General features: G+C 44.7%; 49 protein-coding genes, 5 pseudogenes and 1 riboswitch (2 of these 55 running past the window's edge). Of the genes and pseudogenes, 47 read left to right on the top strand and 7 right to left on the bottom strand.

From position 1 onward, the window contains the following. The 6 genes and pseudogenes from dapB to BS63_RS0101885 form a co-directional block, all read left to right on the top strand. On the top strand, positions 1-620 hold the 3' portion of the coding sequence (dapB, locus tag BS63_RS0101910; protein WP_019769096.1) for a 4-hydroxy-tetrahydrodipicolinate reductase. 148 nt of this gene lie to the left of the window's left edge; 620 of the gene's 768 nt are visible here — the last part of the coding sequence; the start codon falls outside the window, past its left edge; its stop codon occupies positions 618-620. Beyond that, entirely contained in the window at positions 617-1,822 is a 1,206-nt protein-coding gene (locus tag BS63_RS0101905; RefSeq protein WP_002962560.1) for a CCA tRNA nucleotidyltransferase, read from the top strand. Before dapB ends, BS63_RS0101905 begins: the two co-directional genes overlap by 4 nt. 101 nt (positions 1,823-1,923) lie before the next feature. After that, positions 1,924-3,810 carry an ABC-F family ATP-binding cassette domain-containing protein gene (locus BS63_RS0101900; RefSeq protein ID WP_002962561.1) on the top strand — a complete coding sequence of 629 codons (1,887 nt, stop codon included), beginning with the start codon at positions 1,924-1,926 and terminating at the stop codon, positions 3,808-3,810. A gap of 63 nt (positions 3,811-3,873) precedes the next feature. Beyond that, positions 3,874-4,257: pseudogene (locus BS63_RS1000000112225) on the top strand (hypothetical protein); the annotation flags it as partial. Positions 4,258-4,597: 340 nt separating this feature from the next. Further along, positions 4,598-6,334, top strand: a complete 1,737-nt coding sequence (locus tag BS63_RS0101890) for an ABC transporter ATP-binding protein (protein ID WP_002962563.1) — start codon at positions 4,598-4,600, stop codon at positions 6,332-6,334. A 249-nt stretch (positions 6,335-6,583) separates the two neighbouring features. Beyond that, on the top strand, positions 6,584-8,335 hold the full coding sequence (locus tag BS63_RS0101885) for an ABC transporter ATP-binding protein (RefSeq protein ID WP_028798405.1): 1,752 nt from the start codon (positions 6,584-6,586) through the stop codon (positions 8,333-8,335). Positions 8,336-8,502: 167 nt separating this feature from the next. On the opposite strand, the gene BS63_RS0101880 is transcribed toward BS63_RS0101885, so the two are convergent. The 4 genes and pseudogenes from BS63_RS0101880 to BS63_RS0101865 all read right to left on the bottom strand — a co-directional run bounded on the left by BS63_RS0101880 (position 8,503) and on the right by BS63_RS0101865 (position 12,416). Continuing rightward, positions 8,503-9,267 carry an NUDIX domain-containing protein gene (locus BS63_RS0101880; RefSeq protein WP_002963402.1) on the bottom strand — a complete coding sequence of 255 codons (765 nt, stop codon included), beginning with the start codon at positions 9,265-9,267 and terminating at the stop codon, positions 8,503-8,505. Further along, positions 9,264-10,085 (bottom strand): annotated as a pseudogene (gene pnuC / locus BS63_RS1000000111265) (nicotinamide riboside transporter PnuC). Before pnuC ends, BS63_RS0101880 begins: the two are co-directional and overlap by 4 nt. A gap of 15 nt (positions 10,086-10,100) precedes the next feature. Continuing rightward, entirely contained in the window at positions 10,101-11,207 is a 1,107-nt protein-coding gene (locus BS63_RS0101870) for an AAA family ATPase (RefSeq protein ID WP_032798528.1), read from the bottom strand. 699 nt (positions 11,208-11,906) lie between these two features. Next, positions 11,907-12,416, bottom strand: a complete 510-nt coding sequence (locus BS63_RS0101865) for an HdeD family acid-resistance protein (RefSeq protein ID WP_002963409.1) — start codon at positions 12,414-12,416, stop codon at positions 11,907-11,909. Positions 12,417-12,638: 222 nt separating this feature from the next. Here BS63_RS0101865 and gdhA point away from each other — a divergent pair, with 222 nt between their 5' ends. From gdhA to BS63_RS0101840, 5 genes are all read left to right on the top strand, one after another. Next, positions 12,639-13,991, top strand: coding sequence for an NADP-specific glutamate dehydrogenase (gene gdhA, locus BS63_RS0101860; protein ID WP_002963410.1), 1,353 nt, complete (start codon positions 12,639-12,641; stop codon positions 13,989-13,991). Positions 13,992-14,584: 593 nt separating this feature from the next. Further along, positions 14,585-15,037, top strand: coding sequence for a LytTR family DNA-binding domain-containing protein (locus BS63_RS0101855; RefSeq protein WP_002959432.1), 453 nt, complete (start codon positions 14,585-14,587; stop codon positions 15,035-15,037). Beyond that, positions 15,027-15,470, top strand: a complete 444-nt coding sequence (locus tag BS63_RS0101850; protein ID WP_002959430.1) for a DUF3021 family protein — start codon at positions 15,027-15,029, stop codon at positions 15,468-15,470. The genes BS63_RS0101855 and BS63_RS0101850 overlap by 11 nt, the downstream gene beginning before the upstream one ends. Then, a complete protein-coding gene (locus BS63_RS0101845; RefSeq protein WP_002959428.1) occupies positions 15,470-16,315 on the top strand; it encodes an ABC transporter ATP-binding protein in 846 nt (281 codons plus the stop codon). Before BS63_RS0101850 ends, BS63_RS0101845 begins: the two co-directional genes overlap by 1 nt. Continuing rightward, on the top strand, positions 16,296-17,084 hold the full coding sequence (locus BS63_RS0101840) for an ABC transporter permease subunit (protein WP_002959426.1): 789 nt from the start codon (positions 16,296-16,298) through the stop codon (positions 17,082-17,084). Before BS63_RS0101845 ends, BS63_RS0101840 begins: the two co-directional genes overlap by 20 nt. A gap of 196 nt (positions 17,085-17,280) precedes the next feature. Here the strand turns inward: BS63_RS0101840 and BS63_RS1000000111260 are convergent. After that, a pseudogene (locus BS63_RS1000000111260) lies at positions 17,281-19,376 on the bottom strand (surface-anchored 5'-nucleotidase). A 221-nt stretch (positions 19,377-19,597) separates the two neighbouring features. Here BS63_RS1000000111260 and BS63_RS0101830 point away from each other — a divergent pair. The 13 genes from BS63_RS0101830 to BS63_RS0101765 all read left to right on the top strand — a co-directional run bounded on the left by BS63_RS0101830 (position 19,598) and on the right by BS63_RS0101765 (position 33,152). Continuing rightward, the gene (locus tag BS63_RS0101830; RefSeq protein ID WP_002959424.1) at positions 19,598-20,026 is read left to right on the top strand and encodes a MarR family winged helix-turn-helix transcriptional regulator; all 429 of its coding nucleotides are present in this window, start codon (positions 19,598-19,600) and stop codon (positions 20,024-20,026) included. A gap of 7 nt (positions 20,027-20,033) precedes the next feature. Next, entirely contained in the window at positions 20,034-21,863 is a 1,830-nt protein-coding gene (locus BS63_RS0101825) for an ABC transporter ATP-binding protein (protein WP_002959422.1), read from the top strand. Continuing rightward, positions 21,853-23,601, top strand: a complete 1,749-nt coding sequence (locus BS63_RS0101820; protein ID WP_028798403.1) for an ABC transporter ATP-binding protein — start codon at positions 21,853-21,855, stop codon at positions 23,599-23,601. The genes BS63_RS0101825 and BS63_RS0101820 overlap by 11 nt, the downstream gene beginning before the upstream one ends. Before the next feature lie 357 nt (positions 23,602-23,958). Next, positions 23,959-24,594, top strand: coding sequence for an ABC transporter permease (locus BS63_RS0101815; protein ID WP_002959419.1), 636 nt, complete (start codon positions 23,959-23,961; stop codon positions 24,592-24,594). Continuing rightward, positions 24,584-25,498, top strand: coding sequence for a glycine betaine ABC transporter substrate-binding protein (locus BS63_RS0101810; RefSeq protein WP_002959417.1), 915 nt, complete (start codon positions 24,584-24,586; stop codon positions 25,496-25,498). The genes BS63_RS0101815 and BS63_RS0101810 overlap by 11 nt, the downstream gene beginning before the upstream one ends. Before the next feature lie 6 nt (positions 25,499-25,504). Further along, positions 25,505-26,254 carry an ABC transporter ATP-binding protein gene (locus tag BS63_RS0101805; RefSeq protein ID WP_019770237.1) on the top strand — a complete coding sequence of 250 codons (750 nt, stop codon included), beginning with the start codon at positions 25,505-25,507 and terminating at the stop codon, positions 26,252-26,254. A gap of 2 nt (positions 26,255-26,256) precedes the next feature. Next, positions 26,257-26,886 (top strand): ABC transporter permease, encoded by a 630-nt coding sequence (locus BS63_RS0101800; protein ID WP_002959413.1) that lies wholly within the window; start codon positions 26,257-26,259, stop codon positions 26,884-26,886. Between the two features lie 429 nt (positions 26,887-27,315). Beyond that, on the top strand, positions 27,316-27,720 hold the full coding sequence (locus BS63_RS0101795) for a GFA family protein (RefSeq protein WP_002962497.1): 405 nt from the start codon (positions 27,316-27,318) through the stop codon (positions 27,718-27,720). A gap of 153 nt (positions 27,721-27,873) precedes the next feature. Next, entirely contained in the window at positions 27,874-28,491 is a 618-nt protein-coding gene (locus BS63_RS0101790) for a GTP pyrophosphokinase (RefSeq protein WP_002962495.1), read from the top strand. Continuing rightward, positions 28,492-29,190, top strand: coding sequence for a response regulator transcription factor (locus BS63_RS0101785; protein ID WP_002962493.1), 699 nt, complete (start codon positions 28,492-28,494; stop codon positions 29,188-29,190). Continuing rightward, positions 29,183-30,424 (top strand): sensor histidine kinase, encoded by a 1,242-nt coding sequence (locus BS63_RS0101780; protein WP_002962492.1) that lies wholly within the window; start codon positions 29,183-29,185, stop codon positions 30,422-30,424. The genes BS63_RS0101785 and BS63_RS0101780 overlap by 8 nt, the downstream gene beginning before the upstream one ends. A gap of 624 nt (positions 30,425-31,048) precedes the next feature. Beyond that, on the top strand, positions 31,049-31,975 hold the full coding sequence (locus tag BS63_RS01000000110795; protein WP_028798408.1) for a hypothetical protein: 927 nt from the start codon (positions 31,049-31,051) through the stop codon (positions 31,973-31,975). A gap of 121 nt (positions 31,976-32,096) precedes the next feature. Continuing rightward, on the top strand, positions 32,097-33,152 hold the full coding sequence (locus tag BS63_RS0101765) for a hypothetical protein (RefSeq protein ID WP_002962490.1): 1,056 nt from the start codon (positions 32,097-32,099) through the stop codon (positions 33,150-33,152). 52 nt (positions 33,153-33,204) lie between these two features. Here the strand turns inward: BS63_RS0101765 and BS63_RS0101760 are convergent, their stop codons facing one another. Beyond that, positions 33,205-33,522 (bottom strand): DUF1304 domain-containing protein, encoded by a 318-nt coding sequence (locus BS63_RS0101760; RefSeq protein WP_028798402.1) that lies wholly within the window; start codon positions 33,520-33,522, stop codon positions 33,205-33,207. A gap of 143 nt (positions 33,523-33,665) precedes the next feature. Here BS63_RS0101760 and BS63_RS0101755 point away from each other — a divergent pair, with 143 nt between their 5' ends. The 5 genes from BS63_RS0101755 to BS63_RS0101735 all read left to right on the top strand — a co-directional run bounded on the left by BS63_RS0101755 (position 33,666) and on the right by BS63_RS0101735 (position 39,479). Next, positions 33,666-34,232, top strand: a complete 567-nt coding sequence (locus BS63_RS0101755) for a hypothetical protein (RefSeq protein WP_002962488.1) — start codon at positions 33,666-33,668, stop codon at positions 34,230-34,232. A gap of 112 nt (positions 34,233-34,344) precedes the next feature. Next, the gene (gene sufB, locus BS63_RS0101750) at positions 34,345-35,757 is read left to right on the top strand and encodes a Fe-S cluster assembly protein SufB (RefSeq protein ID WP_002962487.1); all 1,413 of its coding nucleotides are present in this window, start codon (positions 34,345-34,347) and stop codon (positions 35,755-35,757) included. Positions 35,758-36,255: 498 nt separating this feature from the next. Beyond that, a riboswitch (purine riboswitch) is annotated at positions 36,256-36,353 on the top strand. Between the two features lie 550 nt (positions 36,354-36,903). After that, positions 36,904-37,485 (top strand): xanthine phosphoribosyltransferase, encoded by a 582-nt coding sequence (locus BS63_RS0101745; RefSeq protein ID WP_002959164.1) that lies wholly within the window; start codon positions 36,904-36,906, stop codon positions 37,483-37,485. Further along, the gene (locus BS63_RS0101740; protein WP_002959166.1) at positions 37,478-38,776 is read left to right on the top strand and encodes a nucleobase:cation symporter-2 family protein; all 1,299 of its coding nucleotides are present in this window, start codon (positions 37,478-37,480) and stop codon (positions 38,774-38,776) included. Before BS63_RS0101745 ends, BS63_RS0101740 begins: the two co-directional genes overlap by 8 nt. A gap of 199 nt (positions 38,777-38,975) precedes the next feature. Further along, positions 38,976-39,479, top strand: a complete 504-nt coding sequence (locus tag BS63_RS0101735; RefSeq protein ID WP_002959168.1) for a CPBP family intramembrane glutamic endopeptidase — start codon at positions 38,976-38,978, stop codon at positions 39,477-39,479. A 64-nt stretch (positions 39,480-39,543) separates the two neighbouring features. Here the strand turns inward: BS63_RS0101735 and BS63_RS0101730 are convergent, their stop codons facing one another. Further along, on the bottom strand, positions 39,544-39,726 hold the full coding sequence (locus BS63_RS0101730) for a 4-oxalocrotonate tautomerase (RefSeq protein WP_002959170.1): 183 nt from the start codon (positions 39,724-39,726) through the stop codon (positions 39,544-39,546). 436 nt (positions 39,727-40,162) lie between these two features. Between BS63_RS0101730 and BS63_RS1000000111255 the strand changes: the two are divergent. The 18 genes and pseudogenes from BS63_RS1000000111255 to BS63_RS0101640 all read left to right on the top strand — a co-directional run. Beyond that, positions 40,163-41,164 (top strand): annotated as a pseudogene (locus BS63_RS1000000111255) (NADP-dependent oxidoreductase). Between the two features lie 93 nt (positions 41,165-41,257). Next, complete coding sequence (locus tag BS63_RS0101720; RefSeq protein WP_028798400.1) at positions 41,258-41,902, top strand: endonuclease III domain-containing protein; 645 nt, start codon at positions 41,258-41,260, stop codon at positions 41,900-41,902. A 366-nt stretch (positions 41,903-42,268) separates the two neighbouring features. Next, positions 42,269-42,862: a thymidine kinase gene (locus BS63_RS0101715; RefSeq protein WP_002959174.1), complete on the top strand. Its 594-nt coding sequence runs from the start codon at positions 42,269-42,271 to the stop codon at positions 42,860-42,862. Then, positions 42,859-43,938, top strand: a complete 1,080-nt coding sequence (prfA, locus tag BS63_RS0101710) for a peptide chain release factor 1 (protein ID WP_002959177.1) — start codon at positions 42,859-42,861, stop codon at positions 43,936-43,938. Before BS63_RS0101715 ends, prfA begins: the two co-directional genes overlap by 4 nt. Continuing rightward, positions 43,935-44,765, top strand: a complete 831-nt coding sequence (gene prmC / locus BS63_RS0101705; protein ID WP_002959179.1) for a peptide chain release factor N(5)-glutamine methyltransferase — start codon at positions 43,935-43,937, stop codon at positions 44,763-44,765. The genes prfA and prmC overlap by 4 nt, the downstream gene beginning before the upstream one ends. Further along, positions 44,758-45,357 (top strand): L-threonylcarbamoyladenylate synthase, encoded by a 600-nt coding sequence (locus BS63_RS0101700; protein ID WP_028798399.1) that lies wholly within the window; start codon positions 44,758-44,760, stop codon positions 45,355-45,357. The genes prmC and BS63_RS0101700 overlap by 8 nt, the downstream gene beginning before the upstream one ends. 16 nt (positions 45,358-45,373) lie before the next feature. Further along, positions 45,374-45,808 (top strand): GNAT family N-acetyltransferase, encoded by a 435-nt coding sequence (locus BS63_RS0101695; RefSeq protein ID WP_002959182.1) that lies wholly within the window; start codon positions 45,374-45,376, stop codon positions 45,806-45,808. A gap of 249 nt (positions 45,809-46,057) precedes the next feature. Then, a complete protein-coding gene (glyA, locus tag BS63_RS0101690) occupies positions 46,058-47,308 on the top strand; it encodes a serine hydroxymethyltransferase (RefSeq protein ID WP_002959184.1) in 1,251 nt (416 codons plus the stop codon). A 1-nt stretch (position 47,309) separates the two neighbouring features. Continuing rightward, complete coding sequence (locus tag BS63_RS0101685) at positions 47,310-48,287, top strand: nucleoid-associated protein (RefSeq protein ID WP_002959186.1); 978 nt, start codon at positions 47,310-47,312, stop codon at positions 48,285-48,287. 1 nt (position 48,288) lies between these two features. After that, on the top strand, positions 48,289-48,894 hold the full coding sequence (locus BS63_RS0101680; RefSeq protein ID WP_002959189.1) for a lysozyme family protein: 606 nt from the start codon (positions 48,289-48,291) through the stop codon (positions 48,892-48,894). A 2-nt stretch (positions 48,895-48,896) separates the two neighbouring features. Further along, positions 48,897-50,624 (top strand): ABC transporter ATP-binding protein, encoded by a 1,728-nt coding sequence (locus BS63_RS0101675; RefSeq protein WP_032798526.1) that lies wholly within the window; start codon positions 48,897-48,899, stop codon positions 50,622-50,624. Then, positions 50,621-52,345 (top strand): ABC transporter ATP-binding protein, encoded by a 1,725-nt coding sequence (locus BS63_RS0101670; protein WP_002959194.1) that lies wholly within the window; start codon positions 50,621-50,623, stop codon positions 52,343-52,345. Before BS63_RS0101675 ends, BS63_RS0101670 begins: the two co-directional genes overlap by 4 nt. 24 nt (positions 52,346-52,369) lie before the next feature. Further along, the gene (gene gloA2, locus BS63_RS0101665; RefSeq protein WP_002959196.1) at positions 52,370-52,771 is read left to right on the top strand and encodes an SMU1112c/YaeR family gloxylase I-like metalloprotein; all 402 of its coding nucleotides are present in this window, start codon (positions 52,370-52,372) and stop codon (positions 52,769-52,771) included. A 181-nt stretch (positions 52,772-52,952) separates the two neighbouring features. Continuing rightward, positions 52,953-53,327, top strand: a pseudogene (locus BS63_RS0101660) (CAT RNA binding domain-containing protein); the annotation flags it as partial. Beyond that, positions 53,281-53,913, top strand: coding sequence for a family 1 glycosylhydrolase (locus BS63_RS0101655; RefSeq protein WP_002959201.1), 633 nt, complete (start codon positions 53,281-53,283; stop codon positions 53,911-53,913). The pseudogene BS63_RS0101660 and the gene BS63_RS0101655, both read left to right, overlap by 47 nt. 402 nt (positions 53,914-54,315) lie before the next feature. Then, positions 54,316-54,642 carry a hypothetical protein gene (locus BS63_RS0101650; protein WP_019770218.1) on the top strand — a complete coding sequence of 109 codons (327 nt, stop codon included), beginning with the start codon at positions 54,316-54,318 and terminating at the stop codon, positions 54,640-54,642. Positions 54,643-54,961: 319 nt separating this feature from the next. Then, entirely contained in the window at positions 54,962-56,293 is a 1,332-nt protein-coding gene (trmFO, locus tag BS63_RS0101645; RefSeq protein WP_028798397.1) for a methylenetetrahydrofolate--tRNA-(uracil(54)-C(5))-methyltransferase (FADH(2)-oxidizing) TrmFO, read from the top strand. Positions 56,294-56,598: 305 nt separating this feature from the next. Further along, positions 56,599-57,671: the 5' portion of an AI-2E family transporter gene (locus tag BS63_RS0101640; RefSeq protein WP_002959208.1), read on the top strand. Its footprint extends 58 nt past the window's final position; 1,073 of the gene's 1,131 nt are visible here — the first part of the coding sequence; it begins with the start codon at positions 56,599-56,601; its stop codon lies off the right edge, out of view.

The following is a 57,671-nucleotide window of genomic DNA, read 5'->3' as shown; positions in this document are numbered from 1 at the left end:
ATAAAAAGGAGGACCTAGTTGGTCTAGATGCCCAGGTTTGGGTGGATTTCACCATGCCCAAGGTTGCCTATGAAAATACTCGTTTTGCCCTAGAAAATGGCTTTGCTCCCGTTGTTGGAACAACTGGTTTCACACCGGAACAAATCACAGAATTGACCGAGCTTTCCCGGCAAGAGAAGATTGGTGGGCTAATTGCCCCTAACTTCGCTATCGGTGCTATTCTTCTTATGGAATTTGCGGCTAAAGCTTCTAAGTATTTCCCAGATTTGGAAATCATTGAGCTTCACCATGATAAGAAGAAGGACGCTCCAAGCGGGACAGCTATCAAGACTGCTGAGTTGATTCAGAAGGTGCGGACTGCTAAGAAGCAAGGAGCACCAGATGAAGAAGAAACCCTTGCAGGTGCTAGGGGAGCTGAATTTGATGGCTTCCGTATCCACTCGGTCCGCCTACCTGGCCTGGTTGCCCATCAAGAGGTTATCTTTGGGGCAGAGGGGCAAGGCCTGACCCTTCGTCATGATTCCTATGACCGTGTTTCCTTTATGAGCGGGGTTAACTTAGGTATCAAGGAAGTGGTTAAGCGAGAGGAACTGGTTTACGGTTTGGAAGAATTACTATGAGATTAAAAGAGTTGCCTTCTGAGTTTCAGGAGGCTTTGCCAGTCTTAGAGAAGATAAAAGCAGCGGGCTTCGAGGCTTATTTCGTCGGCGGTTCGGTGCGTGATGCCCTCCTAAAGCGGCCCATTCACGATGTCGATATTGCCACCAGCTCCTATCCCCAGGAAACCAAGGCTATCTTCGAGCGGACGGTGGACATTGGGATTGAGCATGGCACCGTCTTGGTCCTGGAAAATGGTGGCGAATACGAGGTAACGACCTTTCGGACCGAGGATGTCTATGTCGATTATCGCCGGCCCAAGAGTGTTTCCTTTGTTCGCTCTCTAGAAGAGGACCTCAAGCGACGAGATTTTACGGTCAATGCTTTTGCCTTGGCGGAAGATGCCCAAGTCATCGACCTCTTTGATGGACTTGCAGATTTGGAAAATCAAGTCCTGCGAGCAGTCGGCAAGGCTGAGGAACGCTTTAGCGAGGATGCTCTGAGAATTATGCGGGGACTTCGCTTTTCGGCCAGTCTGGATTTCGCCATTGAAGACCAGACCTTTGCAGCTATGAAGACCTATGCCCCCCTTCTGGAGAAGATTTCAGTTGAGCGGTCTTTTATTGAATTTGATAAACTCCTGACCGCTCCCCATTGGCAGCAAGGTTTAGCGGCTTTGATTGATGCTGGAGTCTATGATTACCTGCCAGATTTGCGGAACAAGTCACAACAACTGGCTAGCATGCTGGAAGATTATGCCGATGATTTTGTCATTGCGACCAGCGAGCAGGCCTGGTCAGCTCTCTGCCTGGCCCTCAAGATAAGGGATTGCAAGCCCTTTCTCAAGAAGTGGAAGACCCCCAGTCATTTTCAAAAGACGGTGACCGACCTGGTTGCCATCTATAGGCACCGCCTGCAGGCCAGTCACAACAAACAAACGATTTATCGCTATGGCAAGGAACTGGCTGAGCTAGCGGAAAATCTTCGTCAAGGCCAAGGCTTGGCTGTCGATTTTGACCTTATTAGCCAGTTGGACGCCAGTCTGCTTATCCATGATAAGAAGGAAATCGTCGTCAACGGTTGCCTTCTTATGAAAGACTTAGGTCTCAAGCCAGGCCCTACCCTAGGTCAGCTGCTCAATCAGATTGAAGCGGCTATTGTCGAGGGCGACTTAGCCAATCAGCAAGAAGCTATCCTAGATTTTGTCAGAGATAGGTCGAAGTGAAAGAGCTCTGGCAGAGCTAACTAAGTAAAGTAGCTAATCCGGAAACGACATAATTATATTTATGTAAACAAACAAAGAATTTTCTTGCTCAAGGAGGAAATATGAGCGATTTTATTGTGGAAGGATTGACCAAGTCAGTTGGTGATAAGACTGTCTTTAAAGCTATTTTCTTCATTATCCATGATTTGGACCGAATCGGTCTGATTGGGGTCAATGGGACTGGTAAGACGACCCTCTTGGATGTCCTGGCAGATAAGATTGGTTTTGATGGGGATGTCTCCCCTTTTTTAAAGGCCAAAGATTATAAGATTGCCTATCTGACCCAGGAGCCCGATTTTGATGATAGTAAGACGGTTCTGGACACTGTTCTCTCATCTGATTTGAAGGAAATGGCTCTGATTCGCCAGTATGAGGAGCTCATGCTCCATTATGATGAGACCAATCAAGAAAAACTTGAGCAGGTCATGACTCAGATGGACAGTTTGGATGCCTGGACCATTGAGAGCGAAGTCAAGACCGTCCTATCTAAGCTGGGAATTGTTGATTTGACCCAGAAAGTCAACCAACTTTCCGGTGGTCTGAGACGGCGGGTTCAGTTGGCTCAAGTCTTGCTGGGAGATGCTGATCTCCTGCTCTTGGACGAGCCCACCAACCACCTGGATATTGAAACCATTGCCTGGCTGACCAATTTCCTCAAGACCTCTAAGAAAACCGTCTTCTTTATTACCCATGACCGCTATTTCTTGGATAATGTGGCAACAAGAATTTTTGAATTGGACCATGCCCAACTGACCGAATACCAGGGCAATTATCAGGATTATGTTCGTCTCAAAGCTGAAAGGGACGAGCGAGAAGCGGCCAGCCTGCATAAGAAGAAGCAGCTCTACAAGCAGGAATTAGCTTGGATGCGGACCCAGCCCCAGGCTCGGGCAACCAAGCAACAGGCTAGAATCAATCGCTTTCAGGAGCTCAAAGGTCAGGTTCAAAGTACCAGTATGACCAATGATTTGGAAATCAATTTCCAGACTAGTCGGATTGGTAAGAAGGTGCTCAACTTCAAGGATGTCTCCTTTGCCTATCCAGACAAGCCCATTTTGAAAGACTTCAATCTCTTGGTTCAGAATAAGGACCGTATTGGAATTGTCGGTGATAATGGTGTCGGTAAATCGACCCTGCTCAATCTTATCAATGGTGATTTGCAACCCAACTCTGGTCAACTGGAGATTGGCGAAACGGTCAGAATTGGCTATTTTTCTCAGCAAATCATGGGCATGGATGAGAGCAAGCGGGTCATTAATTACCTGCAAGAGGTGGCTGATGAAGTTAAGACGACCGTTGGCACCACCAGTATTACCGAGCTTTTGGAACAGTTCCTCTTTTCCCGCTCCAGCCACGGCACTCAGATTGCCAAGCTCTCGGGCGGTGAGAAGAAGCGACTCTACCTGCTTAAGATTCTGATTGAAAAGCCTAATGTTCTCCTTTTGGACGAGCCGACCAACGACCTGGATATTGCGACCCTGACTGTCCTAGAGAATTTCCTCCAAGGCTTCGGTGGTGCTGTTATCACCGTCAGTCACGACCGTTATTTCCTCGACAAGGTGGCCAATAAAATTTTGGCCTTTGAAAATGGTGGTGTTCGGGAATTTTTCGGCAATTATACCGACTATTTGGATGAACAAGAATTCTTGAAAAATCAAGCCAGTCAAGTTAGTCAGAAATCTGAAAAGACAGATCAGGAAGTTTCCCAAGAAGAGCTAGCCAGCTCCTCAAAGAAACGCATGTCCTGGCAGGAAAAGCAGGAATGGGCTTCTATTGAGGATGACATCGCTGAACTCGAGGATATGATTGCGGCAGTCGAAGCTGACATGCAAAATTACGGCAGTGACTTCACCAAGTTAGCCGAGCTCCAGAAAGAACTGGACCAGCTCAACCAAGACCTGCTAGACAAGTACGAACGCTATGAGTATTTGAGCGAGCTAGAGAATTAGGATAAAATTAAATGGAGGAATCCGTTTGATTCACTGCATTTAGATTTTATAGGGAGTCGAAGAATGGAAAAAATACCCAGTACCTGGATAATGAGAATTGCTACTATAATTAAAGATAATTTTACGATGGCTGAGATTTTATCTTTGACTAACTCTTTTGGAGCAGAACACGATATTAAGATAACATATCAGAATCCCCCAAAGTATACAAATAAACAAAAAGTTGCAAACCAAAATTTTTCTAACTTTACTCCAAGTCAAATGATCTTGTTTTTAACTTATTTAGTTGAGTCAAAAAAGGGTACTTCTCCGCAACAAATCAATGAATTAAAAAATGAAGTAATTGCTAAATTTAGCAATGCTCAAGTAGAAACAACTCCAAAAATAGAAAAACGTTTTTCAAAATATCCAGATGTAGTAGAAGTTTGGGATAGGTCAATTGTTTGCTTATCAAATCGTCAATATCATGAGTCTGTAAATAATTCACGGTTAGCTTTAGAAAAATTATTAAAGCAATTATTCACTAATAATAAATCATTAGAAAATCAGAAGAGTATTATTAGTGAATATTTGAAAAGTGAGAATGTACCTAAAGAATTTATAAATTTGGTTATGCAACACCTAAGAATTTATGAAATTGTGCAAAACGAACTTTTTAAACATGACTTTACCAAAGAATTTAGAGAATCGGAAATTAATTATATTTTAAACACTACTTACTTGCTAATGGACTATATCGAAAGAAAAGTAAAGTGATTTTACTATATGAAAGGAAATCAAATACTCTATGAACCTTATTTGGTCTTATTTGAAAAAGTATCCCAAGTGGTTGGTTTATGATCTCTTAGGGGCCCTCTTATTTGTGGTGGTCAATCTTGGTCTACCGACGGTCTTGGCACGGATGATCGACCAGGCTATCAATCCCAAGGACAAGCAGGCCTTGACCTTCTGGGCCTTGATTATGTTGGCTGTTGTCATCTTAGGGATTATTGGCCGTATAACCCTGGCCTATGCAACTGGGAAATTGTCCACCAATATGGTCCGAGATCTGCGGCGGGATATGTATGCTAAGTTGCAGGACTATTCCCACGAGGAATATGAGAAAATCGGTGTTTCGTCGCTGGTAACACGGATGACTAATGATGCCTTTGTTCTCATGCAGTTCACCGAAATGAGTTTGCGAATGGGAGTGGTGACCCCGCTCATGATGGCCTTTTCAGTCATCATGATCTTAATGACCAGTCCTTCCTTAGCCTGGGTCGTGGCAGTTTTTATGCCCTTCTTGATTGCGACTATTGCTTATGTAGCCATTAAGACAAGGCCCTTATCAGAACGGCAACAAAAGACCCTGGACAAGATTAACCAGTATGTCCGAGAAAATCTGACTGGACTTCGGGTTATTCGGGCCTTTGCACGGGAATCATTCCAGGAAGAGCGCTTTGATAAAAAAAATCAGGTCTATGCTAGTATTTCAACTCGACTTTTCACTTTGACTGGTCTGACTGAACCCATGTTTATCCAGATTATTGTGGCTATGATTGTGGCTATTGTCTGGTTTGCTCTTGAGCCCCTCAATAAGGGCAACCTGCAAATTGGGGATTTGGTGGCCTTCATTGAATACAGCTTCCATGCTCTCTTTTCCTTCCTGATTTTCGCCAATCTCTTTAATATGTACCCAAGGATGGTCGTTTCCAGTCGGCGAATTAATGCGGTCATGAACATGCCCCTCTCAATTTCGCAAAATCCTGACGGGGTGACCGAAACCGCCAGCAGAGGCTATCTGGAATTTGACCATGTCACCTTCGCCTACCCAGGTGAAACTGAAAGTCCCGTCCTTCATGATATTTCCTTTAAGGCGGGACCTGGTCAAACAACGGCTTTTATCGGTTCGACGGGTTCGGGGAAATCCTCCCTGGTTAGCTTGATCCCCCGTTTCTACGATGTCACCCTCGGCAAGATTTTGGTTGACGGTGTTGATGTGCGAGACTACAATCTCAAGGCTCTGCGGCAAAAGGTCGGCTTTGTCCCCCAGAAGGCCCTGCTCTTTACTGGCTCCATTGAGGAAAATCTCAAGTATGGTAAGAGTGATGCTGACATCGAGGAATTGGACCAGGCAGCATCGGTAGCCCAGGCCAAGGAATTTATCGACAGCCGTGAGGAAGGATATGCCACCCACCTAGCCGAAGGTGGTAGCAACCTTTCTGGTGGTCAAAAACAACGTCTGGCCATCGCCCGTGCCGTTGTCAAAAAGCCTGATATTTATATTTTTGACGATTCCTTCTCAGCTCTGGACTACAGGACGGATGCTCAACTGCGAAAACGCCTCAAGGAAGTCACTCAGGATGCCACAGTTTTGATTGTTGCCCAGCGGGTGGGAACCATCATGGATGCTGACCAAATTATTGTCCTTGACGAAGGCCAAATCGTCGGTCGAGGCACCCATGAAGAACTGATGAAAACCAACGATATTTATCGCGAAATCGCAGACTCCCAGCTCAAGTCTGGCAAGCTCTTAGAAGATTAGAAAGATACTAAGCCGTAAAGCGACTCAAAGAAAAAATAGGGAAGGAGACGAAGATGCAATGAGGCATCCAGGATATTTCATCTTTTTTCACAGAGTCGTAGGCGAGTTCAATTGAGCAGTCTCACAAAATGCTAAAGCACTTGTTTGACTATGAGTTTTTCTATTGAAAATCTCTAGCTCACTTACTAGTTTATGTAGGTGGGTGTTATTAACTAAGCTACATAAACATCGCAATTAGAAAGGTGACTTATGTCAAAAAATGTCTTTTTACGTCTCTGGGACTATCTCAAACATTATCAAGGCACCCTCTATCTAGCAGTCTTTCTCAAGATAGTCGCAGCAGTAGCTAGTGTTATCGAGCCCTTTATTTTGGGCCTTATGGTGACCGAATTGACCTCCAGCCTTATGGCTGGACGGCCTATTGATGGACAGAAGATTCTCTTTTTGATTATTGTCTATATCATTCGCGGGTTGCTTTCTGAGATTGGTAGTTACGGTTCCAACTTTTTCATGACTAGGACGGTGCAACGCTCCATTCACGATTTGCGGCACGACCTCAGTCATAAAATCAATAAGATACCCGTTTCTTACTTTGATAAGCATAAATTCGGTGACATGCTGGGCCGTTTTACCAGCGACGTCGAAACGGTTTCCAATGCCCTGCAACAATCCTTCCTCCAGGTTATCAATGCAGTTTTGACCCTGATTATGGTTGTTGCCATGGTTCTCTACCTCAATATCCAGCTGGGACTCTTTGTCATCGCAACTATTCCCATCACCTATTTTTCGGCTTCTTATTTGCTTAAGAAATCTCAGCCCTATTTCAAACGTCAGGCTGACGTTCTGGGAGATATGAATGGCTTTGTTCAGGAAAATCTGACCGGTTTCAATGTCATCAAGCTCTACGGTCGTGAAGAAGCTTCCGCCAAGGAATTTGACGGTATCCTCGATGAATTACAGGAGGTCGGTTTCAAGGCCAGCTTTATTTCCGGTATCATGATGCCTATTCTCAATGCCATCTCGGATTCCTCCTACCTGATTATTGCGGTCTGGGGCGGACTCAAGGTTATCGCAGGTAAGTTGACGATTGGTAATCTCCAGGCCTTTGTTCAATATCTCTGGCAGATTGGTCAACCTATCCAAACCCTGACCCAGCTTGCCTCCATGCTCCAGTCGGCTCGCTCATCTCTAGAACGGATTTTTGCCGTTCTTGATGAGGATAATGAAGTGGCAGAAGTGACCGAGCACCTTTCTCATGACCTGACTGGACAAGTTTCCTTCAATCATGTGGATTTCCAATATGTGGAAGGTAAGCCACTGATTCGGGACTTCAATTTGGATGTCAAGCCTGGCCAAATGATTGCCATCGTCGGTCCAACGGGAGCTGGTAAGACAACCTTGATTAATCTCCTCATGCGGTTCTACGATGTTACCAAGGGAGCCATTACGGTGGATGGCCACGATATTCGCCACCTGTCTCGTCAGGACTATCGCAGACAGTTCGGCATGGTGCTCCAGGATGCCTGGCTCTACGAAGGAAGCATCAAGGACAATCTTCGTTTTGCTAAACTGGATGCGACCGATGAAGAAATCATTGCCGCAGCCAAGGCAGCCAATGTTGACCACTCTATCCGCACCCTGCCAGGTGGCTACAATATGGAAATGAATCAGGAATCCAGCAACATCTCCTTGGGTCAAAAGCAGCTTCTGACCATTGCTAGGGCCCTCTTGGCTGACCCTAAGATTTTGATTTTGGATGAAGCAACCTCCTCGGTTGATACCAGGTTGGAACTCTTGATACAAAAGGCCATGAGTCGACTGATGGAAGGTCGGACCAGCTTTGTCATTGCCCACCGCCTCTCCACCATTCAAGAGGCTGATAAAATTCTCGTCCTCAAGGATGGTCAAATCATTGAGCAGGGCACCCACGACAGTCTCTTGGCTGACAAAGGTTTCTACCACGACCTCTATATGAGCCAGTTTAGTGACCAAGCGGGATAATGGCATAGCAGTCCTTAAAGCGTCATTATAAGTTAGCGTGTCAGAACTTAGTATTCTTAATATTCTATGGCTAGCTTGATAGATTTACGACAGTCAGCCTGATTTTTTGCTAGTTCCCTTCCTGAATCTTTCTAGGCAAAAGAAAACCAACCCTTAGGCTGGCCTTCTTATAATTCTTCAATTTTATAAGTGTAGGTTGCTGCCCGCTTTGTGCGGGTAGCTTTTTTCTTGTCCGTTTTTGTAAAAAGACGTTTAAAGCGTCGCAAGAAATTCGTGGAATCCATCTTGAGGTAGTTCTCGTTGAAACATCCGAAAAGCTCTCGGTAGGCTGTAAGGGTTTCCTCTTGAGGCATGATTTGCAAAATGGTTGGAAAATATTCTAGGCGACCTTTGATGCGGTTGATAGCGGTCTCTAGAATCTGCCAGTGGTCAAAAGCTAGCTGCTCCCGACTCAGGGCTTGACCATCTTCAAAAAGTTGCAACTGGTTATCTTTCGCGAAGATATTGACCCAATGGAGTGAAGCGGCATCATCACCAGCCCGTGCACGACTCTCATCAGTTGTTTTCAAGTAGCAAAGATAGGCAACCGTAATCACCCAGAGTCTAGGATCGCGTCCAGGAGTTCCAACTGTTATTAGTTGTTCTATCTGATCTTCTGTCAGATTGACATTGGTCTCTTTCTTGACCTGTCTACGGATAGCCTGATCTAAGTCTTCATCCTTTTCTACAAAACCGCCACTTAATGCATAACAATCTTTAAATGGATGAGTCTTTCGTTTAATTAAAAGGACTTGAGGCTGGCCTTCGTGATAGCGTAACAAGACACTGTCAACAGTTACAGAAGGCTTCTCGTACTTGTCTTTTAGCTCTTCACGATAGGTCTCCAAAAATTCCTTTTCACTACCGATCTGTTCAAAATTTCTAACCGTCATAGAGACTCCTTAGTCTGATTAGTTTGGGCAAGTTTTGCCTCCTTGTTCCAAGTATACCATCCAAACAGGCTGTTTAGCAAGTAGACCCAGTACATTCCCTACATAGCAATACTGGTTCCCCACCAGAGGTAGATGGAAAAAATATTGGTAGCCGCCCAAAAGAGCCATTGCTCCCAGTAGTATTCGTTCATCAACAGTTGGCCGGTAACATTGGTGCCATCAGTAATACTGTCACGAAATGGCTTATTAGAGCTAATAGATTGATAGGCAAAGCCCATAACTAGCCAAGTTAAGATGGTTAGACCTAGATTTTTTATCCAACCTTTCAAGTCAAGCGAGCGGACCACAAAACTTTGCTCCTGCGATTTATGGCGACTGGCATTGAGCCACATAAAAAGCCCAATAGGTTGCATCACTGTGAAATAGGTCGTGGTAGCAACCTCGCCGTAGAAGGCACCACCCTTTGCTGTCAAACAGAGGTAGAGATAGATAAGAGAGTTGATGAGACCGAAGAAGTAGTTGCTGTATCGACCCTCACCAACTAAAATGACACAAACTATACCTGTCCAACTAGCCAACAAGCCTAACCAATCATGGTCGGCAACAGTCAATTCCAATAGAAAGGGGATGCTTGATAAGGTAAGGAGATAGCACCATTGGAAGAGGCTTCGACCAAGAAATAGGTCTGCTATAACAAGTTTAAAAACTTCTTTTGCTCCCATTTGCCTAGCTTCACATACCATATAACGGTAGCCTTGCTTGGTTTCCAGCCAAATTCCCCGCCATTTTTTTAATGTTCTATTTACTAGTGTTTTCATAATTGTTCCTAACGTTTAAACATCGATTCCCAGTCGTTCCTTAATGGCAGCCTTTGCTGTCTGATAATTATCAATAAAGAAATGTTTAGAGTCACTCCTTTGGCCTAAAATGACAAGTTTATCAGCGAAGGGCTGAAGCAAATTAAGCAGGTGTTGTGTAAACCATTCCCGGGTTTCCCTATCAGCCATAGACATATCCCTAAAGCCATCATCGACATAATCAGACTTGGGCAAGACTAAGAAAATAAGATCCCATTTCTCTTGAGCTAAGGTAATTCGATAGAGATGGTTTAAAGTTGCCAATTCTTCAGAACTTAAATTCTCTTTGAGATAATAGTCAATATAGGCCTTGGTGACTGTCGAATTGGTATCAGCAAAAATGAGACCTTGATGTTGTCCCTGATCAATTAAGTGGGAAGTCTGGGCAAATTGATCAGTTAAGAGGTGAACGTAGTCATTGGCATCTAATTCTTCATCGCGAACATTATAGGTCTCTTGGTATGACCTAGCATACTCCAGAGAGTAAGGGGCATTGTAGGTTCTAGCCAAATCCTTGACCAAAGTCGTTTTTCCACCCGAAGCAGAACCAACAACTAAAACCTTTTTCGTAAAATGTCGTCTAAAGGGCTTGGTAATGTACCGCCAGTTTGCCAAAGGGTTCTTGCGAATCTGACTAGCAGAAATGGGAATAATTGAGCGTTTTACCAGTTGTATCTCAGCTTGAGGATAGTAATGGGCTAATTTCTTTTGATAAATAGATTCTCCCACATAAATCTTGATTGCAGCAGTGGCCTGGCAGTTCTTGTCAATCAAAGCTTTCAAGGCAAGAACCCATTGCTGCCAACCATCAGGATAAGCAGGCATTCCAGTTTCGTCTAGTTTATCAACCAGGACCAATTCATCATCATAAAAAACTTCTCGAACGTACCGAAACCGCTTGCTCAGTGGAAGTCCCGTCCTCGCCCCTCTGTCATCCTCAGAATTTGTCCCACTGACAATGACTAAAACTTGGTCACATTCTCGCTTAACCTTGGTAATCAAGTCAACATGTCCAATATGCATTGGTGCAAAGGTTCCAAATACAAGCCCAATCCTCTTTCCATTTAAAACTTGCCTATTCATCTCATTTCTAAATCTAGTATTTTTACTAGATTCCTTTCTCAAAAAAATTAGTATCTCTACTAAATTAAATCTACCAAAAGATTTTGAATTTGTAAATAGTAAATTTACTATTTTTAAAAATTCTTTTCTTCCAACTAGGCATCACAGGATAGACAAGAAAAGCAGATGCAGATTGCTCTAAGGATAATCCTTACTATATTAGTTAATAATTTATAGTCGTCCCTAGTTCAAGTTAATAAGAAGAATTACCAAAATGAGGCTAGGACCAAAGCCCAAGCCTCATTACTTTTTTAACATCAAGCGTCTTTACCAACTCTCTAGCTAGGATAAAACGATGTGGTCGATTGTTTTATCTCCACATCGCCTTAATTTTTATTGTAGAAGATGCCAGTGAAGCGGTGGTAAATCCTTATTCCTTACCAGGAAAGTGATAGGTTCAACAGTCTGGGAGACCGTCGGAGAAAACCAAGTCGACTGTGCGGGATGGACAATAAAAAGGTTACAGTGTAGCTTGAATCCCGCGACTGGAGACAAGTAAACTCGATAATAGTTTACTTGTGAAGTTAGTAAGGGAGGTAGGCAGTTCCTATTAGCGACTGCCGTTTTAGATCCCTTGAACCTTAAAATGGGAGAGTGAGGTAAATCAATTTAATGAAATAGCGATTCACCTCACTCCCTGAGAAAAGGTAGAAGAACCTTTTAGTCAAAATTCAACCTAAAAAAGATAGACAGAAGAATTAGGCCAACAAAAAGGAAGACCAGGGCGATTAAGAGACCAATAACACTGGCAGATAAGAGAGGTGCTCCTAGAAGGACCAAACCGAAGATAATCGTAAGTACAGCAGAGTAAATATGTAAAGAACTTCTTGGAAAACCAAGTCTCCGTAACTGGAAACCAGTTAGGAGTCGCAGAATTCCTGAAAAAAGCACCCAGTAGGCAATGACTGTCATAAAGGCAATAGCCAGTGAGAAGACGGAACTAATCAAGAGGACAAAGCCGATGATAATGGAGAAGAGACTCTGAATCAGTTGCCAGAAGCTGCGATTGTCGGAGTGGTTGATATACTCCAAAAAACTAGAGATACCACTGGCAAAAATCACCAGAGCAATAATCCAGGCAATGGTTGCCACACTGGTCAAGGGATGAGCGAAAAGGAAGAAAGAGTAGAGGATGGATAGAATTCCACCGACTAAGGGAAACCATTTCATAAAATAACCTCACATTCTGTCTTTATTATACTGTAGACTGGGAACAAAAGCAAAAATCTCCCTTGAAATTTTAGGGCAAAATCCGAATAATAGATAGAAATTTGTCTCTTTTTAAATTTTTTTGCCAAAATTTGCAAAAAATATTTGACAAAATATTCAGAAAATTTATAATAGAGACTGTAATTAAAAATTACTAATTATGTCATATCGGAGGTAAGATGAATGACAAGTGGAAAAGCATATGTTGATAGCGTTTTTGAAAAAGTAAAAGAACAAAACCGTCATGAACCTGAGTTCTTGCAAGCGGTGGAAGAAGTTTTCCAATCTTTGGTACCTGTCTTTGATAAGTATCCAAAATACATTGAAGAAAACCTTTTGGAACGTCTGGTTGAACCAGAACGTATTGTTTCCTTCCGTGTTCCATGGGTTGATGATAAAGGACAAGTGCAAGTCAACCGTGGCTTCCGTGTTCAATTCTCATCTGCCATTGGCCCATATAAAGGTGGTTTGCGTTTCCACCCATCTGTAAACCAATCTATTGTTAAATTCCTTGGTTTCGAACAAATCTTTAAAAACTCTTTGACTGGCCAACCAATCGGTGGTGGTAAAGGGGGATCTAACTTTGATCCTAAGGGTAAATCAGATAACGAGATCATGCGTTTCTGCCAAAGCTTCATGACTGAATTGTCTAAGCACATCGGTGCAGATACTGACGTTCCTGCCGGTGACATCGGTGTTGGTGGTCGTGAAATTGGTTATCTCTATGGTCAATATAAACGTTTGCGTAACGAATATACTGGTGTCTTGACTGGTAAAGGCTTGACTTGGGGTGGTTCCCTTGCTCGTACCGAAGCAACTGGTTATGGAGCTGTTTACTTCGCTGAACAAATGCTCAAGGACCGCGGTGAAACCTTCAAGGGTAAAACAGCTGTCGTTTCAGGTGCTGGTAATGTTGCCATCTATGCTGTTGAAAAATTGGAAGCACTGGGTGCTAAAGCTGTAACTGTATCTGATTCATCAGGTTTCGTTTACGATCCAGATGGTATCGACGTTGCTCTCTTGAAGGAAATCAAGGAAGTTAAACGCGAACGCATCGTTAAGTATGCTGATGCCCGTCCAAACGCTACCTTCACACCTGCCGGTGGTGAAAAGACTGTTTGGTCAATCAAGGCAGACTTGGCCTTCCCATGTGCCACTCAAAATGAATTGGATGAAACCGATGCTGAAACACTCGTGGCTAATGGTGTCCTAGCTGTTTCTGAAGGGGCAAACATGCCTTCTACCTTGGGAGCTATTGATGTCTTCATCAAGGCTGGCGTTGCCTTTGGTCCTGCCAAGGCTGCTAATGCTGGTGGTGTTGCTGTATCAGCCCTTGAAATGGCTCAAAACAGTGGACGTACCGCATGGAGCTTTGAAGAAGTTGATGGCAAGCTCTATGATATCATGAAGAATATCTATGAAAATGCTGCTGGAGCCGCTAAGGAATTTGGTCACGAAGGCAATTTGGTTGTCGGTGCCAACATCGCTGGCTTCCTCAAAGTTGCAGAAGCAATGTCAGCACAAGGTATTGTCTAGGTGATAGTCGTTTCGACTTTAGTCGATTACGAATATCCCCGCACAGATCACACAATGACCAAGGAGCTTAAGCGACGCTGGGAATTGATGTGAGCCGCTGCGTCTAGTGGTGACGACCTTAGTCATCTATTAGGTCTCACCCCCGCAAAGTTGAATTGGTTTTCTCAAACAGTCTCCCAGACTGTTTGACCTATCCCGTATGGGATAAGTACTGCCAATCAACCACTGCGAAGCTGGCGTTGTCCCTATAGGGATTACGAATGTCCCCGCATAGGCGACACCCAGAACTAGGAACCTAAGTAACGAAGTGATGGGATGTTGACTACTGTCTTTTTGGAAAAGTGAGTCTGTATCCTAAAAAGGCAACCTCTTGCAGTTCATTCTGCAAAATTAAATCCTTCAATAAAATAACAAAAAGAATGGAGTCCGTCTGGGCTCCGTTTTTTTGTTTAGTCGCTTTCTCAAATCGGGAGCTACCTGCAAGTCCTCTAGTTCTTTTAAGACTTGCATCTTATCAGAGCAATTTGCAACTTGTAGAAAAAGCCTTTACGTCACTAGTTAATCTGCTATAATGGTCGCAAAGGAGATAAGCTATGAAGCTACGTTTGGAAAAGGTTCCTCGGGGTCCAGAAGAGGTCATTGTTCGCTATCAGCGGATGACACCGACAATTCAAGCTATCTGCGACCTTTTGGAGGAGGACCGTCCAAGAATCTTAGTCAGCAATCAAGGTGAAAATTCCTACCTATTTTTAGATGAGATTCTTTATTTTGAGACTGTTGATGGCAAGACCTTTGCCTATAGTCGGGATGCTGTCTATGAAGTTGGGCAAACTTTGAAAAATTTGGCAGCCAGATACAGCGACAAGGGTTTATTTCGGGCATCCAAGTCTCTCTTGGTTAATATCTATCGGATTGCTAGTTTTAAAAGCCAATCATTTGGGCGAATAGAAGCGAGCCTGGATAATGGGGAAGTGGTTATCATTTCAAGAAGATATGCCAGTCAGCTCAGACAGGTTCTGGAGGAAGGAGTTCAAGATGAAAACTAAGTGGCAGATATTTTTAAGTCAAGAAATTGCAATTGAGTATAAAGCTGCTACCTATTGTTTCCTTCTTTACTTTTTTTTGGCTTGCTATCAGTTGTTTAAGGGATATTCCACTGTTGCTATTGCTAGCTTAGTCGAAATGGTGGTGGTGGCTTACTTTATCAGTCAAATTCAAGTTTGGCTTTTCGATAACTTTGATGAGGCAGACCAGTTAAGGGGGCGCAAACTTTTGGGGATAGTTTTTTGTCCGATTCTTTATGGCGGTTTTGCCTATCTCTTTGATTGGTTTGATCGCCACTGGTTGACCTTACTTTGCTTTGTCCTGTTTCTTTTGCTGGAATACCTGACAATTTTTTACTTCAATCGTCTCAAACGGCGAATTGATAGCAAACACCTCAATCAACTTCTTAAAGATTATAAAGAAAGGAGAGACTGATGACAGCTGTTATCGAAATTAATCATCTGCAAAAATATTATGGAAAACATATGGGAGTGGAGGATGTTTCTCTAACCGTTGAAAAAGGGGAAATTTTCGGTTTCCTTGGTTCTAACGGAGCGGGGAAATCTACGACTATCCGCTGCCTACTGGGCTTGATTAAACCAAGTGGTGGGCAAATTAGTCTTTTCGGGGATAGATACTCTAGCTTACCTAAGGCCCTTAATCATATCGGTTATATGCCTTCGGAGGCCCAATTTTATCCGTCTATGAAGGCTAAAGATGTCATTACCTTGGCTGCCAAGGCTCATAAGCAGGATTGTAGCAAGGAGGCAGAGCGTCTCTGTGAAATCTTAGAAGTTCCTCTGCAAAAGAAAATTAGCGATTTGTCTTTAGGTAATCGTAAGAAAGTCAGCATCGTCTGTGCCCTCCAACACCAGCCTGAGCTTCTGATTTTGGACGAGCCGACCTCTGGCTTAGACCCGCTTATGCAGGAACGGTTCTTTGACCTCATCAAAGAAGCTTGTGCTAAGGGGGCAGCCTGTCTTCTGTCTTCCCATGTTCTCTCCGACATTAAAAATAACTGCCAGCGAGCAGCCATTATTAAGTCTGGCAGGTTGTTGACAGTCGATAGTATTGAAAATCTTACCCGTTCCCAAGCCAAGCGGGTAACCATTTGGAAGCAGGGTCAAGAATCCCATTTTAATTTTTCAGGAACTGGCTCTGAGCTCCTAGCAGAATTAGGCAAGCAGGCTCCAGATGATTTTCTTGTTGAAGAGCCTTCCTTGGAAGATCTTTTCTTGCACTATTATGAGGAGGACAAGGATGATATTACTAAAGCATGAACTGAAAGAGATGGTTAAAAGTCTCTTGATTTGGTCAATCAGCGTTGGATTAATCTGTGCCGGTTGTATTCTGCTTTATAAAAATTTGGAAAGCCAGTTGTCAAAAACAGCCCAGCTATACGCTAATATGGGGGACATGACCAAGGCTCTGGGAATGGATAAAATTAGTCTGGCAACCCTGAATGGTTACTTTGCTACCGAGATCGTTCTCATGTTCGGACTGGGTTCGACCATGTTTGCTAGTATGATTGGCACTAGTAGCTTGGCCAAGGAAGAAGAAGGCCACACCAGTGAATTTCTCTATAGTCTGCCCTTTTCTCGCTGGTCCATTTTGGGCTGGAAGCTCTTGTCAATCCTGCTAGTTCTGGTCTTTTTCAATGTTTTGAGCATGGGGTTAGAAGCTCTGGCTATCTGGTGGATTGACCTAGACTTTTCCTGGAAATCCTTCTTGACATATCACGGCCTGGCCTTTATCATGCAGATTGAAATTGTCAGTCTAACCTTTCTTATCTCGGCTATCAGTCGTAAGAAACAGTTAGGGCTTTCTATCGGATTGGTTTTGGTTATGTATGTCATGGATTTAATGTGCCGCATTATTCCAGATATTAAGAATCTTAAGTATTGGACTCCTTTTTACTTGGCAAATGGTTCAGATATTTTTTCTCATAGTAAATTAGCTGAAACAACTCTTTGGCTCACCCTGTTAATAAGCTTCTTAGCTCTCCTGATTAGTTTCATCTACTATCAGAAGAAGGATTTGTCAGCTTAAAGAGTGGGACACGGATTTTCCTAAAAAGAAAAGCGAATGGTTAAAACCTAATTAGGTCTCTATCATTCGTTTTTTTATGATTTATTGTTGGAGCTAGTGAAAAACAAGGGTAGGCCGCCTTGGGCCACCCTTGCAGAACAAGAGTTTTAAATCTTAGTTTCAATTTGCTAACGGAACTTGAGATTTCCAAAGACCATTAGTCTCTTTCCTTGGATCTTTTAGCAAGAAGTCCAGCGAAGGAGACGAGAATGAGACCAAAGATACTGAGGCTGCTAGCCACTTTTTCATCACTTCCTGTTTGAGGGAGGGCTTGAGCTTCAGTAGTCTTGGCTTGGTCAGCTTGGCTAGCAGGAGTAGTATTTCCTGATTTTTGAGTTTGGGGTGTGACAGTTAGATTAGCACTTGCCAAACCTTTAGCTTGAGATTTACTTGCAGCTGGAGCTTCTTCTTCCTGAATCAACTGGTCGCTGACAATGGACTGGCCGACTTCCTGACCTTGACGGTCGAGATAAGTTTCAATGGTGACAAGGTGACGACCATCTGGTCGGTCTAGGTAACTGCTAGATGTTTGAACGGTTACATAGGTCTTATGATTGAGGGTCGGCTGATCAATAGTTTTACCAGCAGCCTCTTGTTTTTTTAGGTAGTTGACAAAGGTTTCCGTATCGGGGTCAACAGCTCCGATGAGAGGGACACCTCTTAGGGCAGAGAAGCCATCGCCGCCTCCGTAAAGGAAGTCGTTAATAACGACCTTGTATTTGGCACTAGGGTCGATTTCGCTACCATCATCCTTGAAGGCCTTGACAACCTTATAAGGCGTATCTTGACCGCCGGTAGGATTGTCGGTATAGAGGTAGTGGAGGCCAGCCATCTGTAAGAAGTAGCGTTCGCTTTCATCATATTGCTGATTGAGGGCATCATAAATTTGTTGGCCAGTTAGTTGGACAATTTGCAGGACATTGCCAAAAGGCTGAACAGCTTGAGCAGCACCCCAGGTGATGGACTTATCAGGGTTGACAATCAGGTCAGAGCGAACACCACCGTTATTAGTCAGGGCAAAATCAACGTCAGGGTAGCTTTCTCGAGCCATGGCTAGTTGCCCTTGGGTGACTAGGTCTCCGACAGCCGTTTCCTTGTCCTGGTTGGTTGTACGAGTAATTGCTTGGGGTGTTGTAGCCGTCGCAATCTTCGCCTGGGTGACTGCCTGAACTCGCTGATTGGCATCGTCGACAATGGCCTGAATATCAGGACTGCCAGTCGCATCATGCATGACTGGGATAATCTGAGCGGTCGGAATGTCTACAAAGTCACCGGTATCGGTGTCCAGAACGCCGCGCACATCTTCGAAGGCCTTGCCTTGGGAGGTTGCTGAACCACACGGGTCTTACCAACTACTCCATTAGCGTACTTGTGGCTGTGACCGGCAAAGAAGATGTCTACGCTATTGTCGGGATAAATCTGGTTGAGTTTATTGATGATAGGAATGGCATCGCCTTCCAGCTCACCCTTGTCGTTATCAGCAGCGACGTGGGCAATGACACCGATAGCATGGACGCCTTGGTCATTCAATTCCTTGGCATACTTGGCAATAGTTTCTGCCTCATCAAGGAAGGTGTAGCCCTCCAGGTTCTTCCGCAAGACCAGATTTGGGATTTCTGTGGTGACAATACCGATGTAGCCCATCTTGACCTCCTTATCGCCGACGGGAATGGTCTTAATGGCATAGGGCTGCCAACCAAAAGGAATTTGATTGGTTTTTTGATCAATGATATTAGCTGCTAAAATCTGTTGTTTGGCTGGCTCTTGTTGGCCATCGGTTGAATACTGATCAACAATTTGATTGAATTGACCAGGTTGAGGGGGTTGTCCTTGAACAATCCGATTATACTCAGGCAGGCCTTCATCAAATTCGTGATTTCCAACGGTTCCGTATTCCACATTCATGTGGTTGAAGACCTTGACTGTTGGTTCATCCTGAAGAAGACCAGAATTAGCAGGACTAGCTCCAACCATGTCACCAGCCTGAACTCGAGTGGTATTGCCATCAGGGTGTTCTGCCTGGAATTGAGCTTGAGCCTGGTCCATACCAGCATCTAATTGAGCAGCCCCACCGGTGTTGGCTACCGGTCCCTCTGGCATATTAGCAGTTCCCGATGTATCCAAAGCTCCATGGAAGTCATTGACTCCCATGACTTGGACATCAACTTGGTCCGCCAGAACAGGTGTCGCCAACAGGGTAAGACCAGCAGCAAACGCCAAAATTGAACTCTTCAAAAGTACGCGTTTATCCATAAATACCTCCAAAAATATACTCGCAAATTAAAGTTTACAATGATTTCCCGAATAATTCAAGGGCATTTTGTTTTAATGTTCAAATTGAAACGAACAAAAAAACTCATGAAGTGAAGAAGGGGATAGTTTTCATAGAAACTTATTTCTTGACTTTGATTGACTAGCGGTTTATACTAATTCCCATAGTAGCTATTTAGTTTTCAGAAATGTGAGGTGATTTCATGAAAGATCCCTTTGACATTTTCAGAACTTTCATCAATACTATGGAAACTAGTGTCCAAGAGTTGGCCAAAAAGCATGGGGTGGAGCATTTAGCTGGCCCCCAAGGCTTTACGGTCTCTTATCTTTTTGAAAACCGAGACAAAGAAATTTTCATAAAAGACATTGAAGAGAGGCTAAGAATTTCCAAATCTGTCGCTAGTAATCTCATCAAACGGATGGAGAAGAATGGCTTTATCCAAGTCAAGCCTTCCCTCAAGGACAAACGCTATAAGCAGATTGTTCTGACAGAACTTGGCCTTGATAAGGCTGAGAAGATTAAGGTATTCCGTTCCAAAATCGAAGAGATTATTCTTAAGGATATTGATAAGAAGAATCTGGAAGTTGCCCGCCGGGTTTTTTTGCAAATCAAAACTAATTTAGAAAAGTAGGAAAAGTATGTTCAAAATTTTTAAACGCTTAAGCGCAAAAGAATGGGGCATGATTATTCTGTCGACCATTTTTATTTTGCTGGCGGTTTGGATGGATTTGAAGACACCTGAATACATGTCTAAAATCACCACCCTCCTGCAAAATAAGGGGACGACAACCTCTGACATCATGGACCCAGGTTCTAAAATGCTCCTCTTCTCCTTTGGTAGCTTTTTGATGGCTGTCTTTGTTGGTTTCCTGGCTGCGAGAACGGCGGCTAGTTTCACGACTCGCTTGCGCTCTGATATTTTCAACCAAGTGGCCGACTATTCGCAAGCCGAAATCAAACGGTTCTCCGTGCCCAGTCTCTTGACCAGGACCACCAATGACCTGACCCAGCTACAAATCATGATTACCATGGGGATGCAGGTGGTTACTCGTGGGCCAATTATGGCCATCTGGGCTTTGACCAAGATTTGGGGCAAGAGTGGCTCCTGGACTCAGGCAGTTGGAGTAGCGGTTCTAATCGTTCTCATTCTCTTGTCTGTCCTTCTCTTTGTTGCCTTCCCACGTCAACGTAAGGTTCAAGGCTTGACCGATGCCCTCAACTCAACCACTCGGGAATCTCTAACGGGTGTTCGGGTTGTTCGGGCCTACAATGCTGAGGATTACCAGGACAAGAAGTTCCGTCAAGAAAATGAAAGCTTGACCAAACTCAACCTCTTTGTTTACCGGCTCATGTCTCTGATGAACCCAGTTATGACCATGGTTTTCAGCGGTTTGACGCTAGCGATTTATTGGATTGGCGCCCATCTGCTCAACGACGTCAAGGTTCCAACAGTGGATAAGACCAGCCCAATGGTCATGAAGATGGTAGCAGAAGCGGCCAAGGCTGTTAAGGACCGGGTTTCGATCTTTTCTGATATGGTTGTCTTCTCATCTTATGCCATGCAGGTCGTTATTGGTTTCATGATGATGGTTGCCATCTTCATTATCCTGCCACGGGCTCTGGTGTCTGCTAAGCGGATTAATGAAGTTCTGGCTCTCAGTCCATCTGTTAAGTTTAAGAACCAATCCAAGCCTGATAATGGCCAAAAGGGCCAAGTGGAAGTGCACGATGTTTCCTTCCGTTACAGCAAGAATTCAGCTGCGGCTATCGAGCACGTTTCTTTCAAGGCTGAAAAAGGTCAAACCGTGGCCTTTATCGGGTCGACTGGTTCTGGTAAATCGACCCTGGTCAATCTGATTCCTCGGTTCTATGATGCCACCGAAGGTTGGATCAAGGTTGACGGTGTCAAGGTTGAAGACTACAGCCACGATGACCTCAACAATAAGGTCGGTTATATCCCGCAAACCGCTGTCCTCTTTAGCGGTACCATCCGTTCCAATATGCAGTTTGGTCGGAGTGCTCAGGGTCACTTGAGCGATGATGACATCTGGGAGGCTCTCGAATTGGCTCAAGCCAAGGACTTTGTCGAAAGTAAGGATAAGGGCCTGGATACAGAAGTAGCCCAAGGTGGGACCAACTTCTCTGGTGGTCAAAAGCAACGTTTGGCTATTGCCCGTGCCTTGGCTCGTAAACCAGAAATCCTTATCTTTGATGATTCCTTCTCAGCATTGGACTACAAGACAGACCGCATCCTGCGTGAGGAACTCAATAAGAAGACTAGCGACTTGACCAAGTTGATTGTCGCTCAACGGATTTCAACCATTATGGACGCTGACCAAATCTTGGTTCTGGACCAAGGTAAGGTGGTCGGTCAAGGTACCCACAAGGAACTCTTGGCCTCAAATTCTGTCTACCAAGAAATTGCCTATTCACAACTTTCAAAGGAGGAATTGGAAAATGAAGACTAAAAAGAAATCATTACTTAGCCAAATGTCTCCTTATTTGAAGGGATATCGGGCACTGTTTGGACTGGCTGTTGTCTTTTCTATCATTTCCAGCACTATTACCGTTATCGGACCGGATAAGCTCAAGGAAATGACGGATACCATGACCAAGGGGCTGGCTGGTAATATTGACTTAGATAAGATTGGCTCCATCGCCATGACCTTGGCTCTCCTCTATATCGGTGGGGCTCTGGTCTCCTATGCGGCCAGCTTTATCGTCTCAACCCTGATTCAACGCTTTTCACAACGATTGCGTAATGCCATTGCTGACAAGATTAACAAGGTTCCCCTCAAGTATTTCGATAGTCACGCCCAAGGGGACACCCTCTCAAGGGTAACCAATGACGTCGACCTCATGACCCAGTCCTTTAACCAAAGTCTGGTGACTATGGTGGCTTCCATTGTGCTCCTAATTGGTTCAATCTTTATGATGATTAAGACCAATGGCTTTTTGGCCGCAACAGCTATCGGATCAGTCTTCGCTGGTTTCCTCCTGACAGGTCTGATTATGGCTCGCAGTCAACCGCTTTTCAAAAAGCAACAAAAGAACTTGGCTGACGTCTCTGGTTATGTCGAAGAAATTTATAGCGGACACAATGTTGTTACCAGCTATAATGCCCGTCGAGAAAGTAAAGAAGCCTTTGAAAAACTGAATCAAGACCTCTTCTCAAGTATGTGGAAGTCTCAGTTCTTCTCAGGAATCATGATGCCCATGATGCAGTTCATCGGTAACTTCGGTTATGTCATGGTCTGTATCGTTGGGGCCCGCATGGCCATCAATGGTGACATCACCATGGGGACCATCGTCGCCTTCATGACCTATGTCCGTATTTTTACCCAACCGATTTCGCAAATCGCTCAAGGGATTACCCAACTCCAATCAGCCAACGCTGCTATGGGGCGGGTCTTTGAATTCCTGGACGAAGAAGAAATGGAAGTGGAAGATGTTAAGGCTAAGCAATTGGATAAGGTCAAGGGGGATGTCGCCTTTGAAAATGTCTTCTTTGGCTACAATCCAGACAAGACCATTATCCATGACTTCTCAGCCAAGGCTAAGCCTGGTCAAAAGATTGCCATTGTCGGACCAACCGGTGCTGGTAAGACGACCATGGTTAACCTGCTCATGCGTTTCTATGAAATCAATAAGGGACGAATTTCTATCGACGGCGTTAATATCCATGATATGAAACGCTCAGAAGTACACGATGCCTTTTCTATGGTTCTCCAAGACACCTGGCTCTTTGAAGGAACTGTCAAGGAAAACCTGATTTTCAACCAAGAACATATTACTGATGAACAGGTTCTGGCTGCCGCCAAGGCGGTCGGTGTCCACCACTACATCAAGACCCTGCCTAAGGGCTATGACACTGTTCTGGATGATTCGGTCACCCTATCGGTCGGTCAAAAGCAATTGATGACCATCGCTCGGGCCCTGCTCAAGGACTCACCGCTCCTGATTTTGGACGAAGCAACCTCATCTGTTGATACCCGAACCGAAGAATTGATTCAAAAGGCCATGGACAAGCTGATGGAAGGTCGGACCTCCTTCGTGATTGCCCACCGTCTATCAACCATCCGCAACGCTGATCTGATTCTAGTCATGAAAGATGGTAATATCATCGAACAAGGTAACCACCAAGAATTGATGACGCAAAATGGCTTCTATGCCGACCTCTACAATTCTCAATTCGCCTCAGCCTAATGAGCTCATAGGTAAAAATCCTAAGTCTAGAAGGACTTGGGACTTTTTAATTCAATAAAAATTAAAATACTCTTTTTCGCTCATTCTGTGTTAAATCCTTAACCATATCAGGGATTTATGGTATTCTAGGGGAAATTCAATAAGTGCAGTCAAACTAGAGGAGGCTTGAGACGGTCTTTGTTTAGAAATTACTAGCTGAATAAAAAAGCTAGTGATGGGCTAGGGCTTGGAAGGACGTATTCTAAGTTCAAAGTTCAGTGTCTATCTTCCTGCGGGAAAAGGCCAGCAGAGAAGTCGGACAGGAAATTCTATAGTCCTCAAGCTATCCTTGATGCTAGTTGAATTGGGAGGGACTGTTTGCTTAATCAAATTCTACATTATTTCCAGACCAGTGCCCCTAGTTACTGGCAGGCGGTCTGGCAACATATCACTATTAGTTTGGAAGCTCTGCTCATTTCTGTCTTTCTAGGTCTGGTCTTGGCTTACTTTGCCTACCAACATCCTCGATTGCAAAAGCTGATAACTTCCTTTTCGCAAGGATTGCGGGTCTTACCCAGTCTTGGTGTGCTTTTTATTCTGATTCCCTTTCTAGGCGTTGGGCATTTTCCTGCCCTAGTCGCCCTAGTTTTTCTAGGCTTGGCACCGATTTTAATCAATACGGTTGTGGGGCTCAATCAGGTGCCGGCTAGTCTGGTCGAAACTGCCCATGCCATGGGAATGACCTCGAGACAGTTGACCTTCAAGGTCTCTCTGCCACTAGCTCTGCCCTATATTTTAACTGGGGTCAAATTAGCTCTGGTCGAAATCATTGCCAGTGCCACCTTGGCGACCTATATCGGAGCCGGCGGCTTGGGTAGTCTCATTTTCACTGGTCTGGGTCTTTATCGTTATGATCTGCTGGTAGTCGGAGGAGCCAGCGTTGCCCTCTTATCCCTCATCAGCATGTTAACTCTGGATTTAATCATTAGATGGAGTAAACGTTATGCGACCTAGAAAAATCTTTTTATCCCTTATTTTGGCTCTGGTCTTGCTCGTTTCAGGCGGTCTCTATTTCTATGGCCAAAAGATGGTTGACCCCAATCAGGGCAAGGGAACCATCCGAGTGGGCTCCAAGGACTTTACTGAAAGCTCGGTTGTAGCAGAAGTCTATGCCTTGGCCCTGGAAGACAAAGGTTACAAGGTGGAGCGGAAAGCCAATATTTCAAGCTCTCTCATCCACAACAGCCTAGTTCATGACGAAATCGACCTCTACCCCGAGTACACAGGGACTGGTCTCCTGTCCATTCTAGGGAAACCCATGGAAACCAACCCTAAAAAGGTCTATCAGACAGTCAAGACTGACTATCAAAAGAAATTCAAGCTGACCTGGTTGGATTATGCCCAGGCCAATGATGGCCAGGGCTTGGTTATTCGGACCTCGGTTGCCAAAAAGTATGGCATTACCACCATTTCTGATTTGCAAAAGGAAGCCAAGAACCTTAGATTTGCCTCCCAGGGTGAATTTGACCAAAGGCAGGATGGTCTAGCCGGTCTAGAAAAGGCCTATGGCAAATTTGATTGGAAATCCAGTCAAGTTTATGACAACACCCTCAAATATCGGGTTCTTGAGAATGGTGATGCTGATGTTACCCCAGCCTATACGACAGAAGGGCAGTTAGCCCAGACGGATAAGTTTACCCTGCTCAAGGATGACAAATCCTTCTGGCCACCCTACAATCTGGCTCCGGTTGTTCGGGACCAAATTCTAGAGAAATATCCCGAAGTTGGACCCATTCTCAACCAGGTGACCGCCACTTTAACCACTAAAAAGGTTACCCAGCTTAACGCCAAGGTTGATGTCCAGAAGGAAGATTACCAGAAGGTTGCCAAAGACTATTATCAAAGCATTAAAAAGTGAGAAACCATGATTCAATTCGACCATGTTAGTAAAATCTACGGCCAGAAGCCAGCAGTAGATGACATTTCTTTTAAAATAGATAAGGGAGAGTTCATTACCATTTTAGGAACCTCAGGTTCGGGTAAGACCACCACCCTAAAGATGATAAATCGCCTGATTGAGCCCAGCAAGGGAAAAATCTTCTTTGAAGGCAAGGATTTGGCTAATTTGGACCCCATTGAGCACCGCCGTCACATCGGCTATGTGGTGCAAGAAATTGGTCTTTTCCCCCATCTGACGATCAAAGACAACATTGCCACCGTACCCAAGCTCCTCAAGTGGGACAAGGAAAAAATCAACCGCCGAGTAGACGAACTCTTAGAATTGGTGCAGCTTCCCGCTCAGGATTTCGCCCAGCGTTATCCGGCCCAGTTGTCAGGTGGTCAGCAACAGCGGATTGGTGTTGCTAGGGCTCTGGCCGCAGACCCTCAGGTTCTCCTCTTTGACGAGCCCTTTGGGGCTATTGACCTCTTGACCAGAAACGACCTGCAAGAAGGTCTGTTAGATATTCACCGAGACCTGTCAACCAAAACCTTTGTCTTTATTACCCATGACATCAATGAAGCCTTCAAACTGGGCTCACGGGTGATGATTATGGACCAGGGAAAAATCTTGCAGTTTGACCAGCCCCAATCCATTCTGGACAAGCCTGCCCATCCCCTAGTGGAAAAACTAATCACAACTGCTAGAGCTCAAGAATTGGGCGGAGGGAGGTAAGCATGATTGCCTACTTTAAAGCAGATGCTGACAAATTGGTTCAGGCCAGCCTCGAGCATGTTCAGCTGACTGTTAGTGCCCTCTTTTTCGCTCTGGTTTTTGCCTTTATTCTGACTGGCCTGCTCTATTTTTTGCCCAAGTTGAGAGAGGTTTCGGTTTATATTCTATCCCTCTTTTATGCCGTTCCCAGCTTTGCTCTCTTTGCCTTGCTGATTCCGGTAACGGGTTTGGGTAAGACAACAGCCATTGTTGCCTTGGCGGCCTATGCCCAATATATTCTGGTCAGGTCCTTCCTAGCAGGTCTCTTGGAAGTTGACCCGAGCCTAATCGAAGCAGCTCAAGGAATGGGCATGACCAAGGGGCAAATCCTCAGGAAGATTCGCCTGCCCCTGGCTGTTCCAGCCATCATGTCGGGTATTCGTTTGGCAGCCACCTCCATTATCATGATTGCCACTATCGGGGCCACCATTCAGGCAGGAGGCTTGGGAACCATCCTTTTTGATGGCCTCAGGACCAATAGTATTCCAAAACTAGTCTGGGGAATAATCCTCTCCATCGCCATCACCCTCTGGGTCAATCTCTTCCTCTACTTGATTGAAGAAATCTGCAAACCAGAAATGAGTAGGAGTTGAGGTGGACCGGACTTGGATTGTCATTAAAAGAGAGTTTTCTTGTCCATTTCTTTTTTTACGTTTGCAACGGTCCGATAAGTGACCCGATAATGGTCGCTTATTCAACTTAGTGAGAAGTTTAGGGAGTGGGACAAAAATCGTGATTTCAAGGAAATTGATTTGCCTCACTCTCCAATTTTAAGGTTCGGGAAGAAATAGTCTATCCCCAGACTATTTCTTTCCCACCCCCGCACAGTTGACTTGTTTTTCTCCAACAGTCTCCCAGACTGTTGGACCTGTCCCGAAGGGGACAAGTACCTCCAATCAACCACTGCGTCAAACTGTTTGATGTTGACAAAAGTAACGAGGTCAGGGCCGTTGGTTCCAGCCTCGTAGGGAAGAGAGGCATTTTAATGGCCTATTCCCTTAACTTATCGAAAGGAGTTTTTTATGCTTAAGGGTTCATGTTTATGCGGAGCAGTTGCCTATGAAGCTAAGTCTGTCCACTCTGGAGTGACTTATTGTCACTGTAATTTCTGTCGCAAGGATGCAGGAACTGCCTTTTCCAGCAATATCATTGTTGAGAAGGCTTATTTCAGTCTGATTAGAGGTGAAGAAAGTCTGAGTTTCTATCAGTCCTCGCCAGGTAAAAACCGGGCTTTCTGTTCTAAGTGTGGCAGTCCGCTCTATCACACCAAGAATGACCAAGCAGATGTCCTGACTATCAAGTTGGGAACGGTTGATGAGCTGGATGAAGATTACAGCAACTGGTTTAAATCACATATCTGGACAGAGTCCAGTAAACCTTGGTTAGATTATCAAGATGGCGATTTTTATAGCCAGACAAAACCTTAAACCTATTGTCTTTCGATAGGTTTTTAAAATCCTTTTATGCTATAATAGACCCATTCTAATCTTTATTATTAAAGCGATAAGCCTTGTTGAAGCAGGAATTGATGGGCAAGTCAATAAAATGGTCGACAAGGTAGTAGGGAAGGGGAGAATTAGATGTCAAGTATATATGGAGAGTACCAAGCCTATCTCCCGCAAATCATGGAGACCTTGACCGATGGAATCAAGGTCGCTAATAAAAAACAAAAGGAAGAGACCGGCTTCAAACTCTATGAACACCTGCTAGCTCGGGTTAAAAAGACGGAGAGCATGATTGAAAAATGTCAGCGTAAGGGTTTGCCCGCAACACCCTACTCAGCTCTGAAAGGCATCCGTGACAGCATTGGTATTCGAGTTGTCTGTGGCTTTGTTGATGATATCTATAAAACTGTCAATGTTCTAAAGAATTTGCCTGGTGTCAGAGTAGTAACCGAGAAGGATTACATTGCTCGAGCCAAACCCAATGGTTATCGGTCCTATCACCTAATTCTGGAGTTAACGACAGATTTTCCAGATGTCGATGGAAATGCCCGAGGTAACTACTTCGCGGAGGTGCAATTGCGAACTATTGCCCAGGATTCTTGGGCCAGCTTGGAGCATCAGATGAAGTACAAGCACGATATTAAAAATCCTGAATTAATTACCCGAGAGCTCAAGCGCTGTGCCGATGAATTGGCTTCCTGCGACCTGAATATGCAAACTATTCGGAATTTGATTATGGAAGGTGGTGATTAGATGAGTATGCGGATTTTATTAGCTGAAGATGAAGAGCAATTAGGACGTGTTTATCGAGCAGCCTTAGAACATCAAGGTTATCAAGTTGATCACGCCCTCAACGGTCAGGAGGCTGTTGATTTAGCGCGTGAAAATGCCTACGATGTCATGATTTTAGACATTATGATGCCTGTCAAAACAGGTCTGGAAGCTCTGAGTGAAATTCGTGACTCTGGTGACCGAACCCATATCATCATGTTGACGGCCATGTCTGAAATCAATGACCGTGTGACAGGGCTTGATGCAGGAGCAGATGAATATCTGACCAAGCCAATTTCTTTAAAAGAGTTACTGGCTCGTCTGCGCTCTATGGAGCGACGATTGGATGATAGTTTCACCGCTAGAATTTTGGAATGTGGGTCTGTTAAATTAAATGTTTCTGAGCAGGAAATGACAGCCAATAACACCATCCGTTTGGCCGGAAAAGAAAGCAAACTAATGGAGTTCTTCATGCTCAACTCTGCCAAGAAACTCTCAACTCAAGAGATTTTTCAACAAGTCTGGGGTAAGGATAATGAAGAAGGGGTCAGTGAAGATTACGTTTATGTCTATGTCTCCTACCTGCGCCAAAAACTCCAGTCCATTAAGGCTGATATTGAGATTATTGGTGAGAAGGAAGGGGATTTTCAATTAATTGAAGTGGGTGGCCATCATGTTTAAGCATCTGCGCACGCGTATTATTTTGATTGCTGCTGGAGCCCTGGCTATCGCCCTCTTTATGTATGCTAGTGTGCTCAGTTCGGTTTTTTATATTAATACCAACAAGCAAATTGATAGTGTCCTGCAGATTTTATCAGACAATCACGGCCAGTTGGACATCGATAATCAGACCTCAAATCAGTTGGGAATAAATTCACCAGAGGCTCTTTATCAGTACCGGTATTTCAGCCTGGTTGTAGATAAGAATGACCACCTAGTATCAGCATCGACAGATAATATTCGCTCTATTCGCGACGAAGATGTTGACAAGGTTTTAAAAGAAGTCCTCAAACAGAAATATGACCACGGTCGAGTCGTGGTTAACGGCTTAACCTTTTCTTACAAGGAGACTAGCCAAAAGAATGGCGATAATCTAATTGTTATCCTAGATAGCGGTCAATTCTATCAGAATTCCAATAATCTCAGACAGCTGACCTATATCCTGTCGGCAGCCAGCTTTGTTCTCTTTCTGGTCATTTTTACGATTTTCTCTGGGAAAATTATTCGCCCTTTCATCAGAAACATGGAGAAACAGCGACGCTTTGTTACTAATGCCGGGCATGAATTGAAAACCCCGCTAGCGATTATCCAAGCTAATACTGAATTGCAGGAGTTGATGACTGGCGAAAACGAGTGGTCTATCTCGACCAAGGATCAGGTTACCCGTTTGACCAATTTGATTAACTCTATGGTTGCCCTGGCTCGTTTAGAAGAGCAGCCAGAAGTTGCCCTGTCTGATGTCGATTTGTCGGCCATAACACAGGATGCTGCGGAAGACTTTAAGGGGCCAGTTGTTCGTGATGGCAAGAAATTTTTCATGGACATCGATCCGGATATCCATATAGAGGCTGAGGAGAAATCCCTTTTCGAGCTGGTCACCATCTTAGTGGATAATGCTAATAAATATTGTGACCCCGATGGTCAGGTCAGTGTCCGCCTCAGTCAAGTCGGTCGTACACGCAAGCGAGCTCGCTTGCAGGTTTCCAACACTTATAAAGAAGGTAAAGACACGGATTATAGTAAATTTTTCGAGCGCTTCTATCGGGAAGAGAAATCCCACAATAATAAGAAAAAATCAGGATTCGGTATTGGCCTTTCCATGGCCCAAAGTGTGGTCAAACTCTTTCGTGGACGTATCTTTGCCAGCTATAAGGAAGATACCATCACCTTCACCGTAGTCTTTCCAAAACTTTAAAAAGCACCAGAAGCTTAAGAAATTTCAGCTGCGATTAAATAGATAAAACTTTGGAACAATCAGGAGCCTGAATCACAGGCTTCAAGAAGAAACACAAAGAAGTCCATATCAAGTTTGAAAAGAACATAAAAAACAATCTGGGGAGTCGTCTAAGAATTGAGGCGACTCAAATTAAACAGAGGTGATTTTGAAAGGGGTCATTACGACTCAGAACACACTCACTAAAAAGTAGAAAAGTCAGAACAAAAGGTTCTGGCTTTTCTAATATCTTTTGTGCTATAATATTTAAGGATTATTTAAGTGAATAAAGGAAGGTTTATTATGACAAAAGAAGAGTGGATTGAATACTTTGAACTTGTTAACGATCGATGGCCTAGCCGACTCGAAATTAATCATGCCAGAGAAGTCGGGGAGATTAAAGGTGAGGCTAGGGATGTCCCGGTAGACTCCCGGCCTCAGAGAGAAAGAGAAGTCAGAACGAATCTGGATTATCAGCAAGTCCCCTTTTCCAATAGGGGCAGTGGTCTTAGTCAGTCTTGGTCCTACCCCAGACAAACTTACCCCAACCCTCTTGCTCAGCAGATGGCACCTGGCCCTTATTTAACTAAGAAATCCAGCCGAAAGTTGAAACTCAAGCTTTGGCAAATTATTACCCTAGCGATCTCTGGTTTTGTCTTACTTTGCTTTCTGGGTTTCGGCGGTTATGCTGCCTGGCACTACCAGACTGGCAACATTGAAGGGACTTGGCATCGAGTCAAGGCAAAGTACTATGACGCAGATAAAGACAAGTGGACCTATTTTGACGAGGAGGACGATGCTAAGGAATTTGACTCAGACGATAATCAGGACGGTGGTGAATATTATCTAACTGTCCACCAGGATAAGACGGTTCAATTCTTCGGCTATTCCTTTATTAGCGATGACGATGATGATGGCTATGATTTGGGTGACTACGATTCAGATGATAATGATTCTGATTCTTGGGAGAGCGATGATTATTTTAACGATAAGAAGGATGATTACGATGTTGAAAGTTATCGCAATACCACTACAAGAAATCCTAGTACCAGCGATGATGACTACAATTCTGACGAGGATTATGAAGACAGTGACGATTACGATTATGATGACGATGATTATGGTTATGAAAAGGTCCCAATCATTTCTCTAGAAGATTATATGGCTGGAAGTTACAAGGTGAGTCAGTGGAATCGTGCCATTGTTCCAGCTTACAGCCGAAGTCAATATCGCAAAAAGTTATCATCCCTCTTTGATAGAAAATTTAAGGACTATCTGGGAAGCGACGATGACGAGATTATCGATGATATGGTTGATACATACGCTAACTATATTGGCAGAGGCAATGATAAACATAGTACTATGGCCTATCAGGTTAAGGGGGATAAGCTGATTCTCACCATTCGCAATAAGACTGGTAAAATGATCTCTCAGCTCACCTATGAAAAATTAAACGATTCCCAAACACAAGACGCTAAGGAAACCTATTCCCAAGAAAAGGAACAATTCGAAGAGAACAACGCTATCAACTAATGCTCATTTAGGAAAGGCATTACCAGTGCCCCTAGTGGCAATCAGCTTTTAAGAAAGTTATCCAATTGTCAAAATAAATTAAATGATTAAGAGAGTTACAAATAAAGAATAGAGGTAAAACATGACGAAAAAAGAATGGTTAGAATATTTCCAATTAGTAAATGGACGTGAAGCTCGTCCTGAAGAAGTCAAACTGGCTTTCGCAAGTGGAGAATTTCAGGCGGAAGATGTCGGAAATGCCCCACAGGCCCAAACCGACCAGAACCCAGTTACTCCCGAGACACCAGAGTCAGCCCAGCTTAATCAAGAAGTGAATGTCCCAACGGCCTCTGAACCAAGTCAGAACATTCAAGTCAAACAGGAGAACGAAACAGTTGGAACCTCGGAGTCAATTCAGGCTAGCCAGTATTATAGCCATGACCAAATTGTTCCGATTAAGAAAGCCAATAAAAAATGGAAATGGATTTTGATTTCACTTGTTGCCCTTCTAGGTACTATCTTGCTAATTGGCGGTGGCTATTCGACTTGGCGCTACACATCAGCTAATATAGAAGGAACTTGGCAACAGACCGACTATAAGGTCTATAACGAGGATAAAGAGCGTTGGTCGTCTTCCAAGGATGACGATGCGCCGAAAGATTTTCATTCCTACCTGAAGGTTGACAAGGATAAGTCAGTTCAATATTTCGCCTACTATACGGCTACGGACTATATCTACAATTACTTCGACGATTCTTCTAGAGATTATTTGCGTTCAGAAGATTACTCTGCAGTAACTGCCGAAAGTTATCTGGGCTCTTTTGACAAGGTCGACCAATGGAATAGGCAGTTCAAACCATCTCTTTCCAAATCCGACTACCAAGAAAAATTAGAAGAGGTCTACAAAAACAAACTTGGCTATAATAAATCCGATGCCGAAGACCAGGCCAAAGAGGAAGCAAATGACTATGCCAAATTAATGGGCAAGAAACCTAAATACAAATTGACTTATACAGTTGATGGGGATAAAATGACGGTTCAGAGGACCAAGGTCAGTACCGGAAAAGTTGTTTATACCGCCCACTACAAGCGCCTCTCCAATGATAAAGCAAGTTCTGTCCAAGATGATTTGAAGGACAAAAAATCTGAGTTCAAGGAACATATGGATGAATCAGATGATTCTGATGATAACTATTAAGTTTAGGGTATAAAAAACTAGGAAGATCTCCTAGTTTTTTTATATGACCTCTTTAGCCTAAGAAAATAGTAGCAGCGATAGTTAAGATGGCCAATCCTCCCTGAGTCAAGAGAATCTTTGGATTAGAAGTAGCGGCACCATAAGCAGCAACGGCAACGATGTAAATCATGATTGGCAGAATCAGGCTTGGATTGTAGACCAAAGCGTAAAAGATGCCAAGGCCAAGCAGGCCGTTGTAGACCCCTTGATTCTTGAAAAGGGTATTGAGATTCTTATTCTCTAGCTCTTCCTGAGACATGCCGAAAACTCGAGCCGTTGAGGCCGAAGCAGTCGCAACAGTAGCGTAAATAGACAAATTAGCTTTCCTCACTTCTTATAAATTCTTAACTATTATAGGTTGCTAGGCCTCTGTTTGCAAGGGATTTGACCGAGAGAAACACCCCAGCAGATTTTTTTCTTTAAATAGCCTCGCTTTTATGCTAGAATGCAACTGAAAGAAAGTCAGGTGATTTTATGAGTCAATTATATAGAGCTGAAATAAAGCCATTAAATGCTGAGAAAATTGGAACAGCTGCTCACGGCTATGTCGAATTCATTAAAGAAGGAGAAAGTCTCCAGATTAAGCTGGAGATGTTTGATACGCCAGCCAATATTCAGCACTGGGAACACTTCCACGGCTTTCCTGATGGTAAGGAAGCTAATCTACCAACGCTTGCTCAAGATAGTAATGGGGATGGCTGGATTGATTTACCAGAGACAGAAAGTGTCTCGGGGACAACCATGGTTCCCTTGGACAATGCTCCCCATCAGATGAATATTCCTAATGACAATTATCCTGTTGCTGATGCCAAAGGTTACTACAGTTATGAGAAAACAGTTCCTCTTAAGGCTTTGCAGGAACGTTTCAAAGAAGTTTTTGGCACAGATGATTTGCAGCTGGAAAAACGTGTGGTTTATATTCATGGAGTTCCTCAGAGTCTTAAAATTCCCGATACCGTCGGAGGTAAGCTAACAGAAGTCTACGATCAGTATGTAACTCTACCGATTGCAGCAGGAAAAATTAAAAAAGTTACATACTAAGCCTTATTTTAGATACTTTGCAAATGTAGTTCCTAGGTAGAGACTAACTAGCAGGAGCTACATTTTTTTATCAAGAAGTAGTATACTGGATGATAAGAAAGGTGACAAACTTATGACAGATACGCCAAATAGAGATATAGAGCTCGGTCAAAACCAGCAGGATACCAACTTTCATGTAGAGATGAATCCTGTCTTTACGACTGGGAAGGGTCTGAGCGAGGAGGTCGTTCGGCAAATTTCGGCCAAGAAGAATGAGCCGGACTGGATGCTGGACTTCCGTCTTAAGGCCTTGAAGAATTTCAATGACATGTCCATGCCCAAGTGGGGGCCAGACTTGTCTGAATTGAATTTCGATGATGTGGTTTACTATCAGAAGGTCTCGGAGACACCGGCTCGGGACTGGGATGACGTTCCTGACAAGGTCAAGGAGACCTTTGAGCGACTGGGGGTTCCAGAGGCCGAGCAATCCTATCTGGCAGGGACCGTGGCCCAATACGAGTCAGAAGCGGTCTACCACAATATGAAAAAGGAATTTGAAAAAGAGGGTATTATTTTCACCGATATTGATAGCGGTTTGCAAGAATATCCTGAACTTTTCAAACAGTACTTTGCTAAGTTGGTGCCGCCAACTGACAACAAGCTGGCCGCCCTCAACTCAGCCGTCTGGTCAGGCGGGACTTTTATCTACATTCCTAAGGGCGTGGAAGTAGAAGTGCCCCTGCAACTTTACCTGCGGATTAACAATGAAAACACCGGTCAGTTCGAGCGGACTCTGATTATCGTTGATGAAGGGGCCTCCATGCACTATGTGGAAGGCTGTACGGCTCCGACCTACACTACCAACAGCCTTCACGCCGCTGTCGTTGAGGTTTTTGCCCTAGAAGGGGCCCATATTCGCTATACCACCATCCAAAACTGGTCTGACAATGTTTATAATTTGGTCACCAAACGGGCGACCGCCAAGAAAAATGCTACGGTTGAATGGATTGATGGCAATATCGGCTCCAAGACGACCATGAAGTACCCCGCTATCTATCTAGATGGCGAGGGGGCGACTGGAACCATGCTGACTATCGCCTTTGCTGGAGCTGGACAGGACCAAGATACTGGTGCCAAGATGATTCACTCGGCTCCCCACACCAAGTCCTCCATTATCTCCAAGTCCCTGGCCAAGGGGGGCGGTAAGGTTGACTACCGCGGTCAGGTGACCTTCAAGGAGGCAGCCAAGCATTCCCTCAGCCACGTGGAATGTGACACCATCCTCATGGACGACCTATCCTCGTCGGACACCGTTCCTTTCAACGAAATTCATAATTCTTCTGTAGCTCTGGAACACGAGGCCAAGGTCTCTAAGATTTCTGAAGAGCAGCTCTTCTATCTTATGAGTCGGGGTCTAACCGAGAGCGAAGCGACTGAAAAAATTGTCATGGGCTTCATCGAGCCCTTCGCCAAAGAGTTGCCGATGGAATATGCGGTCGAGCTCAACCAACTCATTTCCTTTGAAATGGAAGGATCAATCGGCTAGATTTATCGGTCCAATCTCTGTCAAATCAGTGCTTGGATGTTTTGGGTATTCAGACAAAGAATAGTTGACCGTCCCAACCCAACCGACATGCGACAAGTGGCCATGTACAAAGTAAAGTAGAACACGCCTACAAGTCTGTGAATCTGTGAATTTAGATGAAATCACCTGGGTACAAGCACCTGCCTTGATTTTCACCTAACTCTTCTATTTTCAGGTTCGGATTAAAAAGGTCTTCCAGACCTTTTTAATCCTGTGAGTTGCTTGACGGCTTAGCGACACGAAAACCAGCCAGTCGAAAATACTGGCTGGTTGGAGTTAGTCAGGGAGCTAGGCAATCAGACTAGTGATTGCCGTTAGCCAGCTCTTGCATGGACAAGAAGATGGCTTTGCTCTGTGGAGTCTTACTAAAACTATGATGGATGAAAGTAATTTTACAAATCAAATGAGTTTTACAAAAGCAGGCGACCATGTTAAAATGATTTATCGACTTGTTCGATAATTTAATAAAAAACAGAAACTTATTTAAACTGTGAATCTGGCACAGCGTCTCTACAAAGCACCGTAAATGCTTTACAATAAGCCAAGATACTAAGCCGTTAAATATCCCAAAGAAAAATAGGAAAACTGGCGATGAAGCAACGGGCTTCAAGCCATGTTTTATCTTTTTTCCAAGGGATATAGGCGAGTTCAATTACTAGAAACTAGTAGACCAGCCGAAACTTGAACGCTTGCTCAACTAGAAAGATTTCTGTGAAATAGCTAGTTTGCTCGCTATCTGTTTTGTCTGATGTTGGGCGACTGAGAAGAATCTCCCTGTTAGTTGAGTGAAAACACGAACAAGCCAAGGGAGTATATTGATACTAGTTAGTAGTATCGTTGGTTGATGTTTATGGTGTGATGAGAAACTTAGCCTTTGCCAGTTTTACAAATGAGAGTCTGGGATGAACAGTTCTACCCTTGTTACTTTTTCGACATTTAACACTTTGACGCAGTGGTTGATTGGAGGTCCTTATCCCTTGCTAAGCAAGTGATAGCGGCCATCCTAATCAACTGTGCGGGGGTGGGACTACGAAATTGATGGCTTTGCCATAACAATTTCTGTCCCACTCCCTTTTTCATTAAATAAGCAGAGGAGTAAGGTCTGGTATGAAATTACTGGAAGAACGGATTTTAAAGGACGGAAATGTCTTGAGTGATAGTGTCCTCAAGGTCGATAGTTTTCTGACCCATCAGGTTGACTATGAGCTCATGCAGGAAATAGGGCAGGTTCTGGCTGATACTTACCAAGATGCTGGTATTACTAAGGTTGTGACCATTGAAGCTTCTGGAATTGCTCCGGCCCTCTACACGGCTTCGGCTCTTGATGTTCCCATGATTTTTGCCAAAAAGCACAAGAACATTACCATGACCGAAGGTATTCTGACGGCCGAGGTCTATTCCTTCACCAAGCAGGTGACCAGCACGATTTCAATCGCCAGCAAGTTTTTGAGTCAGGTTGACAAGGTTCTGATTGTTGATGATATTTTGGCCAATGGCCAAGCAGCTAAAGGCTTGATTGAGATTATCCAACAGGCTGGGGCTCAAGTTGCAGGCCTGGGGATTGTCATTGAAAAATCCTTCCAACCTGGCCGACAAGAGCTCGAAGACCAAGGAATAAAGGTCACTTCTCTGGCTCGTCTCGCTAGTTTTGCAAATGGTCAGATAGAATTTGCGGAGGCGGATGTTTAAAATGGAATTTAATGAACAAAAAAACTCACAATCGGCAATCTTAGGTCTCCAGCATCTCCTGTCCATGTATGCAGGATCAATCCTAGTTCCGATCATGATTGCAACAGGTCTGGGCTATTCGGCTAAGGACCTGACCTACTTGATTTCAACTGATATTTTCATGTGTGGAGTAGCGACCTTCTTGCAGCTCCAGCTCAATAAACACTTCGGAATCGGCCTGCCAGTCGTTCTGGGCTGTGCCTTCCAGTCGGTTGCTCCTTTGATTATCATCGGCAAGCACCAGGGAGCTGGCTATATGTTCGGCGCCCTGATTGCTTCTGGTATCTATGTTATCTTGGTGTCTGGTTTCTTTTCCAAGATTGCCAAATTCTTTCCACCAGTCGTGACAGGCTCAGTCATTACCACCATCGGTCTCAGCCTGATTTCAGTAGCCATGGGCAATATGGGCGACAATGCTGACAAGCCGACAGCCCAATCACTGATTCTGTCCTTGACCACTATTGCGATTGTCCTTTTGGTGCAAATTTTTGCCAAAGGCTTTGTCAAATCCATTTCTATCTTGATTGGCCTGATTGGCGGCACCCTTTTGGCTGTAGCTATGGGAGCAGTTGATTTTTCAGCGATAGCCCAAGCTCCCCTGGTTCATGTTCCCCAACCCTTTTACTTCGGAATTCCCAAGTTTGAGTTGACCTCCATTGTCATGATGTGTATCATCATGACGGTTTCCATGGTCGAATCAACCGGGGTCTATCTGGCTCTGTCCGACCTGACCCAGGATAAGTTAGACAGTACCCGTCTGCGAAATGGTTATCGGGCGGAAGGGTTGGCTGTCCTCCTGGGGGGGACCTTCAATACCTTCCCCTATACAGGCTTTTCGCAAAACGTTGGGCTGGTTCAGTTATCAGGCATTAAGACCCGCAAGCCTATCTATTTCACGGCAGCCTTTCTAGTGGTCCTAGGCTTGATTCCCAAATTCGGTGCCCTGGCCCAGCTCATTCCCAATCCAGTCTTGGGTGGTGCCATGCTGGTCCTCTTTGGCATGGTGGCTCTGCAAGGGATTCAAATGCTCAACAGCGTGGATTTCAGGAATGATGAGAATAACTTCATCATCGCAGCGGTCTCGATCGCGGCCGGCCTAGGCTTTAACAATACTAACCTCTTTGCCAGCACGCCAACCACCGTGCAGATGTTCTTCACCAACGGCATCGTCATCGCCACCCTCAGCTCCATCTTCCTCAACCTCATCTTCAACGGTCGCAAGGCCAAGATGGGAGAAGGAGAGGAAAAATAGAGTAGATGAAAAAACTAGATGAAAGTCTAGTTTTTTTGCATGCCAGTAAAAATTAGAATGGCTACAGCTGACCATCGCTATTGGTGGCCTATCCTCAGCAATTTGGGGACTAATCATTGCTTACAAATATTGGGGGAAGAACCCCCAAATTGTCCTCAGGGATTTCTTCAATCTTAAACAAAGACCGGGAGCTTATGGCTTGGCTATCTTGCTTTTGGCTTTGGATTTTGCTGATGTTCTCGTGGATGGAAAATTCCAGATTACGCTCTGGTACTTATCTGTTTTGCTCTTCCTTAAGGCCTTGCTGATAGGTGGTGTAGAGGAAATTGGCTGGCGATATACTTTCCAGCCGATTTTGGAGGAGAAGATTAATTATGTATTGGCCACACTAGTCACCTTATTGGCCTGGGGCTCTTGGCATTTCGCTTATTATTATATTGACGGAACCTTGGCAAAACTTTCCTTGACCGGTTTGGCCAGCTTTTATCTGGGTCTTCTGATTAATTCCTTTATTTTATCAGCTCTCTACCGCAAGACCAAGAGTCTCTGGATTTGTGTCATGACCCATGCCCTCATCAATACCCTTGCCCAAGTGTCTCTTGGTGGCAATAGATTTCTTGCCTTAGCTTGCCAAGTGCTGATTATAATCTTAGCAATCCTAGTTTCCACGACTTGGTTTAAACCCAGAGTAAATGACTTTTGAATCGCATATAAAAATGAGCTCTCGTTTGGATAGCTCATTTTTTGTCTTAAAAAGGCGGTCGGCTTTATTTCTTCTTCATTTTACCGTGAGGGAAGTAGCTTCCTTCTGGCAGGTCACGGATGATAACGTGGATGTTTTCCTTGGGTGCGTTGGCAACGCGGGAAACGACCTCGGTGACTTCGCGGGCCAGTTCAATTTTTTGGTCCTGCGTGCGGCCTTCAAAAAGGTCAATTTTTACAAATGGCATGGGAATTCCTCCTAAAAATTTATTATCAGCTTCATTTTAGCATGAATCCGCAAATATAGACAGGAGAAATAGTAGAAGATTAGGCTGAGACAGTTGAAGACTGTATAAAAATCAGGAAGAAGATAAGAGTCGTTATTTCTGAGGCTCACTAGTTTTTGGGCTCGTACTTACTTTAAAAAGGAAGAGAAGCGTGATTGTCTTTCTCCCAAAGTTTCTAAGTGAGCACGATTCTTGCCCACTTACTTACAATCATTTATAGTTAAACTTGTATCTGAAACAGACACCTGTTATGTTCGGATAATCGAGAAAAGGGAGAAGTCATGGCTACAAATTTGCTTTATCAGTTGAGGCAAGAGAATTTGGCAGGCTTGATTAAAGAAATACGTGCCATTACATAAAAATTGCTAACCCGAAGATAAGGAGAAAGAAATTACCTATGAAAGCAGCACTAGTAAGTCAGTATAACAAAAATAATATCAATCTCGAGATGACAGAAATACCCATACCGCAAATTGGCCCCGATGATGTCCTGATCAAGGCAAGGGCAGCAGGGGGCAATCCTTTGGATAATATGATTTCTCGTGGAGAGGTTAAAATTATCGTTCCTTACAAACTACCTCAAATGCTGGTAATGAGTTTGTCGGAATTGTTGAGAAAGTCGGTAGCCAAGTGACGGGATTCCAAGCAGGCGACCGTGTTTTTGCCCGACTGCCACTTGACCGTATTGGTTGCTTTCGCTGAATATCTTGCTGTAGACTACCATGCTCTAGCTTTGGTACCTGACTATTTGACAGATATCAAGGCGGCAGGCGTCCCATTGACTTCACTGACCATTATGCAGTCTCTGGAGCTTATGGAGGCTAAAGAAGGAAAAACTCTCTTTATCTCAGGAGGTACTGGTAGCCTTGGTGCGATGGCTATTCCTCTTGCTAAGGCCAAAGGCTTGATTGTTGTTACTAATGGCAGTATCGGCAACAAAGAGCGTGTTTTAAAGCTGGGAGTGGACCGTTTCATTGACTACAAAACAGAAGACTACAGTCAGACCCTTAGTCAAGTTGACTATGTCTTGGATACCTTGGGTGGCTCTGAGATTGAGAAGCAATTTTCCATCATGAAAGAAGGTGGACAACTAGTTTCCCTACGTGCTATGCCAAACGGCAGCTTCGCTAAACGGATGAAGCTTCCCAAATGGAAACAAATCGCCATGGGTCTCGCTGGTCGTAAATTTGATAAGCTAGCTAAAAAATACGGCGTTGGTTATCATTTCGTCTTTGTAGAAGCTAATGGCCGGCAGCTGCAAGAAGTTGCAGACATTTTTAGCGAACTTCAGATTAAACCATCTATTGATAGGGTTTATAAATTCGCTGATGTCAACCAAGCCTTGGATAAGGTTGCTAACGGCCATTCAAAAGGAAAAACTGTCTTGACTTTTGACTAATGTTCAAATCCCTAGAAATATTTATCCAAGGTAATTACCAAAGTTACCCTAAGCTGAGTAATTATTTAATTTGTTTTGTGCTACAATAAAGCCATGAAACAAGATGTATTGAAGCAGCTCTACCAAGATTTATTGAAAAATCTGGGAGATCAGGGTAACTGGCCGGCAGAAAACCCCGAAGAAATCATACTCGGTGCCATTTTGGTGCAAAATACCCGCTGGGAAAATGTCCTTCTTTCCATTAATAATTTACGACAAGTCCTTGATGGAGATTTCAAGAAGATTCTTGATTTGGAGCCGGAGACCTTACAGGATTTAATTCGTCCCACAGGATTTTACAAAAATAAAAGCAAATCTATTCTTAAGGTATTTAGCTGGCTAGACCAGCATGCTTACAATTACGGGGAGATTGAAGATAACTACGGCAAGAATCTAAGAGATGAACTATTGGGTCTCTTTGGCATCGGTCAGGAGACCGCCGATGTCCTTTTGCTCTATGTATTTGACCAACTGGTCTTTATCGCTGACAAATATGCTCAGAAACTATTTTCAAGTCTCACAAGGAAAGAGTTTTCTGACTATTCCAGCCTACATCAAGCGGTTGAGCTAGAAGGATTTAGCCTATCAGAAGCTCAGCAATTTCATATTCTTATCCTTGAATTTGGCAAAATCTATTTTGCTCGGGGAGCCAGTTTTGAAGAGAGTTTTTTATTTGGAGCAACTTTTGACTTAACTTGAGAGTAAAACTATTGACTTAGCTATAAAAGTTAGCATTAAATATTCGATTAGGAACTTAGCCATCGGGTCAGGTTCTTATTAATTTTACCAAGACGACTTGGTTTGGACGAGGGCGAGTGTAGTGCTATCAAAGCAGTTTGAGCTAGGGTGAGGATTAGTCTCGAATAACTCTTGGCCATGGTTTTTAAAAAAGTTTAGTGCACTCAACTTAGTTTTGCCAAGCAAAGTCTAGGAGCCGCAAGCTCCTGGGAACAAAAACATGATTTTGCTTTATTATGTAAGAGTTTTCTTGATTATTAGCCCCTGCCAATGGCTGGCATTTTATGGTAAAATAGTACCATTAACGTTTTAGACAGGATGAAGATTTTGGCACAGTTATACTATCGCTATGGGACTATGAATTCGGGGAAATCCATTGAGATTCTCAAGGTTGCTTACAACTATGAGGAGCAGGGCAAGCCGGTCGTTCTCCTGACCTCGGCTCTGGATACTCGGGATGGCATCGGCTGGGTTTCCAGTCGGATTGGCCTCAAGCGTCAGGCTAAGCCGATTTCTAGCGATACCGACATTTTTGGTTATATTGAAAATTTGCCAGACAAGCCATTTTGCGTTTTGGTGGATGAATGTCAATTTCTGACCAAGGGTAATGTTTTTGATTTAGCCAGAGTAGTTGATGAACTGGATGTCCCTGTCATGGCCTTTGGTCTTAAAAACGATTTCCGCAATCACCTTTTTGAAGGGTCCAGAGAGCTCTTGCTCCTGGCGGATAAAATCGAAGAAATCAAGACCATCTGCCAATACTGTAGCAAGAAGGCCACCATGGTCTTACGCATGAAAGACGGCCAGCCTGTTTACGAGGGCCAGCAGGTCCAAATCGGTGGTAACGAGACCTATGTCTCTGTCTGTCGCAAGCATTATTATCATCCGCAACTAGAAAGTGAGAAGAATCAGGACGAATGAATATCTATGATCAATTACAGGCGGTGGAGGACCGCTACGAGGAGTTGGGCGAATTGCTCAGTGACCCTGATGTGGTCTCTGATACAAAACGCTTTATGCAGCTCTCACGAGAAGAAGCCTCAAGCCGCGAAACTGTGACTGTTTATCGGGAGTACAAGCAGGTCCTGCAAGCCATCTCTGATGCAGAAGAGATGATTAAAGAGGCCGGAGGCGACCCCGAACTGGAAGAGATGGCTAAGGAAGAACTCAAGGACTCTAAGATAGCCAAGGAAGACTACGAAGAAAAGATGAAAATCTTGCTTCTGCCTAAGGATCCAAACGACGATAAGAATATCATCCTCGAAATCCGCGGGGCTGCTGGTGGTGATGAAGCCGCCCTATTTGCCGGCGACCTGCTCAATATGTACCAGAAGTATGCCGAAAGTCAGGGCTGGCGTTTCGAAGTCATGGAAGCCTCCTACAATGGAGTTGGCGGCATTAAAGAAGTCGTCGCTATGGTATCTGGTCAATCCGTTTATTCCAAGCTCAAGTATGAATCGGGTGCTCACCGTGTGCAACGGGTTCCTGTCACCGAAAGTCAGGGACGGGTCCACACCTCAACCGCTACGGTTCTGGTCATGCCAGAAGTGGAAGAAGTGGAGTACGACATTGACCCTAAAGACTTGCGAGTCGACATCTACCACGCCTCCGGTGCTGGTGGACAGAACGTCAATAAGGTAGCGACAGCGGTCCGAATGGTCCATATTCCAACCGGTATCAAGGTTGAAATGCAGGAAGAGCGGACCCAGCAGAAGAACCGTGATAAGGCTATAAAAATTATCCGAGCTCGGGTGGCTGACCACTTTGCTCAGATTGCTCAGGATGAGCAGGATGCCGAACGGAAATCGACCATCGGTACCGGTGACCGCTCTGAGCGGATTCGCACCTATAACTTCCCACAAAATCGGGTGACCGACCACCGCATCGGTCTAACTCTGCAAAAGCTGGACACTATTCTCTCTGGCAAGATGGATGAAGTGATTGATGCCCTGGTTCTCTATGACCAAACCAAGAAACTGGAAGAGCTAGCTCAATGACCTACGTCCAATTATTTCTCCGTTACGAGCTGGAGCTGGAAAAAGCTCATGAGGAGCCGGAAAGTCTGACCTTCACCTTTAGAAATCTCAAAAAACTTGACTTTACCGAGTTTACCCTGCTCTTAAGGCAGGAAGTCAGTCAGGAGGATAGGCAGCTTATTGAGAGAATCGCCGACCGCCTTCTGGCTCATGAACCTGCCCAGTACATTATTGGTCACGAGGTTTTTCATGACCTGAGGTTCAAAGTAGACGAGCGAGTATTGATACCTAGGCCTGAAACAGCTGAATTGGTTGATTTGATTTTGGCTGAAAATGAGGCAGAGCAAGTTGATTTGCTAGATCTGGGAACAGGCAGCGGGGCCATTGCCATTGCCCTGGCTCACAGTCGACCAGATTGGCAGGTACAGGCTTCTGATATTTCTCAGAAAGCCCTCAGTCTAGCAAGGGAAAATGCCCAAGCGAACCAAGTTGTGGTTGATTTCCAGCAGTCGGATGTCTTCAGCCAGCTTTCGGGAAGCTTTGATATCATCGCCAGCAATCCGCCCTATATTTCTGAGGCGGACAAGCATGAGGTTGGGCTCAATGTCTTGAATTCTGAACCTCATCTGGCTCTCTTTGCGGACGAGGAGGGATTGGCTATTTACCGAAAAATCGCTGACCAGACTGGGAAATATCTCAAGCCCTCTGGCAAGATTTATTTGGAAATTGGCTATAAGCAGGGTCAAATAGTTTCCCAGATTTTCCAAAAGGTCTTCCCAGACAAGCGGGTCAGGGTTTTACCCGACCAATTTGGTCAAGACAGGATGGTGGTGGTCGATAATGGCTAACCTAGAGCCTCTTAAAACGATTTTGGCAAATGGAGGAGTAGTCGTTCTGCCGACCGAGACCGTCTATGGTCTCTTTGCTAGGGCCTTGGACCAGAAAGCCGTTCAGCAGGTCTATACCCTCAAGGGGCGGCCAACAGACAAGGCTATGAACCTAAATGTGGCCTCTTATCAGGATATTTTGGCCTACAGTCAGGATCAGCCCAGCTATCTGAGAAAGCTCTATCAGACTTTTTTGCCGGGCCCTTTGACTATTATTCTCAAGGCCAATGACCGAGTCCCTGTCTGGGTGAATTTCGGCCTAGATACTGTTGGCTTTCGGCTGCCAAATCACCCTGTCACTCAAGAATTGATTGCCGAATTTGGCCCCCTAGTTGGGCCTTCGGCCAATTTATCTGGTCAAGCATCTGGCAAGATTTTTGCGGATATTATGACAGATTTTAGTCAGCAGGTCAGTGGACTGGCAGATGATTCAGCTATCCAAGGTTTGGATTCAACCATCCTTGATTTATCTGGAGTTCAGGCTAAAATCCTCCGCCAGGGGGCCATTAGTCAGGAAGACCTGCTGGAGGCAGTCCCAGAATTGAATTTCTAGTCTAGGAGGTTGGCATATGTTAAGACCATTAGCACTTTCAGATGCCGAGGCCCTTCAAGCTATCAATGAGTTGGCCTTAGGTTATCAGTTTCCCTTGGACCTGACCCAGCAACAATTAAAGAAGCTCTTAGGGGATGACCATCATATCCTTCTAGGCTTTGAAGACCCAAGTAGTGGTCGTTTGTTGGGTTATGTTCATGCAGAAGTTTTTGACACACTTTACTCTGAAACTGCTTTGAATATCTTGGGACTTGCAGTTTTGCCCGACTACCAAAATCAGGGGATTGGCAAAAGATTGATGCAGGCTCTAGAAGCTCAGGCTAAAAGCAGAAGCTATGCCTTTATTCGACTACATTCAAGTGCCCAACGCCAGTCTGCCCATGCTTTTTATAGAAAAATTGGATACAATGGAGACAAACTCCAGAAACGCTTTATTAAAACTGTGGAGTGAATATATGGAGTTTGACTCGCTCTAAAATTCTGGTTGGGCAACTCTCATCCCTCGAAATTTTATGGGATAGAGGTCAACCTGGCTAATCGCCAAGGTAGCTGTTTTTAGATTCTAAACTAAATATTTTTGGTTTAGGCCAGCAGCCTCAAACCCTAAAAGATGAGATTGAGACAGAAGTTGGTGGCTTTTTGTTCTACCGATTTCTGTCTCAATCGCAATAACACTTTTTGACATCCGTGAGGTAATTTTATGATTTTTGACAAAGAAGACTATAAGGCCTTCGATCCAGAGCTCTGGCAGGCCATCGCTAAAGAAGAGGACCGCCAGCAAAACAACATCGAGTTGATTGCTTCAGAAAATGTTGTTTCTAAGGCCGTTATGGCGGCCCAAGGTTCTGTCTTGACCAACAAGTATGCCGAAGGTTATCCAGGCAAACGCTATTATGGTGGGACCGACATTGTCGACGTGGTTGAAAACCTAGCTATCGAGCGGGCCAAGGAACTCTTTGGTGCCAAATTCGCCAATGTCCAACCCCATTCGGGCTCCCAGGCTAATGCGGCTGCCTATATGGCTCTGATTCAACCTGGCGATACCGTCATGGGTATGGATTTGTCAGCCGGAGGTCACCTGACCCACGGCTCACCTGTTTCTTTCTCAGGTAAGACCTATAATTTTGTGGCTTACAATGTTAACAAGGAAACAGAAGAGCTGGACTATGAGCAAATCAAAGAACTGGCCCTGCAACATCAACCCAAATTGATTGTAGCGGGAGCGTCGGCCTATTCGCGGACCATTGATTTTGTCAAGTTCCGTCAGATTGCTGACCAGGTTGGTGCCTATCTCATGGTTGATATGGCTCATATCGCTGGCTTGGTGGCTGCTGGTCTCCATCCTAGTCCTGTGCCTTACGCCCACGTAACCACAACAACCACCCACAAGACCCTGCGTGGTCCGCGTGGTGGCTTGATTTTGACCAATGATGAAGCCTTGGCTAAGAAGCTTAATTCAGCAGTCTTCCCTGGATTGCAGGGTGGTCCTCTGGAACACGTTATCGCTGCCAAGGCTGTTGCACTAAAAGAAGCCCTGGATCCTGCTTTCAAGGACTACGGTCAAAATGTCATCAAGAATGCCAAGGCTATGGCAGATGTCTTTGGTCAGCATCCAGACTTCCATGTCATTTCAGGCGGAACCGACAACCATGTCTTCCTGGTTGATGTAACCAAGGTAGTGGAAAATGGCAAGTTGGCTCAAAATATCTTGGAAGGGGTCAACATCACCCTCAACAAGAACAGCATTCCTTTTGAAACCCTATCACCTTTTAAGACCTCTGGTATTCGCATCGGTAGTCCAGCCATCACCAGTCGTGGTATGGGTGTCGCTGAAAGCACCAAGATTACTGAACTGATGATAGAAGCCTTGGAGAATCACGAGGATGAGGCTGCCCTAGACCGAATCCGCCAGGATGTTAAGCGACTAACCGACGCTTTCCCACTTTACTAAAATGCTAGATTTATATTTAAAGAAAATTATTATTCACCAATTCAGTCCTGACGATACCGAAATCGCCTTCGCTGATAAACCTCTGACCTTAACACCTAGTTTGGATGACTACTTTCGCAAGAAGCTGAGCAAGGTCTTCACGGCCGATGCCAAGCGGGGTGTTTTTGGGCCTGAAAATGACTTCCTTGCCAATCTGGGGGACGATTTGTTAGAATCCTCCCGCAAGATTGCCCAGCTATGGAAGGAAGAGTTCGTCATCAGCGAGGATCAAAAGACTAATGACTTGATTTTCATCCAGTTCGACAAGGAAGGACAGGAGCATTTCGCCTTCCTCCGGGTTGTTCTTAAGGAAAATCTGGCCCATATTCTGGGAGATGATGAGCAACCGCTCAAGGTCACTCAAAATAATTTCCCTCCGGCAGCTCAGACCCCTGATGAGGCCCTGGTTATCAATCGCCAGAGCAAGCAGTATTACCTGATTGAAAAGCGGATCAAGCACAATGGTAGCTTTGCCAATTATTTCTCGGAAAATCTGCTCAAGGTCAAACCTGAACAGTCGGTCAATAAATCCATTAAACAGCTGGAAAAGACCGCCCAAAAGGTGGCCGATGATTTCAACAAGGACGATTTTAATTTCCAATCCAAGATGAAATCAGCCATTTTCAAAAACCTGGAAGAAGATCAGGAATTGTCACCTGAGAAACTGGCCAACCAGCTCTTTGACGATAATCTGACGGCTCGGCTGACCTTTGTCGACCAGCTCAAGGAAAGCATACCAGAGCCCATTCCGGTAGCAGATGTGGATGTTTCTCGCCAATCTAAAAAGTTGGAAAGTCAGAAGCTCTCCCTCTCCAATGGCATTGAGCTGATTGTTCCCAATGGCGTCTATCAGGACGCGGAATCGGTTGAATTTATCCAAAATAATGATGGCACCTATTCCATCCTAATCAAAAATATCGAGGATATTCAAAACAAATAATATGTTTAAAAAAATTAGACGCATCATCTATGTGCTCATCGCCTTACTGGCCATTTATAAGGGAGTCACGATTTACCAATCGGTCAAACGTGTCCTGGCCTATCGCCCCCTGGTCGAGAAGGTCTTAGCAGAAGATGATAACGATACCAATGAGGACCTGGTGCTGGCGGTGATTTACACCGAGACCAAGGGCCAAGATGACGATGTCATGCAGTCCAGCGAGAGCTCGACCGGCACCACCAAGTCCATTCGAGATAATAAGGAAAGTATCAAGCAGGGCACCAGGGTTCTGGCCCAGAATTTAGAGAAGGCCCAGGCAGCCAAGACCGATTCTTGGACAGCCGTCCAGGCCTATAATTTCGGGACCAATTACATTGATTACGTCTCTAAAAGAGGGGGCAAGAACACCATCCAGTTGGCCAAGGCCTATTCCAAGGATGTCGTCGCTCCCAGCCTGGGCAATAAGACTGGCAAGACCTATTACCATATCAATCCCGTTTCCATCCTCTACGGTGGCGGGAAGCTCTATGTCAACGGCGGTAATCACTATTATGCCAAACAAGTTCAATTCAGTCTTTTTCTGATTCGATTGGTTGATAGGTTATAGAAATGAAAGACTTATTAAAATACTTCCGGGGTTATATCATGGAAACCTTCCTCGGACCCCTTTTCAAACTTTTGGAGGCCAGCTTTGAATTGCTGGTTCCTATTATCATCGCTAGGATAGTCGACAAGGCCATTCCTCATAAGGATACCACTCACCTCTTTATGATGATTGGCCTTTTGGTCTGTCTGGCTATTTTTGGGGTCCTGGTCTCCATTACCGCTCAATATTATTCGTCAAAAGCAGCAGTAGGCTACACCAAGCAGCTGACCAAGGACCTTTACAAGAAGATTATGAAGCTGCCCAAGGAAAGCAGGGACCGCCTGACGACAGCCAGTCTGGTCACCCGACTTTCCAGTGATACCTATCAAATCCAGACCGGTATCAACCAATTTTTGCGGCTCTTCCTGCGAGCACCGATTATCGTTTTCGGTTCGGTTATCATGGCCTACTTGATTAGCCCTAAAATCACCATCTGGTTTGCGGTCATGGTTGTCCTCCTTTTCCTTTTGACTTACATCATGTCCCGCCTGGTCAATCCTCTCTATCTCATTATCAGGAAATTGACTGACCGATTGGTCAGTAAGACCCGTGGGCAGTTGGAAGGGATGCAGGTCATCCGAGCCTTCGGTCAAATCGAAAGGGTTAAACAAGAATTCGCTGACCTCAACCAGTCCTACACCAGAGCCCAAATCAAAACCGGCTTTCTCTCTAGTCTGGTCAGCCCTCTGACCTTCCTGATTGTTAATGGTACCCTGGTCATTGTTATCTGGCAAGGAAACCTAGCTATTGGTGAAAACTTGCTAACTCAGGGGTCTCTGATTGCCCTGGTCAATTATCTGCTCAATATTCTGGCCGAATTGCTCAAATTGGCCATGATGGTCACCAATCTCAACCAGAGCTTCATCAGTGCCCGCCGGGTTCAGGAAGTTTTCGAGCAAAAGCAGGAAAATCTTAACGATAGTATTGACCTACTAAAGGCTGATAAGAAAGAAGTCTTGACCATTTCCGACATGACCTTTACCTATCCGACAGCGGCCAGACCCTCTCTTAATGATATTTCTCTGAGCCTGGATCAAGGCCAGACTCTGGGGGTTATCGGCGGTACTGGTTCTGGGAAATCGACCCTGGTTCAGCTTATCATGGGCCTCTATCGTGCTCAGGAAGGCCAGTTAGCTATTTTTGTAGAAGGCCAAAGCCCAGCCAACCTAGCCCAATGGCGGGAATGGGTCGGTCTGGTTCCGCAAAAGGCCGAACTCTTTCAGGGGACCATCCGCTCTAATTTAACCCTGGGAATGGATACCAGTCAGGTTTCTGATGACCGGCTCTGGTGGGCCCTGGACATCGCTCAAGCCAGCGATTTCGTTAAGGAGAAGGAGCAGGGGCTGGATTCCGAGGTTAAGGAATTCGGCCGTAACTTCTCTGGCGGTCAACGGCAACGTTTGACCATCGCCAGAGCCGTCCTCAAACAGGCTCCTATCCTGATTTTGGATGACTCGACATCAGCCCTGGATTATCTGACCGAAAGCAAGTTGCTTAAGGACATCAAATCTGAGCTCAAAACCAGCCTAATTCTAATTTCGCAACGGACCAACAGCCTTAAGTCGGCTGATAAGATTTTAGTCTTGGACAAGGGAAATCAAGTCGGTCTTGGCAGTCACCAAAGCCTCTTGGCTGATTGCCCAACCTACCAAGATATCCATTATTCGCAACACAAGGAGGACCAAGCATGACACACTCACCCTTAAAACGTTTGGTCAAAGACTTCGCCAAGCAGAAGTTCCTTCTAGCCTTGGCCCTTGTCGGTATTTGTATGCAGGTGGCCTTGACCATCTATCTACCAATCTTAATTGGGAATGCAGTCGATGCCGTCTTGGTCCCCAACAATCGTCAGCTGATTTGGGAAATTATCTTCAAAATGCTCCTGGTTATCGGGGCTAACACCCTGATCCAATACCTCAATCCTCTGATTTATAACAAGCTGGTCTTTGGCTTTAGTCAGGATTTGCGACAAAGGGTTATCGACAAGGTTCATGAACTACCGATTTCTGCCCTCAGTCAGTCGGTCGGTGATATGGTCAGTCGGGTAACAACCGACATCGAACAGCTCAACAACGGCCTTCTCATGGTCTTTAACCAATTCTTTGTTGGCCTCTTGACCATCTTGGTGGTTCTTGTGACCATGGCCAAGATTGATTGGATCATGATGCTTCTGGTCTTGCTGCTGACCCCGCTGTCCCTCTTCCTAGCCCGTTTTATCGCTCGCAAGTCCTTTACCCTCTTTCAAAAGCAGACCCAGTCTCGTGGCCGTCAAACCCAGCTGATCGAGGAAAGTCTTAACCAAGAGAGTTTGATTCACAGCTTCAATGCCCAAGATGAGTTTATTGAGAATTTCTTTGAGGTCAATGAAACCTATGCTGACTATTCTCAGAGTGCCATTTTCTACTCATCAACGGTCAACCCTGCCACCCGCTTTATCAACGCCCTCATCTATGCCCTCTTGGCAGCAGTAGGGGCCATTCGGATTATGAATGGAGCCTTCTCTATCGGGCAGTTGACGACCTTTCTCAACTACGTCACCCAATACACCAAGCCCTTCAATGATATTTCTTCGGTCTTGGCAGAATTGCAGGGGGCCCTAGCCTGTGCCCAACGCCTCTACCAGGTGCTGGATCAAGATAGCCTAGAAGAAACTGGTCAAGAAATCCTCACCAGCGACCAGGTTCAAGGAAGACTGACCTTTGACCATGTTAATTTTGGCTACACGCCCTATAAAACTCTGATCAAAGATCTTAGTATTGACATACCAGCTGCTAGTCGAGTGGCCATTGTCGGACCAACCGGAGCTGGGAAGTCCACCCTTATCAATCTGCTTATGAGATTTTACGAGGTCAATTCAGGCCAAATCCTTCTGGACGACCAACCAACAACCAACTATACTCGGGAAAGTTTGCGGAAGCAAATTGGGATGGTCCTCCAGGATACTTGGCTACAAGAGGCTACCATCCACGACAATATTGCCTTTGGTCATCCCAATGCTACCCGTGAATTGGTAGTAGAAGCGGCCAAAGCAGCCAATGCCGACTTCTTCATCAAGCAGCTTCCTGACGGCTATGATACCTATCTGTCCGATGCTGGAGCCTCGCTCTCGCAAGGGCAGCGACAACTCCTGACTATCGCCCGCATCTTCGTGGCCGTGCCTAAGATTTTGATACTGGACGAAGCCACCTCCTCCATTGATACCAGAACCGAAAGTCTGATTCAGGATTCCTTTGAAAAGCTTATGCGGGGACGGACCAGCTTTATCATCGCCCACCGTCTCTCGACCATCCAGAATGCCGATATCATCCTCGTTATGGTTGATGGTAACATCTTTGAACATGGCAACCATCAGGAACTCATGCAGGCCAAGGGTGTCTACTACAAGATGCAGACCGCCCAAAGTCAAGCCTAAAAAGTGGAAAGAAAAGGGAGACTAATGAATTTAAAGGCCATCCATCATGTTGCTATCATCGTTTCCGATTACGAGAAATCTCGAGACTTCTATGTCAATAAACTAGGTTTTGCAGTTATTCGCGAGCATCATCGACCTGAGCGCCACGATTACAAGTTGGATCTGCGCTGTGGTCAGGCTGAACTAGAAATCTTCGGCAATAAGACCACGGATCCTGCCTATCAGGCCCCACCCAAACGCTTATCCTTCCCAGAAGCCTGCGGCCTAAGACACCTAGCATTTCGGGTAGAAAACATCGAAGCAGTCGTCAAAGAATTAGCCAACCAAGGCATCGAATCCCTTCCTATTCGGAAAGATGATTTCACCGGCGAAAAGATGACCTTTTTCTTCGATCCCGACGGTCTGCCCTTGGAGTTACACGAGTAGGAAACATAACCATAATTATGTAAATAACAATCTAATTGACACTGTCCAAATCCTGGGCAGTTTTTACTTTTATTATGGGGAAGGCAATGATTGGCTGTTGGTAAATTTGTCAGCTATTACTAATTTTAGCTTTATCTGATAAAATAAAAATATCGAATTATTTTAAGGGAGTTAAAACTGAATGAGAATTGAGCGCGTCTATAATAATAATGTCGTTCAGGTCACTGATAAGCATCAAGAAGAAATCATCATGGGGAGAGGCTTGGGTTTTCAAAAGAAGCCTGGGGATGATGTCGACTTGGAAAAAATCGAGAAGCGCTTTGTCTTACAAGAGACGGACCAAGACATGGTCGGCGAGCTTTCTCGTGTCTATCAGGATTTAAGCAGCCAAGAACTCAACCTTGTTTTGGCCATTATTGATCGAGGGCAGGAACTTCTTAAGCAAACTTTCGAGATTTCCCTCTATATTGCCTTGGCGGACCACCTCCAGTATGCCATCAAAAGAACTCGTGAAGGTATTACTTTGCAAAATCCTCTGGCCTGGGAAGAAGGGAAATAATATCGAGATTGAATTCGCTCCTGAGGATGAGGAAATTCTCAAGAATACCGTTGACTTCATTTCCTTCTCTTACTATATGAGTGTCGCAGCGGCCCATGACCCTGAAAATTATACCAGTGGTCGTGGCAATGTCCTGGGTGGTATTGAAAATCCCTATTTGGAGAAATCCGAATGGGGTTGGGCTATCGATCCAGTCGGATTGCGTTTGGTTCTTAACGATTTCTACGATCGTTACCAATTGCCACTTTTCATCGTTGAAAATGGCCTGGGGGCCAAGGATGTTTTGGTGGATGGTCCAGACGGACCAACAGTCCAAGATGACTACCGCATCGACTATCTCCAAAAGCATCTGGTTCAGGTTGGCCAAGCCCTGCAAGATGGAGTTGAACTATGGGGTTACACGACCTGGGGACCAATTGATTTGGTATCAGCCTCCACGGCTCAACTTAGCAAACGTTACGGCTTCATCTATGTGGACCGAAACGACGATGGTAGCGGTAGCTTAGCTCGCTATAAGAAGAAATCTTTCAACTGGTATAAGGAAGTCATCGCCACAAACGGTGACAGCCTCTACCAAGATTAAGCACCAAAAAACTAGTACCGATACCCGCTTGATTCTCCCTCAAGTTACTAGTATGACATCCCCCAATCTACGAGGCAACAAGCGTAGATTGGGGGATTTTTTTAATTCCGTAGTTTTTGCAAACTCTTTGTTAACTGAAGGTCTGTTTTAACAGACTTTCTTTAATAAGTCCTGTATAATGGACTTATTGGTTAGATAATGATTGAAAGGAAAACAAACTTGTTTAAAATTTCTACTTACTTATCAGAAAATCCTATTCTGGTATTAGCATTAATCTTCTATATCTTATTGGAGTTTTATAGTAGCTTCAAACACTATAAAAAAGTTGCGACATTTGAGCTGACAATCTTCAGGCGTTTTTTTAATCAAGTCGAGTCAAAGCTGAATTCTAAGCAGATTGATTTGATTAGAATCCTAGTAAATATTTGTCTTGTTGTTTGTTTCTATCTGCTGATTTCGAAATATATTTCTCTTCCCAAATGGCGATTTACCGCTCCCTATTTCCAATTCGTTTTATTCGTTAGCCTCGTTGCCAAACCTGTCAATTACCTCTTTGATGTATTTTTTGACTCACCAAATAAAAATAATAGCAAAAAGAACAATAGATCCAAGACTTTCGGTACCATTGAAAGATTAGCTATCGGTTTTTTGTTACTATTTAAAGCCTTCGAAACCATCGGTCTAATCCTAGCCGCCAAAGCTCTTGTCCGTGAAAATAAAGCAAGATGATAATCTTGCTGAATTCTACTTTATAGGAACCCTTTTCAGCTTGATAGGCGTACTAGGTGCTTGGGCGATCTGCTTTTGGTGAACAAGCCATGACAGGATGGCAATAAACTTATTGAGTATTCCCAAGTCGCTTATAAGGGCAAATAATCAAGAACTCCGATATAGTGGACTTTGGACTAACTCCCCAAAAGTTTCAATTGGCTAAATAAAACTTTTCAAGTATAATAAAACAGTCAAAAAATTTTAGAAAGATTTGTGAGAAGGAGAAGGGGAGCTTTGGAAAAGGCCACCCATTCTCTTCTCAAAGAGGTAGAGCACTATGTCTCAATCTTATATCAATGTTATCGGGGCGGGTTTAGCCGGTTCCGAGGCTGCCTACCAGATTGCCAAGCAGGGTATTCCTGTTAAGCTCTATGAAATGCGGGGTGTTAAGCCAACCCCCCAGCATAAAACCGATAATTTTGCTGAGCTGGTTTGTTCCAATTCCTTCCGTGGGGATAGCCTGACCAACGCAGTCGGCTTGCTTAAGGAAGAAATGCGTCGCCTCGATTCCATTATTATGCGAAATGGGGAAGACCACCGAGTGCCAGCAGGGGGAGCTATGGCCGTTGATCGAGAAGGTTACGCCCAAGCGGTGACCGATGAACTACACAAGCATCCTCTAATCCAAGTCGTCCGAGAGGAAATCACAGAGATTCCTGACGATGCTATCACCGTCATTGCGACTGGTCCCCTGACTAGTGATGCCCTGGCTGATAAAATTCATCAACTCAACGGTGGCGACGGTTTTTATTTCTATGATGCTGCAGCCCCAATCGTCGATATCTCAACTATTGACCGCAGCAAGGTCTATCTCAAATCTCGCTATGATAAGGGGGAGGCTGCCTATCTCAACTGCCCCATGACCAAGGAAGAATTTATGGCCTTTCACCAGGCCCTGACAACAGCCGAAGAAGCTCCCCTCAATGAGTTTGAGAAGGAAAAATACTTTGAAGGCTGCATGCCCATCGAGGTTATGGCCAAGCGAGGTATTAAGACCATGCTCTATGGTCCCATGAAACCGGTTGGCTTGGAATATCCTGATGATTACCAAGGACCTCGTGACGGCGATTTCAAGGCTCCTTATGCAGTCGTTCAGCTCCGCCAGGACAATGCGGCCGGTTCCCTCTACAATATGGTTGGTTTTCAAACCCACCTCAAGTGGGGCGAACAGAAGCGAGTCTTTCGGATGATTCCGGGACTAGAAAATGCTGAATTTGTCCGTTATGGTGTCATGCACCGTAATTCCTATATGGATTCCCCAAATTTATTGACCCAAACCTTCCAATCTAAGAAGCAGTCCAACCTCTTTTTCGCTGGTCAGATGACTGGCGTAGAAGGTTATGTCGAATCTGCTGCCTCAGGCCTGGTTGCTGGACTCAATGCTGCCCGCCTCTTTAAGGGAGAAGAACCCCTGGTCTTCCCTGAGACGACAGCTATCGGTAGCCTGCCACACTATGTGACCCACACCGACAGCAAGCACTTTCAACCCATGAATGTCAACTTCGGCATTATCAAGGAATTGGACGGTCCCCGCATCCGTGACAAAAAAGAGCGTTATGAAAAAATCGCCCAACGAGCACTGGAGGATTTAGCCAAGGTGCCCCTATAATAAAGGATGACTGTTTAAACAGACTAGTTAGACATAGGTCTCCCATTTCCAATTCATATTTGAAAGGCCAAGCCAGAGAGGCTGGCCCTTTAGGATCTATAATTAGTCCCCTTAAACAAGTTGGATTCCTGATACTAATAGGGTTTTAAGAGTGCCTGCAAAAAGAGCCAAGCTTAATTAAAATAATCAGTGTAGCTCGGAACAAGAGTGACAGCGAGATAACCTAACATCCATTTAGGTGGAAGCCAGAAATCCATTTACAGGGATGTCTTGAGCTCACTAGTTTTTTAAGCTATAATAAGCCTATGAAATTAACCAAAAGACATTTTGGCTATCTCTTTCTGGTGATAGCCCTCATCTACGCAACCATCAATTACTGGTCAGTGGGCCAATCCATTTTGATGACCGTTTACGGTGCCAGCCTGCCTTTTATTGTTGGTGCTGGCATTGCCTATGTTGTCAATATTGTCATGTCGGGTTATGAGCATCTTCTGCGAAAAATTTTCGGTCGGGACATTCCTGGTAAACGTGCCATCAGTTTGCCCCTTTCCTACATCACTTTTGTTGTTGTCATCTTCCTGATTATTAAGATTGTTTTGCCGGATTTAATAGGGAGCATGAAATCCCTGCTCAGTATTGATGTTGACGGGATTGGCAAGCTTTTTAACAATGTTCAGAAGGATTCAAACTTCCAACGTTTTCTGCATTACTTCCATATTGACCTAAATAAGAGCACCTCTAACCTCCTTAATAAGTACAATAAGCAAATTTCTACAACCGTTATTGGTATTTTGACCAACCTTCTGACCTCAGTTACCAACCTCGCTTCGGGTCTCATCTCCCTTTTTATCAGTCTCGTCTTTTCAATGTATGTCTTGGCTGGCAAGGAGAAGTTGGGGCGTCAAGGAAATATGTTGGTCCACGCCTACCTTCCGAGATACGAAAAGAAGTTTCACTATGTTAGAAGAGTTGCCCACGAAAGTTTTCACGGCTTCTTTGTTGGCCAGACCCTCGAAGCCAGTATTCTGGGAAGCCTTTGTGCTCTAGGTATGCTCATTTTTAAGATTCCTTACCCCGGGACCATTGGAATCCTCGTTGGCTTTACAGCCCTAATCCCAGTCATTGGGCCTTACATCGGTCTATCAATCGGAGCTATCCTAATTGCGACCCAATCTGTCCCCCAAGCACTTTTCTTCGTGATCTATCTCATAATCCTACAGCAATTCGAAGGCAACTTGATTTATCCACGAGTCGTCGGCCATTCAATTGGTTTACCGCCTATGTGGGTCATCCTGGCGATTACAATCGGAGCCTCCCTCTGGGGAATCCTCGGTCTTATAATCGCCGTCCCATCCGCTGCCACAATTTATAAATTAGT

The organism is Streptococcus sobrinus DSM 20742 = ATCC 33478 (assembly GCF_000686605.1).
Classification (GTDB): domain Bacteria; phylum Bacillota; class Bacilli; order Lactobacillales; family Streptococcaceae; genus Streptococcus; species Streptococcus sobrinus.
The sequence above is the reverse complement of the archived record's forward strand: the minus strand, read 5'-3'. Positions and strand labels throughout refer to the sequence as shown.

Bases quoted from the DNA above. Each gene is read 5' to 3' on its own strand.
- gdhA (WP_002963410.1), top strand. From the start codon at position 12,639: ATGACAAGTGGAAAAGCATATGTTGATAGCGTTTTTGAAAAAGTAAAA.
- BS63_RS0101885 (WP_028798405.1), top strand. From the start codon at position 6,584: ATGTCAAAAAATGTCTTTTTACGTCTCTGGGACTATCTCAAACATTAT.
- BS63_RS0101745 (WP_002959164.1), top strand. From the start codon at position 36,904: ATGAAATTACTGGAAGAACGGATTTTAAAGGACGGAAATGTCTTGAGT.
- prmC (WP_002959179.1), top strand. From the start codon at position 43,935: ATGACCTACGTCCAATTATTTCTCCGTTACGAGCTGGAGCTGGAAAAA.
- BS63_RS0101825 (WP_002959422.1), top strand. From the start codon at position 20,034: ATGTTCAAAATTTTTAAACGCTTAAGCGCAAAAGAATGGGGCATGATT.
- BS63_RS0101880 (WP_002963402.1), bottom strand. From the start codon at position 9,267: ATGACGGTTAGAAATTTTGAACAGATCGGTAGTGAAAAGGAATTTTTG.
- BS63_RS0101900 (WP_002962561.1), top strand. From the start codon at position 1,924: ATGAGCGATTTTATTGTGGAAGGATTGACCAAGTCAGTTGGTGATAAG.
- BS63_RS0101840 (WP_002959426.1), top strand. From the start codon at position 16,296: ATGATATTACTAAAGCATGAACTGAAAGAGATGGTTAAAAGTCTCTTG.
- gloA2 (WP_002959196.1), top strand. From the start codon at position 52,370: ATGAATTTAAAGGCCATCCATCATGTTGCTATCATCGTTTCCGATTAC.
- BS63_RS0101720 (WP_028798400.1), top strand. From the start codon at position 41,258: ATGAAACAAGATGTATTGAAGCAGCTCTACCAAGATTTATTGAAAAAT.
- BS63_RS0101810 (WP_002959417.1), top strand. From the start codon at position 24,584: ATGCGACCTAGAAAAATCTTTTTATCCCTTATTTTGGCTCTGGTCTTG.
- trmFO (WP_028798397.1), top strand. From the start codon at position 54,962: ATGTCTCAATCTTATATCAATGTTATCGGGGCGGGTTTAGCCGGTTCC.
- BS63_RS0101855 (WP_002959432.1), top strand. From the start codon at position 14,585: ATGAAGCTACGTTTGGAAAAGGTTCCTCGGGGTCCAGAAGAGGTCATT.
- BS63_RS0101795 (WP_002962497.1), top strand. From the start codon at position 27,316: ATGCTTAAGGGTTCATGTTTATGCGGAGCAGTTGCCTATGAAGCTAAG.
- BS63_RS0101765 (WP_002962490.1), top strand. From the start codon at position 32,097: ATGACGAAAAAAGAATGGTTAGAATATTTCCAATTAGTAAATGGACGT.
- BS63_RS0101850 (WP_002959430.1), top strand. From the start codon at position 15,027: ATGAAAACTAAGTGGCAGATATTTTTAAGTCAAGAAATTGCAATTGAG.
- prfA (WP_002959177.1), top strand. From the start codon at position 42,859: ATGAATATCTATGATCAATTACAGGCGGTGGAGGACCGCTACGAGGAG.
- BS63_RS0101670 (WP_002959194.1), top strand. From the start codon at position 50,621: ATGACACACTCACCCTTAAAACGTTTGGTCAAAGACTTCGCCAAGCAG.
- BS63_RS0101800 (WP_002959413.1), top strand. From the start codon at position 26,257: ATGATTGCCTACTTTAAAGCAGATGCTGACAAATTGGTTCAGGCCAGC.
- BS63_RS0101740 (WP_002959166.1), top strand. From the start codon at position 37,478: ATGTTTAAAATGGAATTTAATGAACAAAAAAACTCACAATCGGCAATC.
- BS63_RS0101805 (WP_019770237.1), top strand. From the start codon at position 25,505: ATGATTCAATTCGACCATGTTAGTAAAATCTACGGCCAGAAGCCAGCA.
- BS63_RS0101780 (WP_002962492.1), top strand. From the start codon at position 29,183: ATGTTTAAGCATCTGCGCACGCGTATTATTTTGATTGCTGCTGGAGCC.
- glyA (WP_002959184.1), top strand. From the start codon at position 46,058: ATGATTTTTGACAAAGAAGACTATAAGGCCTTCGATCCAGAGCTCTGG.
- BS63_RS0101905 (WP_002962560.1), top strand. From the start codon at position 617: ATGAGATTAAAAGAGTTGCCTTCTGAGTTTCAGGAGGCTTTGCCAGTC.
- BS63_RS0101845 (WP_002959428.1), top strand. From the start codon at position 15,470: ATGACAGCTGTTATCGAAATTAATCATCTGCAAAAATATTATGGAAAA.
- BS63_RS0101730 (WP_002959170.1), bottom strand. From the start codon at position 39,726: ATGCCATTTGTAAAAATTGACCTTTTTGAAGGCCGCACGCAGGACCAA.
- BS63_RS0101830 (WP_002959424.1), top strand. From the start codon at position 19,598: ATGAAAGATCCCTTTGACATTTTCAGAACTTTCATCAATACTATGGAA.
- sufB (WP_002962487.1), top strand. From the start codon at position 34,345: ATGACAGATACGCCAAATAGAGATATAGAGCTCGGTCAAAACCAGCAG.
- BS63_RS0101785 (WP_002962493.1), top strand. From the start codon at position 28,492: ATGAGTATGCGGATTTTATTAGCTGAAGATGAAGAGCAATTAGGACGT.
- BS63_RS0101870 (WP_032798528.1), bottom strand. From the start codon at position 11,207: ATGAATAGGCAAGTTTTAAATGGAAAGAGGATTGGGCTTGTATTTGGA.
- BS63_RS0101865 (WP_002963409.1), bottom strand. From the start codon at position 12,416: ATGAAATGGTTTCCCTTAGTCGGTGGAATTCTATCCATCCTCTACTCT.
- BS63_RS0101675 (WP_032798526.1), top strand. From the start codon at position 48,897: ATGAAAGACTTATTAAAATACTTCCGGGGTTATATCATGGAAACCTTC.
- BS63_RS0101685 (WP_002959186.1), top strand. From the start codon at position 47,310: ATGCTAGATTTATATTTAAAGAAAATTATTATTCACCAATTCAGTCCT.
- BS63_RS0101695 (WP_002959182.1), top strand. From the start codon at position 45,374: ATGTTAAGACCATTAGCACTTTCAGATGCCGAGGCCCTTCAAGCTATC.
- BS63_RS0101680 (WP_002959189.1), top strand. From the start codon at position 48,289: ATGTTTAAAAAAATTAGACGCATCATCTATGTGCTCATCGCCTTACTG.
- BS63_RS0101790 (WP_002962495.1), top strand. From the start codon at position 27,874: ATGTCAAGTATATATGGAGAGTACCAAGCCTATCTCCCGCAAATCATG.
- BS63_RS0101820 (WP_028798403.1), top strand. From the start codon at position 21,853: ATGAAGACTAAAAAGAAATCATTACTTAGCCAAATGTCTCCTTATTTG.
- BS63_RS0101700 (WP_028798399.1), top strand. From the start codon at position 44,758: ATGGCTAACCTAGAGCCTCTTAAAACGATTTTGGCAAATGGAGGAGTA.
- BS63_RS0101890 (WP_002962563.1), top strand. From the start codon at position 4,598: ATGAACCTTATTTGGTCTTATTTGAAAAAGTATCCCAAGTGGTTGGTT.
- BS63_RS0101755 (WP_002962488.1), top strand. From the start codon at position 33,666: ATGAGTCAATTATATAGAGCTGAAATAAAGCCATTAAATGCTGAGAAA.